This window comes from Adlercreutzia aquisgranensis, from assembly GCF_943193145.1.
Lineage (GTDB): Bacteria > Actinomycetota > Coriobacteriia > Coriobacteriales > Eggerthellaceae > Xiamenia > Xiamenia aquisgranensis.
This window is the reverse complement of the sequence record NZ_CALPDA010000010.1, coordinates 1-56,466: the sequence shown is the minus strand read 5'-3', so window position 1 is coordinate 56,466 and position 56,466 is coordinate 1. Positions and strand designations below refer to the sequence as shown.

54 protein-coding genes, 2 tRNA genes and 1 other RNA gene (1 of these 57 only partly in view) are annotated in these 56,466 nt (G+C 64.9%); 8 read left to right on the top strand and 49 right to left on the bottom strand.

What is annotated here, in order from left to right; translation table 11 throughout:
• The 22 genes from pyrR to NFR41_RS07260 form a co-directional block, all read right to left on the bottom strand.
• Positions 1-575, bottom strand: partial view of a bifunctional pyr operon transcriptional regulator/uracil phosphoribosyltransferase PyrR gene (gene pyrR / locus NFR41_RS07370; RefSeq protein ID WP_160212349.1) — the 5' portion only. The gene continues 13 nt to the left of window position 1, outside the view; 575 of the gene's 588 nt are visible here — the first part of the coding sequence; it begins with the start codon at positions 573-575; its stop codon lies off the left edge, out of view.
• 344 nt (positions 576-919) lie between these two features.
• Positions 920-1,621, bottom strand: a complete 702-nt coding sequence (locus NFR41_RS07365) for a hypothetical protein (RefSeq protein ID WP_251231326.1) — start codon at positions 1,619-1,621, stop codon at positions 920-922.
• A 47-nt stretch (positions 1,622-1,668) separates the two neighbouring features.
• A complete protein-coding gene (locus NFR41_RS10510) occupies positions 1,669-2,322 on the bottom strand; it encodes a PspC-like choline-binding domain-containing protein (RefSeq protein ID WP_285833863.1) in 654 nt (217 codons plus the stop codon).
• Between the two features lie 119 nt (positions 2,323-2,441).
• Positions 2,442-3,320 (bottom strand): hypothetical protein, encoded by an 879-nt coding sequence (locus NFR41_RS07350; protein WP_251231325.1) that lies wholly within the window; start codon positions 3,318-3,320, stop codon positions 2,442-2,444.
• Positions 3,321-3,559: 239 nt separating this feature from the next.
• Positions 3,560-4,612 (bottom strand): dTDP-glucose 4,6-dehydratase, encoded by a 1,053-nt coding sequence (rfbB, locus tag NFR41_RS07345; protein ID WP_251231324.1) that lies wholly within the window; start codon positions 4,610-4,612, stop codon positions 3,560-3,562.
• Positions 4,613-4,664: 52 nt separating this feature from the next.
• A complete protein-coding gene (locus NFR41_RS07340) occupies positions 4,665-5,939 on the bottom strand; it encodes a MiaB/RimO family radical SAM methylthiotransferase (RefSeq protein WP_251231323.1) in 1,275 nt (424 codons plus the stop codon).
• Complete coding sequence (locus NFR41_RS07335) at positions 5,936-6,733, bottom strand: RsmE family RNA methyltransferase (protein ID WP_251231322.1); 798 nt, start codon at positions 6,731-6,733, stop codon at positions 5,936-5,938. The genes NFR41_RS07340 and NFR41_RS07335 overlap by 4 nt, the downstream gene beginning before the upstream one ends.
• A gap of 2 nt (positions 6,734-6,735) precedes the next feature.
• On the bottom strand, positions 6,736-7,875 hold the full coding sequence (dnaJ, locus tag NFR41_RS07330; RefSeq protein WP_251231321.1) for a molecular chaperone DnaJ: 1,140 nt from the start codon (positions 7,873-7,875) through the stop codon (positions 6,736-6,738).
• A gap of 72 nt (positions 7,876-7,947) precedes the next feature.
• Positions 7,948-8,964: a heat-inducible transcriptional repressor HrcA gene (gene hrcA, locus NFR41_RS07325; RefSeq protein WP_160212343.1), complete on the bottom strand. Its 1,017-nt coding sequence runs from the start codon at positions 8,962-8,964 to the stop codon at positions 7,948-7,950.
• A 261-nt stretch (positions 8,965-9,225) separates the two neighbouring features.
• Complete coding sequence (gene dprA / locus NFR41_RS07320; protein WP_251231320.1) at positions 9,226-10,164, bottom strand: DNA-processing protein DprA; 939 nt, start codon at positions 10,162-10,164, stop codon at positions 9,226-9,228.
• Positions 10,161-11,735 carry a YifB family Mg chelatase-like AAA ATPase gene (locus tag NFR41_RS07315; protein WP_251231319.1) on the bottom strand — a complete coding sequence of 525 codons (1,575 nt, stop codon included), beginning with the start codon at positions 11,733-11,735 and terminating at the stop codon, positions 10,161-10,163. The genes dprA and NFR41_RS07315 overlap by 4 nt, the downstream gene beginning before the upstream one ends.
• A gap of 8 nt (positions 11,736-11,743) precedes the next feature.
• Entirely contained in the window at positions 11,744-12,331 is a 588-nt protein-coding gene (locus NFR41_RS07310) for a YraN family protein (protein ID WP_251231318.1), read from the bottom strand.
• A gap of 277 nt (positions 12,332-12,608) precedes the next feature.
• Positions 12,609-13,409: a ribonuclease HII gene (rnhB, locus tag NFR41_RS07305; protein ID WP_251231317.1), complete on the bottom strand. Its 801-nt coding sequence runs from the start codon at positions 13,407-13,409 to the stop codon at positions 12,609-12,611.
• Positions 13,410-13,479: 70 nt separating this feature from the next.
• Positions 13,480-13,827 carry a 50S ribosomal protein L19 gene (gene rplS / locus NFR41_RS07300; protein ID WP_160212340.1) on the bottom strand — a complete coding sequence of 116 codons (348 nt, stop codon included), beginning with the start codon at positions 13,825-13,827 and terminating at the stop codon, positions 13,480-13,482.
• A 151-nt stretch (positions 13,828-13,978) separates the two neighbouring features.
• A complete protein-coding gene (locus NFR41_RS07295) occupies positions 13,979-14,314 on the bottom strand; it encodes an AzlD domain-containing protein (protein ID WP_285833862.1) in 336 nt (111 codons plus the stop codon).
• Positions 14,315-14,318: 4 nt separating this feature from the next.
• Entirely contained in the window at positions 14,319-14,981 is a 663-nt protein-coding gene (locus NFR41_RS07290) for an AzlC family ABC transporter permease (RefSeq protein ID WP_432762699.1), read from the bottom strand.
• 94 nt (positions 14,982-15,075) lie between these two features.
• The gene (locus tag NFR41_RS07285; RefSeq protein WP_160212339.1) at positions 15,076-16,119 is read right to left on the bottom strand and encodes a deoxyguanosinetriphosphate triphosphohydrolase; all 1,044 of its coding nucleotides are present in this window, start codon (positions 16,117-16,119) and stop codon (positions 15,076-15,078) included.
• 60 nt (positions 16,120-16,179) lie between these two features.
• Positions 16,180-16,662, bottom strand: coding sequence for a pantetheine-phosphate adenylyltransferase (gene coaD, locus NFR41_RS07280; protein ID WP_160212338.1), 483 nt, complete (start codon positions 16,660-16,662; stop codon positions 16,180-16,182).
• Between the two features lie 8 nt (positions 16,663-16,670).
• Positions 16,671-17,249 carry a 16S rRNA (guanine(966)-N(2))-methyltransferase RsmD gene (gene rsmD, locus NFR41_RS07275; protein WP_251231315.1) on the bottom strand — a complete coding sequence of 193 codons (579 nt, stop codon included), beginning with the start codon at positions 17,247-17,249 and terminating at the stop codon, positions 16,671-16,673.
• Between the two features lie 26 nt (positions 17,250-17,275).
• Positions 17,276-19,474 carry an ATP-dependent DNA helicase RecG gene (locus NFR41_RS07270; protein ID WP_251231314.1) on the bottom strand — a complete coding sequence of 733 codons (2,199 nt, stop codon included), beginning with the start codon at positions 19,472-19,474 and terminating at the stop codon, positions 17,276-17,278.
• 7 nt (positions 19,475-19,481) lie between these two features.
• Positions 19,482-21,116, bottom strand: a complete 1,635-nt coding sequence (locus tag NFR41_RS07265) for a DAK2 domain-containing protein (RefSeq protein ID WP_251231313.1) — start codon at positions 21,114-21,116, stop codon at positions 19,482-19,484.
• A gap of 69 nt (positions 21,117-21,185) precedes the next feature.
• Positions 21,186-21,533: an Asp23/Gls24 family envelope stress response protein gene (locus NFR41_RS07260; RefSeq protein WP_160212335.1), complete on the bottom strand. Its 348-nt coding sequence runs from the start codon at positions 21,531-21,533 to the stop codon at positions 21,186-21,188.
• A gap of 226 nt (positions 21,534-21,759) precedes the next feature.
• Here NFR41_RS07260 and rpmB point away from each other — a divergent pair, with 226 nt between their 5' ends.
• Positions 21,760-21,951 (top strand): 50S ribosomal protein L28, encoded by a 192-nt coding sequence (gene rpmB / locus NFR41_RS07255; RefSeq protein WP_160212334.1) that lies wholly within the window; start codon positions 21,760-21,762, stop codon positions 21,949-21,951.
• 117 nt (positions 21,952-22,068) lie between these two features.
• Here the strand turns inward: rpmB and NFR41_RS07250 are convergent, their stop codons facing one another.
• From NFR41_RS07250 to rpe, 5 genes are all read right to left on the bottom strand, one after another.
• Positions 22,069-22,788, bottom strand: a complete 720-nt coding sequence (locus tag NFR41_RS07250) for a zinc ribbon domain-containing protein (protein ID WP_251231312.1) — start codon at positions 22,786-22,788, stop codon at positions 22,069-22,071.
• An 83-nt stretch (positions 22,789-22,871) separates the two neighbouring features.
• Positions 22,872-23,771, bottom strand: coding sequence for a Nif3-like dinuclear metal center hexameric protein (locus NFR41_RS07245; RefSeq protein ID WP_251231311.1), 900 nt, complete (start codon positions 23,769-23,771; stop codon positions 22,872-22,874).
• A 57-nt stretch (positions 23,772-23,828) separates the two neighbouring features.
• Positions 23,829-24,638, bottom strand: coding sequence for a histidinol-phosphatase HisJ family protein (locus NFR41_RS07240; RefSeq protein ID WP_160212331.1), 810 nt, complete (start codon positions 24,636-24,638; stop codon positions 23,829-23,831).
• Positions 24,626-25,840, bottom strand: coding sequence for a cysteine desulfurase family protein (locus tag NFR41_RS07235; protein WP_251231310.1), 1,215 nt, complete (start codon positions 25,838-25,840; stop codon positions 24,626-24,628). The genes NFR41_RS07240 and NFR41_RS07235 overlap by 13 nt, the downstream gene beginning before the upstream one ends.
• Positions 25,837-26,553, bottom strand: coding sequence for a ribulose-phosphate 3-epimerase (gene rpe / locus NFR41_RS07230; RefSeq protein WP_251231309.1), 717 nt, complete (start codon positions 26,551-26,553; stop codon positions 25,837-25,839). The genes NFR41_RS07235 and rpe overlap by 4 nt, the downstream gene beginning before the upstream one ends.
• A gap of 177 nt (positions 26,554-26,730) precedes the next feature.
• On the opposite strand from rpe, the gene NFR41_RS07225 reads away from it, so the two are divergent.
• The gene (locus NFR41_RS07225; protein ID WP_251231308.1) at positions 26,731-27,225 is read left to right on the top strand and encodes a methylated-DNA--[protein]-cysteine S-methyltransferase; all 495 of its coding nucleotides are present in this window, start codon (positions 26,731-26,733) and stop codon (positions 27,223-27,225) included.
• A 37-nt stretch (positions 27,226-27,262) separates the two neighbouring features.
• Positions 27,263-27,859 (top strand): cysteine hydrolase family protein, encoded by a 597-nt coding sequence (locus NFR41_RS07220; protein ID WP_251231307.1) that lies wholly within the window; start codon positions 27,263-27,265, stop codon positions 27,857-27,859.
• Positions 27,860-28,011: 152 nt separating this feature from the next.
• Here the strand turns inward: NFR41_RS07220 and NFR41_RS07215 are convergent, their stop codons facing one another.
• The 11 genes from NFR41_RS07215 to murI form a co-directional block, all read right to left on the bottom strand.
• Positions 28,012-28,905 carry a cation diffusion facilitator family transporter gene (locus NFR41_RS07215; RefSeq protein ID WP_251231367.1) on the bottom strand — a complete coding sequence of 298 codons (894 nt, stop codon included), beginning with the start codon at positions 28,903-28,905 and terminating at the stop codon, positions 28,012-28,014.
• 71 nt (positions 28,906-28,976) lie between these two features.
• A tRNA-Leu gene (locus tag NFR41_RS07210) sits at positions 28,977-29,063 on the bottom strand.
• Between the two features lie 116 nt (positions 29,064-29,179).
• A tRNA-Leu gene (locus tag NFR41_RS07205) sits at positions 29,180-29,265 on the bottom strand.
• Between the two features lie 214 nt (positions 29,266-29,479).
• Positions 29,480-30,745, bottom strand: coding sequence for a serine/threonine transporter SstT (gene sstT, locus NFR41_RS07200; RefSeq protein ID WP_251231306.1), 1,266 nt, complete (start codon positions 30,743-30,745; stop codon positions 29,480-29,482).
• A gap of 61 nt (positions 30,746-30,806) precedes the next feature.
• Positions 30,807-31,343, bottom strand: a complete 537-nt coding sequence (locus NFR41_RS07195; RefSeq protein WP_160212325.1) for an LOG family protein — start codon at positions 31,341-31,343, stop codon at positions 30,807-30,809.
• 3 nt (positions 31,344-31,346) lie between these two features.
• The gene (locus tag NFR41_RS07190) at positions 31,347-32,981 is read right to left on the bottom strand and encodes an NYN domain-containing protein (RefSeq protein WP_251231305.1); all 1,635 of its coding nucleotides are present in this window, start codon (positions 32,979-32,981) and stop codon (positions 31,347-31,349) included.
• Between the two features lie 47 nt (positions 32,982-33,028).
• The gene (locus tag NFR41_RS07185) at positions 33,029-33,694 is read right to left on the bottom strand and encodes a putative ABC transporter permease (RefSeq protein WP_251231304.1); all 666 of its coding nucleotides are present in this window, start codon (positions 33,692-33,694) and stop codon (positions 33,029-33,031) included.
• A gap of 151 nt (positions 33,695-33,845) precedes the next feature.
• Entirely contained in the window at positions 33,846-34,844 is a 999-nt protein-coding gene (locus tag NFR41_RS07180; RefSeq protein ID WP_251231303.1) for a P1 family peptidase, read from the bottom strand.
• The gene (locus tag NFR41_RS07175; RefSeq protein WP_251231302.1) at positions 34,841-36,187 is read right to left on the bottom strand and encodes a CCA tRNA nucleotidyltransferase; all 1,347 of its coding nucleotides are present in this window, start codon (positions 36,185-36,187) and stop codon (positions 34,841-34,843) included. Before NFR41_RS07175 ends, NFR41_RS07180 begins: the two co-directional genes overlap by 4 nt.
• Before the next feature lie 12 nt (positions 36,188-36,199).
• The gene (gene rdgB / locus NFR41_RS07170) at positions 36,200-36,808 is read right to left on the bottom strand and encodes an RdgB/HAM1 family non-canonical purine NTP pyrophosphatase (RefSeq protein WP_251231301.1); all 609 of its coding nucleotides are present in this window, start codon (positions 36,806-36,808) and stop codon (positions 36,200-36,202) included.
• Between the two features lie 55 nt (positions 36,809-36,863).
• Complete coding sequence (gene murI, locus NFR41_RS07165) at positions 36,864-37,739, bottom strand: glutamate racemase (protein WP_251231300.1); 876 nt, start codon at positions 37,737-37,739, stop codon at positions 36,864-36,866.
• Between the two features lie 69 nt (positions 37,740-37,808).
• Between murI and ybaK the strand changes: the two genes are divergently transcribed.
• Positions 37,809-38,294: a Cys-tRNA(Pro) deacylase gene (ybaK, locus tag NFR41_RS07160; RefSeq protein WP_251231299.1), complete on the top strand. Its 486-nt coding sequence runs from the start codon at positions 37,809-37,811 to the stop codon at positions 38,292-38,294.
• Positions 38,295-38,396: 102 nt separating this feature from the next.
• Here the strand turns inward: ybaK and NFR41_RS07155 are convergent, their stop codons facing one another.
• Both NFR41_RS07155 and ssrA read right to left on the bottom strand, forming a co-directional pair.
• Entirely contained in the window at positions 38,397-40,685 is a 2,289-nt protein-coding gene (locus tag NFR41_RS07155) for a L,D-transpeptidase family protein (protein WP_251231298.1), read from the bottom strand.
• A gap of 638 nt (positions 40,686-41,323) precedes the next feature.
• Positions 41,324-41,693: a transfer-messenger RNA gene (gene ssrA, locus NFR41_RS07150) on the bottom strand.
• A 423-nt stretch (positions 41,694-42,116) separates the two neighbouring features.
• Here ssrA and NFR41_RS07145 point away from each other — a divergent pair.
• The 4 genes from NFR41_RS07145 (at position 42,117) to NFR41_RS07130 (ending at position 45,082) form a co-directional block, all read left to right on the top strand.
• A complete protein-coding gene (locus tag NFR41_RS07145; protein WP_251231297.1) occupies positions 42,117-43,259 on the top strand; it encodes a M20/M25/M40 family metallo-hydrolase in 1,143 nt (380 codons plus the stop codon).
• 1 nt (position 43,260) lies between these two features.
• Positions 43,261-43,725 (top strand): SsrA-binding protein SmpB, encoded by a 465-nt coding sequence (gene smpB / locus NFR41_RS07140; RefSeq protein ID WP_160212259.1) that lies wholly within the window; start codon positions 43,261-43,263, stop codon positions 43,723-43,725.
• Positions 43,726-43,895: 170 nt separating this feature from the next.
• Positions 43,896-44,795 carry a hypothetical protein gene (locus tag NFR41_RS07135; protein ID WP_251231296.1) on the top strand — a complete coding sequence of 300 codons (900 nt, stop codon included), beginning with the start codon at positions 43,896-43,898 and terminating at the stop codon, positions 44,793-44,795.
• A gap of 5 nt (positions 44,796-44,800) precedes the next feature.
• Positions 44,801-45,082 (top strand): hypothetical protein, encoded by a 282-nt coding sequence (locus tag NFR41_RS07130; RefSeq protein WP_251231295.1) that lies wholly within the window; start codon positions 44,801-44,803, stop codon positions 45,080-45,082.
• Positions 45,083-45,174: 92 nt separating this feature from the next.
• Here the strand turns inward: NFR41_RS07130 and NFR41_RS07125 are convergent, their stop codons facing one another.
• The 9 genes from NFR41_RS07125 to NFR41_RS07085 form a co-directional block, all read right to left on the bottom strand.
• A complete protein-coding gene (locus NFR41_RS07125) occupies positions 45,175-45,540 on the bottom strand; it encodes a hypothetical protein (RefSeq protein ID WP_251231294.1) in 366 nt (121 codons plus the stop codon).
• Between the two features lie 120 nt (positions 45,541-45,660).
• A complete protein-coding gene (locus tag NFR41_RS07120) occupies positions 45,661-47,739 on the bottom strand; it encodes a toll/interleukin-1 receptor domain-containing protein (RefSeq protein WP_251231293.1) in 2,079 nt (692 codons plus the stop codon).
• A gap of 55 nt (positions 47,740-47,794) precedes the next feature.
• Positions 47,795-48,475 carry a hypothetical protein gene (locus tag NFR41_RS07115; RefSeq protein ID WP_251231292.1) on the bottom strand — a complete coding sequence of 227 codons (681 nt, stop codon included), beginning with the start codon at positions 48,473-48,475 and terminating at the stop codon, positions 47,795-47,797.
• Complete coding sequence (locus NFR41_RS07110; RefSeq protein WP_251231291.1) at positions 48,465-49,901, bottom strand: SPFH domain-containing protein; 1,437 nt, start codon at positions 49,899-49,901, stop codon at positions 48,465-48,467. Before NFR41_RS07110 ends, NFR41_RS07115 begins: the two co-directional genes overlap by 11 nt.
• Before the next feature lie 248 nt (positions 49,902-50,149).
• Entirely contained in the window at positions 50,150-51,400 is a 1,251-nt protein-coding gene (locus NFR41_RS07105; RefSeq protein ID WP_251231290.1) for a hypothetical protein, read from the bottom strand.
• 166 nt (positions 51,401-51,566) lie between these two features.
• Positions 51,567-52,175 (bottom strand): hypothetical protein, encoded by a 609-nt coding sequence (locus NFR41_RS07100; protein WP_251231289.1) that lies wholly within the window; start codon positions 52,173-52,175, stop codon positions 51,567-51,569.
• 244 nt (positions 52,176-52,419) lie between these two features.
• Entirely contained in the window at positions 52,420-53,439 is a 1,020-nt protein-coding gene (locus tag NFR41_RS07095; protein ID WP_251231288.1) for an FHA domain-containing protein, read from the bottom strand.
• The gene (locus NFR41_RS07090) at positions 53,436-55,232 is read right to left on the bottom strand and encodes a protein kinase domain-containing protein (RefSeq protein ID WP_251231287.1); all 1,797 of its coding nucleotides are present in this window, start codon (positions 55,230-55,232) and stop codon (positions 53,436-53,438) included. The genes NFR41_RS07095 and NFR41_RS07090 overlap by 4 nt, the downstream gene beginning before the upstream one ends.
• Positions 55,233-55,236: 4 nt before the next feature.
• Positions 55,237-56,304 (bottom strand): hypothetical protein, encoded by a 1,068-nt coding sequence (locus NFR41_RS07085; RefSeq protein ID WP_251231286.1) that lies wholly within the window; start codon positions 56,302-56,304, stop codon positions 55,237-55,239.
• Positions 56,305-56,466: the final 162 nt, after the last annotated feature.

Sequence of the window (56,466 nt, the reverse complement as noted above, 5' to 3'; positions counted from 1 at the left end):
AGGGGCGCGGAACCGGCGCGCGCACCGGGCGCCATTTCCAGGATTTCAACTTCGGACACGCCGTCCACTTCCTCCAGGAACAGGCGCACGTTCTCGTCGGCGGCCGAGGGCACGTTCTTGCCCACATAGTCGGCGCGGATGGGAAGCTCGCGATGCCCGCGGTCCACCAGCACCGCCAGCTGCACCGACTTCGGACGACCTATGTCCATGAGGGCGTCCAGCGCCGCGCGAATGGTACGGCCGGTGTACAGGACGTCATCCACCAGAACCACGGTCTTGCCGTCGATGTCGAAGAGTATGTCGGTGGAGTGCACCTCGGGGGCCAGGTGCGTGGCGAAGTCATCGCGGTAGAAACTGATGTCCAGGCGCCCGAGCGGCACCTTCGTCCCCTCGATCTGCTGGATCTTCTCGGCCAGTCGCTTGGCCAGAATGTCGCCCCGCGTGACGATGCCCACGAGCGCGATGTTGTCCGCACCCCGGTTCGCCTCCAAGATCTGATGTGCGATGCGCGTCAGCGACCGCTCGATCTCGTCGGCGTCCATGCAGACGTTCTTGACAGTTCCCGGTTCGGCCATGCACTCACCCCTTTTCGTCGGGATGGCACAGATGCGCCGATGAGGCTATGCCAACGCAATCCCCCGCAGGTTTTCCTCCTTGCGCCGGCCAAAGAAAAGGCCCCTGCGCAAGACAAGGGCCCTTTGGAGTTCGCTTGTGCCGCGATGCGGCGTTGGGTGCCTTGTCGGTCTCTCTGTACCGCTTTTAAAGACAGCTCGCACTATACGGCGCGCGAGCGCGGATTGCAACACCCTTTTCGCAACCCGCGAACAATTCACGGACGCCCGCTTCGGGCCGTTCGAACGACCCTGCAAATCAACCGCTTCGAACCAGCATTCGCTTTGACTGCGCCAAGCTCGGCCCACTATTCAGCCTGCGTGCCACCCCATTCGACTACCGTGAAACCGTTACGGGCTGGAGCGGTCAGCTCCTGCGGTTCGATTTGCACGGGGACTTCGAGCGGGCGCCATGCCATCTGGACGCGGATCACCGTATCCGGCTCGGGATCGATGCCCAAGCACGCCACCCGAGCATAGGCATCGCCCTGGAACGACACCAGGTTGTACGGGTTTTCCTGCATACGGGGCAGCCAGTAGGTTATGAAATCAGCCGCCTCCCGGTCGGTCAAGCCCAGCTTCGAAAGAGCGTCCTCCAAAAACGCTCGCATGTCATCGCCGGACACGCAGAAGCCCTGCGAGAAATCTGGCGAAAAACCAGCGTCGCCCTCCCAGAAGAGATATCCGAGCTCACGTCCCGAAGAAAGGTCGGTCAGCGTTCCGTCCGGCTGCGCGAAAACCCGCCATGTGCCACCCGTATCCGTCGGCTGCGCGCTTGCAAACGCCGGGTACACGCAGCTCAGGCTCCCTTCAACTTCAAGCGTCACGTCGATTACGCTAGCCTGCTCAGGATAAAGGTAGATCACCGGTTTTTCGTTGCTAGGCTCCTTTCGCACATCAGGATCACAAGCGGCAAGGCAAAAAGCGACAAAGAGCAGCGCCAGGATCATTCCAGCAATCGAAAGCGAACGAATCGCGCCGCCCTTCCGCAAAAGCAATTGCGCAACCATGATTCCCCCTTCGTCGGCGAACGCGCATCCGAAAACGCCTACTTGCATTATGGGTTAAGGCACGCTCCAGATGAGTCGAAACGGTAGGACTTCCCGTCGATCGTCCAAGTACCGCTGCAAAGCATCGACCCCTCGGGGCCGCCGGACGGCACGTTGGGCGCCGTGCGCAGATAGTACCACGTGGAGCCCTCTTGATACCATCCCTCGTACATCACCCCATCGGAATCGAACACGAACCACCGATTGTTGAGGAACTGCCATCCCGTACAGGCCGCGCCGTCCTCGCCCAGGTAATACCAACGCCCGCTGCTCGACGACTTGTACCAGCCGGTGTCCATGGCGCCTGACGCCCCCAGGTGATACCACTTGCCGTCGAGCTTCACCCAGTTGTTAGCCACCATGTAGCCGCTGGAGTCGAACCAGTACCAATTTCCGTTTTTGGAGAACCAGCCCCGCTCATAGCTGCCATCGAAATTGATCCAACTCCACTTCGAAAGACCGAGTCTTTTCTGCCATCCATCGCAGACAATCGTTGACTTCCATGTAAATGTCTTCCCCGCCGAATTCGGATAATCAAAATGGTAGGTTCCGCGGCCGCCAGAGCTGAAGGCGTAAACGATGTAGTCCGACGGAGGACCCGGGTTCACTATTCTTATCGACATGGTACCGTCGGCATAGAGGATATATCCGTCGGCGGTCACCGAATGTCCATCCCCATTGCTTGCATAAGAACGGATGATAAAAGGTATCCCTGTCTTTATCCATCGTCTGGTTTCGTCGTCGCTCATATCGGAACCCCAGGACGAACCTTGTACCCAGGTCAGCGACCCCTGATAAAAAAGTACCTCAACGCCTCGATTGTCTCCGTATACCCCGTATCGCCCCTCAGGCTTCCCGCTGCATTAACTGCGAGATCCTGAACCGCTCCCACATCCTGACCCGTCAAATAATGCCCGCCCTGGTATGCGGCCGCCGCCCAACAGATAGGATCACTGCCCTGGTGGTATTGTTTCACATAGAGAGCCCTGCTTTCGGAAACGGAAGTAGATGCAAGGGCCACCTCGAAAGCATCGTCTACCCCCGCTACGGCGCCGCCTTCCATCGAAAAGCCTGCGTCCTCCGAAATCTCCAGACTCGCGATTGAATTCGCATCGGACGGCGCACGCACCCCGACATCGATTCTCGCATCTTCCGCATCGCAGAATCGTGCCTCTTCAGCGCGAGCATCCACCACGACGGCTTTACCCGTCGCATCATCAACGCAAACGGTCTCTTCGCCATCTTCCACTATCGCGACCGCAGACCCTTCCTCGACGTATGGCGCTAGCCGCGATGCCAAAGCAGAGGAAAGGGTGTAGGACGATCCGGCCTCCGAATCCACCGCGTAAACGAACGCAACCAGATCGCCTTGTGCATACACTGGCCACGATCTGGTAGCTAACTCCTGTCCGTCTATTGAAACCTCGTCCATCTCGTCAGTCACGACGACGCTTGACTCTCCAACGCTTATCTCGTTCGAATCGACATCGGGATTGTCTCCCAGATATGCTAGAACCACCTTGGCAACAGCGTCCGCATCCGTTCTCGACGTCTCAGCTTGCGCAGCGTAGGCTACCACAGGAACGCACACCAGAACAGTCGCGACAAGAAGAGCCCCTGTCGCAGCAGCAAAACTCCGCCTTATACCCGTTCGCCCCATTTCGTCCCCCTTCCCCAGTTTCAGCCTTATCGAAGCAATACAAAGCTGAGTCCGCAGCTTATCTTCGATTGAAGCATTCTTTCGAAGAAAGCGACAGGAAGACAACGGCGATTCCCGAACCGTAGGAATTCTGTTACTTGATGGACCTGCAGAGAAGGCAACGGCAACGCGGCAGGATTATGCCCAACGCTTGAGGTTCGAAATTCAATCGGCCTACCGAAACGGCGCGAGGATCTTTCTTACCCCCGATACATCTTCTCGTAGTAGTCGCGGTAGGCGCCGGAGGTGACGCTCTCGACCCATTCCGGATGATCCAGGTACCACTGGATGGTCTTCTGGATGCCTTCCTCGAAGGCGTGCTCCGGGGCCCAGCCCAACTCGCTTGTGATCTTGGAGTTGTCGATAGCGTAGCGACGGTCGTGGCCGGGGCGGTCGGTCACGTGCTTGATCAGGCTCTCGGGCTTGCCCAGGGCCTCCAGGATGATACGCACGATCTGGATGTTGGCCTTCTCGTTGTTGCCGCCGATGTTGTACACCTGCCCCTCGAAGCCGCGCTCGGCCACGGCCAGGATGCCGGTGCAGTGGTCTTCCACGTACAGCCAGTCGCGGATCTGCATGCCGTCGCCGTAGACGGGCAGGTCCTTGTCGGCCAGCGTGTTGTTGATCATGAGCGGAATGAGCTTTTCGGGGAACTGGTAGGGCCCGTAGTTGTTCGAACAGCGGGTGATGTTCACCGGAAGCCCGAAGGTCTCGCGGTAGGCACGCACGTACAGATCGCTCGAGGCCTTGCTGGCGGAGTACGGGCTGTTGGGCGCCAGGGGGTTCTGCTCGGTGAAGCGCGGGGCGTCCGGCGTGAGGGTACCGTAGACCTCGTCGGTGGACACGTGCACGAACTTGGCGCCGGGCCGGAAGCTTCGGCAGTGCTTGTTGTCGGGCTCGTCGCGCCACGCATGAAGAGCCGCATCCAGCAGCACCTGGGTGCCGTGGACGTTGGTGTTCAGGAACACGTCGGGGTCCTCGATGGAGCGATCCACATGGGACTCGGCGGCGAAGTGCACCACGCCGTCGATGTCGTAATCGGCGAAGAGGGATTCCACCAGGGCTCGGTCGCAGATGTCGCCCTTCACGAATCGGTAGCGGGGGTTGTCTGCGACGTCAGACAGGTTCTCCAGGTTGCCGGCATAGGTGAGCGCGTCGAGGTTGACGATGTTCCAATCGGTGCGCTCCAAGGCCACGTGGACGAAGTTGGACCCGATGAAGCCGGCGCCGCCGGTGACCAGCACGTTTTTCATGATATTGCCGAACCTGCTCTCTGACGTCTCGATCGTCTTGCGTTGCCGTCGATTATAAGGTTACCCGCACCAGTTGGCCAACCTGGGACCCTTCGGGCGCAGAAACTCCGTGATAGCTCTCGGTCATGGCCTCGCCGGGCACCTCAACAAGGGCCCATTCCCGCGCGCCCGCGCGCTCGGCACGGTCGGCAGCCGACAGCTCGGCGGCCAGGGCGCGCAGGCGGCGGGCGCGATCGGCCTTCACGGCCTCGTCCACCTGGTCGGCCCGCTCCGCCGCCGGGGTCCCTTCCCGCCGCGAGTAGGGGAACACGTGGATGCGCGAGAAGCGGCAGGCGCGGGCGAGGTCCATCGTCTGCTGGAAGTCGGTCTCGGTCTCGCCCGGAAAACCAACGATGATGTCGGTGGTAAGCGATAACTGCGGAACGGCCTCGCGAGTGGAGCGCACCACCTGCAGGTACTCCTCGGCGGTGTAGGAACGGTTCATCTCCGCCAGCACCTTCGACGAGCCGGCCTGCAGCGGAAGGTGCAGATGGCGGCAGATGCGGCCGTCCTGGCGGGCCACGAGCGCCACCAGTGCATCCGACAGGTCGCCCGGCTCTATGCTTGAGAGCCGAAACCTGCACGCCGGGGCGCCGTCCTCGGGCACAGGCAGCGCGTCGGCCAGGGCCAGGAGCCTCTCCAGCAAATCGTGCAGGCCAAGCGCGCCGGATTCCGACTGCTGCCGGTAGGTGCCCAGGTTGATGCCCGTGAGCACGATCTCGCGCACCCCCGCTTCCATCAGGCGGCGGCAATCGGCTTCTACCGTATCCGCCGGCACGCTGCAGGCCGGCCCGCGGGCCACATGGATGACGCAGTAGGAGCAGGCGTTGTCGCAGCCGTCCTGCACCTTCACCCCCACCCGCGCCCGCTGCGCGAAGTCGCCCGCCACCTGGGGAGCAGGCTTCTCGGCGAAGGCGCCGTCGGAGACGACGTCGCCCACGTCGCGGCTGGCTTCGGCCAGCTCGCGCGCGATGCGGGAGACCTCGGCTTCAACCTGTCCCTTCGCCACCACGGACACGCGCTGCCCCATAGCCCGGTACACGTCCTCGTGAAGCACCGCGGAGCAGCCGGTCACCAGCACCGCGCCCTTTGAGGCGCGCACCGCCCGGCGCACGGTTTTGCGGGTCTTCTTCTCCGCCTCGGCCGTCACTGCGCAGGTGTTCACCACCACCAGGTCCGCCGCCTCCAACGACCCGGGGACGGCGCCTGCGGCCGAAAGCGCCCGTTCGAAGGAGTCGGACTCCACCCGGTTCACCTTGCAGCCCAAATTGACTACCGCATACCTCACGAAAGGCCCCCGGAGAGATTGCGCAGATCGTGCAGCACCAGGGCCGGGGCGACGACGCCGGCGGTTTCGGTGCGCAGGATGGAAGGCCCCAGCGTGCAGGAGTACGCCCTGGGATTGCAGTCCAACAGACACTGCACCTCGCGGCTTGTGAGCCCTCCTTCCGGACCCACCACCACGGCCACCCGCGCGTCCTCCGCCGGCATGCGCAGCTTGGTCAGCGCCGAGGAAAGCGCCCGCGTGATGCTCTGGGAGCCGTCCGCCTCCTCGTAGCACACGATGACGGCGGTGGCGTTGCGCAAAAGCTCGCATGCCCCGTCAAGGCCTACGGGCTCGGACACCTCCGGCACGTGGCGCCTGCCCGACTGCATGGCGGCCGAACGGGCGATGGAGCGCCAGCGCTCGGCCCGGGCCGCAGCCTTCTTCGCGTCCAGCTTCACCACGGACCGCTCGCAGGCAAGGGGCACGAACACGTCCACGCCCACCTCGGTGCCGTGGCGCACCACCGTGTCCATCTTGTCGCCTTTGGCAAGCCCCTGCACCAGCATCACGCTCGGGCCGTCCTCGCCAACGTCCCCGCGCAGCGAGATGGAGACCAGAAGCCCGTCGGCGTCGAAAGAGGCGACCTCGCATTCGAAGTAGTCGCTTGCGGCGTCGACCACGGCCACATGCTGTCCCCGCTCCAGGCGCAGGACGCGGGCATGGTGCAGGTCGTCGTCGCTCAGGCGCAGCGGGAACACCGGGGATTCCTCCGCGTCGAGCACTTGGTTTTCCAGGAAGAACTGCGGAAGGGCCATGGCTACTCGAAAATGTCCTTGAGCTTCTGCCAGGCGCCGCGCGGCTGGTCGACCTCTTCGCCCATCTCCTCGGCGAAGTGCTCCAGAAGCTCGCGCTGTCTCTTCGAAAGCTTCTTGGGGATGACGACGTTGACGTGCACGTACATGTCCCCGCGGGCGTCGCTCCTGAAGCGCGGCATGCCGAACCCCTTGACGCGGACCACCTGCTCGTTCTGGCACCCTTCGGGAATGCGCACGACCACCTTCTCGTCCTCCATGATGCCGTCGAGCTCGATCTCCGCGCCCAAGGCAGCCTGGGTCATGGACACGTTCGCCCGCGCGTGCAGGTTGTCGCCGTCGCGCTCGAAGTACTCGTTGGGCTGGATGCGGCACGTGACTATGAGGTCGCCCGCCCTGCTGCCGCGCAGCCCGGCCTCGCCGAAGCCCGAAAGCCGCAGCTGCTGGCCGTCGCGGATGCCCGCAGGCACCTCCACCGTCACCCGCTGACGGTCGGGGACGCGCCCTTGGCCCTCGCACTCGGGGCAAGGGTTGTCGATGGTGCGCCCGGTGCCGCCGCACTTCTGGCAGGGAACCGCCGTCTGCATGTCACCCAGGAAGGTTCGCTGCACCGTGACCACGCGACCCGTTCCGTTGCAGTCCGGGCAGGTCACCTCGCTGCCGCCCTCGGCCACGCCGCTGCCGCCGCAATCGGGGCACGGGGCCAGCCGGTCGTAGACGATCTCCTTGTTCACGCCGGCGGCCACTTCCTCCAGGGTCAGCCGCAGGCCCACCGCCATGTCGCGCCCTTCGCGGCGCTGCTGGGCGCGGGCTGCGCTCGCCGAGCCCCCGAAGAACGAGCTGAACAAATCGCCCATGCCGAAACCGCCGCCGAACAGGTCGTCGAAGTCCACGTAGCCCCCGCCGTAGCCGCCGGGGCCGGAGGAAGCACCCGGCACGGTACCGAAGCGATCGTAGGCGCTGCGCTTCTTGGGGTCGGAGAGAACGTCGTAGGCCTCGTTGAGCTCTTTGAACTTGTCCTCGGCGTCCTCGGCCTTGTTCACGTCGGGATGCAGCTCCCGCGCACGACGCCGGAACGCCTTCTTGATCTCGTCCTCGGTCGCGGTGCGCTCGACCCCCAGCACCTCGTACAGATCTCTCGCCATGACCAGCCTGTTCCCTTCTTCCCAACAGTTTCGGGCCCATCCCGAAGAGCGTGCCCCGTCCGAACCTGCGCCCTACGCCTCGTCGAGCGCGTCGGCGGCCATGCGCACCGCGCTTATGGTTCGGGAGTAATCCATCCGCGTAGGCCCGATGACGGCAACCACTCCCGCCGAGGGCCCCTTTCCGTAACGGCTCGCCACCACGGAGACGCCGGAAAGCCCCGCATTGCCGTTCTCGCGGCCGATGCGAACGCTCGGCACCCCCGCAGCGCAGGATACGGCGTCGTCCAGGATGTGCAGCAGCACCGTCTCGTCCTCGAGCACTTGCATCACCGGCAGAAGCGCATCGGTGTGGCTGAACTCCGGCTGCACCATCAGGGCCGAAAGGCCGCTGTGGTGCGCTCGGCTTATGCGGCTCTCCTGCAAGCACAGCATGACCTCGTCCATGACCGCGCGCACGAGCGGGTCGCGGAAAGCCTCGGCCATGCTGCGGGACAGCCCGTGCTCTATCTCCTCGGACGAGCGGCCGCCGAACACATCGCCGAGCAAGCGCTGCACCTCGGCGAGGCTTTCCGGATCCACGTCCTCGGCGAACTCGATATGGCGGTTCGCCACGCGACCCTCTTCCGTCACCACCACGATGATGGCCTGACGGGGCGAAAGCGACACCAGCGACAGCTGCTTGATGCGCATGCGCTGCACCGAGGGCGCCAGCACCACCGACAAGCAGTCGGTCAGGCGCATGAGGGCCGACGAGGTCTGGTCGATCAGCTCGTCAAGCTCTCCGGCGCTTCGGCGCAGCTCCTCGGCGACAAGGCGGCAGCGCTCGTCCTGGGAGCCGTCGGCCTGCTCGGCCAGCAAGCCGTCCACGAACGCCCGGTACCCCGCATCGGTCGGCACGCGCCCGGCGGAGGTATGGGGCTGCACGATGTAGCCGCCGTCTTCGAGCACCGACAGCTCGTTGCGGACCGTCGCGGGACTCACGCCCAGCTGGTAGCGCTCGGTCAGCGTGCGAGAGCCCACGGGAAGAGCGCGGGCGACGTACTCCTCGATAAGAGCCGCAAGAACTCTCTGCCGCCGGTCCGAAAGCATTGGCGCGCCCTCCTCTCAATCGCGTTGCAGGTATCGGTTCGCACTACGCTCGAACGGCCATTTTAGCAGCCGATAGCCGAGAGTGCTAATCAGCGGCGCCCTTTCAACGCAAGCATCACAATAGGGCGGCCCGCTCGCCATGACGCGCCCGAACGGCCGAGCCGCAGGCACCACGCCAAAACATGCCAAGAGGACGCCCCCGTCGCGCCCCTGCCACGCGCCGCAAACGGACGTCCCCTTGTCGCCGTTGCCGCCTTGCCGCTAGGCGGCCTGCCCGTCCGGGCCGTAGGTTCCGTCGGGGAAGCGCCTGATGACGCCTGCGAGCTCGGCTTGGGCAAGCTGCGAGAACACCCACGCCCGCGCATCGCCTTCGGGGCATAGCCGCGCTCCGCGGTCCAGCAGCGCATCCAAGCCCATAGGCTGGCCCTGGACAAGCGCGACAAGTCGGCGGCCCTCCTCGGACAGGAAGCCGGACGGAGTACCGCCGCCTGGCGCCCGCTGCGGCGGCGTCTTGAGGCATCCGAAGGTCGCCATCAGCTCGTCCTCGAAGGAATCGTCGTCCACGATGGGCACCGCACCCTGCCGTATGAGCCGGTTGGCCCCGCTGCTGGTCCGTGCGGTGATGGCTCCGGGTACCGCCCAGACGTCGCGGTTGGCCGAAAGCGCCTCGTCGGCCGTGGAAAACGTCCCGGAAGGCAACCCAGCCTCCACTATGAGCGTCGCCTTCGCAAGCCCCGCGATAAGCCGATTGCGCTCCCGAAACATGTAGGGCAACGGCGGCATGGCCCACGGATACTCGGACACGAGCGCCCCTCCCCCGTCCACGATGCGCTGGAACAGGTCCTTGTGCTCGGGCGGGTAGAGCCTATCGCAGCCGCCTCCCAGAAACGCTACCGTCACGCCGCCCTCCGCCAGGGCGGCCTCATGGGCGGCCGCATCGCAGCCCCGCGCTCCCCCCGAAAGGATCGACACCCCCTTGCGGGCAGCGATGGCGGCGAACCTGCGGGCGCATCCGGTGCCGTAGGGCGTCGCCTTGCGAGCTCCCACTACGGCAAGCCCCTCCCGCAGCGCCGAAGGATCGCCCAGCACATAGAGCACGCGGGGCGGCTTCGGCACCTGCTTCAGCGACTCGGGAAACCACGGGCAGTCGCGCTCCACCACCGTTCGCGGTCCCATCACGAAATCCTGCTCGACGCTCATAGCACTTCCCCTCTCACCCGAAACCCCAAAGCCTCGCTCAAGTGCGCCCGATCCACCGCCTCGCGCTCCTCCATATCCGCAATGGTCCTCGCCAGCGCCGCCGTGCGGATAAGCGCCCTGCCGCTCATGGAAAGCCGGGAGGCGGCCTCGGTCAGGAAGCGCTCCTCCTCCTGACCGAGGCGGCACGAAGCCACCACCTCCTGCGGTGTGCGGACCGCCCCGGCCGACGCGCGCCACGCTGCAAACTCCCGGGCGCGCAGCACCCCTTCGCGAAGCGTCGCCGAGTCGGTCCCGCTGCCCGTCGCCAGCACGCTTGCGGCGGGAATGCGCCTGACGTCCACATGTAGGTCGATGCGGTCGAGGACCGGGCCGCCTATGCGCCCTTGGTACTTGCGGATCTGGGGCACCGTGCAGCGACACGGCCGTTCCTCGTCGCCGAAGAAGCCGCACGGGCACGGGTTCGCTGCAGCAACCAGCATGAACCGGGCGGGGAACTCGATGCTGCCGTCGGCCCGCGTCACCACCATGCGCCCCGACTCCAGCGGCTGGCGAATGCCCTGCAGCACAGAGGGCTGGAACTCTGGAAGCTCGTCTAGGAACAGCACCCCGTTATGGGCAAGCGATATCTCCCCCGGCCGCGGGGGCGACCCTCCCCCCACCAGGCCCGGCAGCGATGCGGAATGGTGGGGCTTGCGGAAGGGGCGTATCCCGGCCAGGATCGGATCGACGTCCTCACCGGCCACCGAGTGCACGACGGCGCTCTCGAGCGCCTCCGCCTGGGTCAGGGGCGGCAAGATCGTGGGGAGCCGCGAGGCGAGCATGGTCTTCCCCGATCCGGGAGGACCCATCATAAGGATGCCGTGGTTGCCCGCCGCCGCTATCTGCAGCGCCCGCTTCGCCGCATCGTGCCCTTCGATATCGCGGAAATCAACCGACGACGACGCCGCTGGCGGCCGCGCCGCTTCAAGTCGACGGAAACGTCCCGCCCTGAAATCGCCCAAGGTGTCCACCGCCGCCCATTCGACCCCCTCGATAGCCCTTACCTCGCCTGAGGGGGCGCTCGCCAGCCCAAGCTCCCGCTTGCGCGCGCACAGCGCATAGGCGAGCAAGCCGGCCACCGGTCGCACGAACCCCTCCAGCGACAGCTCCCCCACGAAGAGCTTCCCCCGCAGGACCTCGGGGCGCACCTGACCGCTGGCCACCAGGATGCCCGCCGCGATGGGCAGGTCGAAACCCGCGCCGGTCTTGCGCAGCGAACTGGGCGCCAGGTTCACGACGATGCGCGAGCCGGGCATCGAGAACCCGCATGCCTTCAAGGCGGACTTCACCCGCTCGCGGGATTCCTGGACTGAGGCGTCGGCCATGCCCACGATGGAGAACCCGGGAATGCCCGTGGTGATGGAAACCTCCACGTCCACGGGCACGGCCTCCACCCCGCGCAACGTTGCCGCATGCACCTGGCACCGGCCGAGACGGGTGGCGCTCGCGCCGGCCTGGCAGGCAAGCGAGGCCGCCTCGGCTCCTGCCTCGATGAAGTGCACGCACCCGCTCTCCCGGTCGATCTGCGCCATGGCGTCCATCAGAACACGTCCCGGCCGAAGGCGTCAATATTGTGACGCACCAGGGCGCGGTCAGGCGGTATGATCAGAATGCTCACGATGTCGAACCGCACTCGCACGTCGAGCACGTCGGTTACGGCCAGATAGCTTGCGGCTATGCGCTCGTAACGCTCCCGCTTCTCGCGGGTCACCGCCTCCGCAGGCATGCCCTTGTCGCAGTCGCGGCGACTCTTCACCTCCACGAACACAAGCGTCTCGTTGTCGCGGGCTATGATGTCCGCCTCGCCGGCCTTGCACTTCCAGTTGCGATGGATGATGTCGTAGCCGCGACGCGTCAGAAAGCACGCGGCCACGAACTCCCCTTCCCGCCCCACGTCGAGCGCTTCCGACTTGCGCTTGCGCTTGCGCTTCGCAGCGGCCCTCGGAGCCGGCTCGTGCGGCGCCCACCCCCCGTCCTCTCCCCACATAGGCTCGCCTTCCGAACCGAAGGCGCCCTCGATTCGCGGCCCGCCGTCCGCGAATCCGCACCCATCGACGACGAGCCCCGAAACGCAGTCGCAGCGTTCGGTCAAATCCGCCGATTCCCTCTCTTGCAACGCCTCCCTCATAGCGCCACCCCTTTCCGTTGGTCGAGATGACGTCAGTCTAGATGCCCCGTTGAGGCGAAACGATGACACGGAAGGCCCGCTGGCGGCACGCGAAACGCTCCAGAGCACCGCAGCGCAAGGGAACCGGGTCATGCGAGGCCGTCGCACCATCCGACGATGGGTCTTGCGCGCGCGTTCACCGGTTCTATCCGAAATCTTGCGGAATCAAGCAAGCGCTCCCACGAAAGCCATGCGGCATCGGAGGCCACCTTCCGAAACGGCACCCGGCCGAAGACGGCTATCCGAACAAGGTGAGCTGCAGAATCCTCGAGCAGAAGGACGCCCGATGCACCGGGGACAGGCCGAAATCGCGTATAGCCTGCTCATGAGCCGCGCTGCCGTAGCCCTTGTTCGACGCGAAGCCGTACTCGGGGTACAGCTCGTCGTAGCGCTCCATGAGCCTGTCGCGCTCCACTTTCGCCACGATGGAGGCCGCGGCGATGCTGGCGCACTTGCCGTCGCCTTTCACGACGTTGCGCTCCCGGGAATCGATTCCCAGGGGGTTGCCGTCCACCAGCACCAGTCCTATACCGGCCGCCTGCTCCTCCACCGCCGCCAAAGCCGCGCGGAAGGCCTTGCGCAGGCTTGCAGTCATACCCACAGCATCTATCTCCGCTGGCTCCACGTAGGCCACCGCCCAGGCGGCAGCCTCTTCCTTTATCTGCTGCGCCAGCTCCTCGCGCACCGCCGGAGCCACCTGCTTGGAGTCATTGAGGCGAGCTATGCGCGGATGCCGCGGCAGCACCACCGCGCCCACGGCCAAGGGGCCGGCCAAAGGACCCCTTCCCACTTCATCTAGCCCCACCAGCACAGACGCTCCGCACGCAGAGGCAAGGCCCTCCTCGAAAGCGTACATCCCCTCCAGGCGCTCCGCCTCCTGCTGGCGCTTGGCCGCCTGGCGAAGGGCCGTCGCGAGCGCACGGCGAACCCCGGCCCGCTCATCGTCGCGCAGCTGGCGGGCCAGCTTCGGCAGCTCGTCGTCGGCAGCCTGCGCCACAAGCGCCTGCACCTCCTTGACGGACAGACCCGACGCATTCATGGGAAACCTCCTCCAACGAAAAGGGCCCCTCGAGAGAGGGGCCCTGTGAGAACAGAAGCTGCCGCAAGCCTTAGCGGAAGGACTTCTCCTTGATCTTGGCGGCCTTGCCCACCTTGTTGCGCAGGTAGTACAGCTTGGCGCGGCGCACATCGCCCTTGCGCACGACCTCGATCTTCTCAATCTTGGGGGAATGCACGGGGAAGGTACGCTCCACGCCCACCGAGAAGCTGATCTTGCGCACGGTGAACGTCTCGCGCACCGAGGCGCCCTGGCGACGAATCACGTCGCCCTGGAAAACCTGGATACGCTCGCGGTTGCCCTCGGTGATGCGGTAGTGAACCTTCACGTTGTCGCCAACCTCGAACTGGGGGAGGTCCTGCTTGATCTGCTGCTGCTCGATGGCGCGAATGATATCCATGTTCCTGCGTCTTCCTCTATCTAAAAAAGCAAATTTCTCTGCGTCCTGTATGGACTAGGCGTCGTTAGGCGCAATTCGCAAGTGTACGCGAAGGACGATGCCCATGCAAGGAAAAAGTGGCGGGCAACCGACGAAGCATCCGCCTCCTCCACTAAATAAGCATGAGCAACCCGTACACCGCCACGCCCGTCAGTGCGCTCCACAAAAGCGACTTGCTCTTGAAGCCTACAAGCGCCACCGCGACGGCGGCGACGAGCGGCGCCGCCCCGGGCCACAGGCCGGCATCGAACATCCCCGGCGTCAGCAGGTCGTTGGCCACGAGCGCGGCGAAGGCGGCGGGCGGGATGAAGCCAAGCGCCCGCTCCACCCCCTCGGGCAGGTTGCGCCCCTTGAGGGCGAACAGCGGCACCACGCGGCACAGCAGCATGGTGGCCGCGCAGCACGCGAACACGATGAGGAAGCTCGTCCAGCTGACCGGCTCTACCACAGCGCTACCTCCTCGCCCACGACGCGACCATGGCCGCAACCACTCCGGCCACCGCCCCGACAAGAATGGCGGGCCCCGTCAGGCCCGCGCACTTGCAGAGAAACACGCCGAGCACGGCCACCCCCGCCGCCACGATGTTCTCGACCGTGGCGCGCTGGGTTACCAGAAGGCAGATGAAGATCGACGTCATGGCGAACGACGCGATGGCAAGCGGTATGCCGATGGCGCTTCCCACAAGGGCGCCCACCGCGTTGGAGACCGCCCATGACGACATCGAGAACACGTTCACCAGCGTGGCCTTGGCCACCGACCAGCCGCCTTCGGAGAAGCGCTGGACGTTCACGCCGTAGCTCTCATCGGTCACCGTGGCAGCGAACAGAAACGACAGGCCCTTTCCCACCCCGCGGCACGCCGGCGCGAAGGCCGCCGAGTACAGCATCTGCCGGGTGTTCACCAGCGAGATGCTGGCCACGATCGAGGCGATGGGGGAACCGGCGAGCCACATGTTCGCGAACATGAACTGCCCGGCGCCCGAATAGAACAGGACCGAGAGCAGAAACGCCTGCAGCCAGCTCAGCCCGATGGAATCCGACAGGATGCCGCAGGGGATGCCAATGGCCACGTACCCGAGTATGATGGGAGCCGCCGCCTGGAGCGCAGAGCGCACCGAAGCGGAGGCTGTTCCTTGGCTGTTTCGGAGGCTTCTCATAGAGCAAGCATTATAGCTAAGCGAAGCGCTCAGGCAACCGTGGGAACCCCATCTACACGCGGAGCGCCTTCGGGACGAACAGGCGCTGGTAGGTGGCCGAGGCGAAGCGGTCGGTCATCCCCGCTATGTAGTCGGTGGCCGCCAGCAGCACGTCGCCCTGGGCGATGGAGAGGTTTTCCGCGGGAATCTCGTCGGGACGCTCGACAAAGTGCTCGAACAGCTCGGAAATCAGATGCGTCGCCTTGTTGACCTCGGATTTCACCGCATCCGACGTGTAGACGTTGCGGAACAGGAACGTCCGCAGCTCCATCATGGCACCCCACACCTCGCCGCTCATGCGGATGTCGCCCTGGCGGGCCGACTCGCGCACCATGTCGCAGACCAAGGTCTCGATGCGGGAGGAATGGTCGCCGCCGAGCACGGCATGGGTGCTGGCCGGCAAGTCGGACTCCCCCAGAACCCCGGCACGGATGGCATCGTCGATGTCGTGGTTCACGTAGGCGATGCGGTCGGCGATGGCCACCACGCGCCCCTCGAGGGTTTCCGCGCGCCCATCTCCCGTGTGGTTCACTATGCCGTCGCGCACTTCGAAGGTGAGGTTGAGCCCGGCTCCCCCGTTCTCGATGCGCTCCACCACCCGCAAGCTCTGCTGGTTGTGCCGGTAGAGGCTGCGGCCTTCGGGGCTGCTCGGATCCAGGCCTCGGCGGCGTGCAAGGCAGGCGGCGAGCGCGTCCTCCCCCGTATGCCCGAAGGGGGTGTGTCCCAAGTCGTGCCCAAGGGCTATGGCCTCGGTCAGATCCTCGTTCAGGCCCAAGGCGCGCGTGATGGTGCGCGCAATCTGGGACACCTCCAGCGTATGGGTCAGGCGCGTCCGGTAGTGGTCGCCCTCGGAAGCCAGGAACACCTGAGTCTTGTGGGAAAGCCGCCGAAACGACTTCGAGTGCAGGATCTTGTCGCGGTCGCGCTGGTAATCGGTGCGTAGGAAATCGACGTGGCTCGAACGGTCGCGGCCCTCGCTGCAATCGGAGAACGATGCGTCCTCCTGCAGCATCCCGTGCTCGCGAGCTTCCTGGTCTTCCCTGCTCAACACTTGCATCGGCCCCATCCTTCCTCGACAAATGCCCCGCCTTGGCGCCCGGCCGAAGCCGCGGTCGGCCTACCGGGCGTCGAACACCGCCTTCAGCGCCTCGTCCACGCAGGGGGGCACGAACCGGCTCACGTCGCCATGCATGCTCGCGATCTCGCGGACGATGGAGCTCGACAGGTACATATGCTGCGGCGGGGACATGATGAAGAGCGTCTCGAGCTCCCGATCCAGCTGGTAGTTCAGGGCGGTCATCTGGAACTCGTACTCGAAGTCGGTGATGGCCCGCAGCCCCTTCACCACCACGGCGGCGTCGATCTGGCGCGCGAAGTCAACCAGCAGCCCGTCGAAGGGCACCACGCGCACGTTGGGCAGATGGGACGTCGCCTGCCGGGCAAGCTCCACGCGCTTTTCCAGGTCGAAGAGGGGCTTCTTCTTCTCGGAGGACGCGACGGCCACCACCACCTCGTCCATCAGGGCCGCAGCCCTGGTTATGATGTCGAGATGCCCCGACGTGATGGGGTCGAAGGTCCCCGGCGTCAACGCTCGCTTCATAGCGCTCCTTACTCGCGGACGAGCAGATCGACGGCGGTCTCGCCGAACTTCTTGCTCTTGCGCGCCCGAAAGCCCGCAGCTTCGGCTGCGGCAAGCGCGCTGCGGCCGTCGGAAATGCCATGCTCATACACTACCAGCGCATCGGGAAGCAGGCAGCCTTCCCGGTCCAACCGCTGCACCATCCCCATAATATCCGCCGGATCGCATGCGTAGGGCGGATCGAGGAACACGAGGTCGAACGGGCCGAAGCGCGCCAAGCGCGGTACCGACGCCAGCGTATCGCCGCTCACGGTCCGGGCCCGCTCGGCCCCTAGCCCGCACGCCTTGACGTTGGTCTGGACCGTTCGCAGGGCGCCAGCGTCGCTGTCGCAGAACACGGCCCTGTCCGCCCCACGCGAAATCGCCTCCAGCCCCAAAGCCCCCGAACCGGCGAAGGCGTCCAGCACCGCCGCGCCCTCGAAGCCGTCCCGGGCGCTGTAGACCATGGACATGATCGATTCGCGCACGCGGTCGGTGGTGGGGCGCGTTCCCATCCCCTGAGGCGCGGTGATGGACCGCCCCCGAAGCTCCCCTGCGATTATGCGCACGTTTCCTCCGTTTCCGGCGGCGAAGCTCAGCCGCCGACGATATCGTGGTCCGCGTCGAAGGCAAGCCGCACCTCCCGGGCGAGCGCCCGGTGCCAGGGCATGCTCAGGTCGGGATCGGCTTGCAGCAGCGCCTCGGCATCGGCGTGGGCCGCCTCGATGATCTTGCCGTCCCGCACCACGTTCACCAGCTTCAGCTGGGAGGCTCCATGCTGGCGGTTGCCGAGTATATCCCCTTCGCGGCGCAGGGACAAATCGTAGCTGGCAAGCTCGAACCCGTCGTCGGTCTTCTCCATGGCCGCCAAGCGCGACAGGGCCGCGTCGCTTTGGGAGGCCGACAGCAGAAACACCTGCGCCGGCAGCTCGCCGCGCCCGACGCGGCCCCTCAGCTGGTGCAGCTGGGAGAGCCCGAACCGGTCGGCGTCCTCCACGATCATCACCGTGGCGGAAGGCACGTCCACGCCCACCTCGATCACCGTGGTGGCCACCAGCACCTGGGACTCGCCCGTACGAAAGCGCTCCATGGCGGCGTGCTTCTCGGCAGGGCGCATGCGCCCGTGGAGCAGCTCCACCTTCCAGTCGCCGAACACGCTGCGCTGCAAAAACTGCGCCTCCTTCGTGGCGGCGGCAACGTCGTCGCCGGCGAGGTCGGCATCGGACTCTATGCTCACGATGGCGTAGGTGTAGCCCGGCTCGTCCTCCTGGGAGCGCTGCTGCTTGCCCTTGGCGCTCTTCGCGTCGCGCTCCTCGGTGCCCTTGCCCACGAGAGGGCACACCACGAACACCTGCTCGCCGCGGGCCAATGCCTCCTTGGCCGCGTCGAAGGCCACCCCCTGACGCTCCTTCGGCAGCACCGTGGTGGTGCGCCGGGCGCTGTCGTGGGGCCGGTGCTTGATGTAGGAAAGGGTCAGGTCGCCGTAAAGCGCCAGGGCCAAGGTGCGGGGGATGGGGGTGGCGGTCAGGTACAGCGCGTCCACCGCCTCGCCCTTGGACAGCAGGGCAGCCCGCTGATCGACCCCGAAGCGCTGCTGCTCGTCCACCACGGCCACGGTCAGATTGGAGAACGCCACGTCGTCCTCCAGGATGGCGTGGGTGCCGAACAGCACCGAGAGCCGCCCGTCGCCGGCGCGCTCCAGGATGTCGCACCGCTGCTCGTCGGGAGTCGAGCCGGTGAGCACCGCCCAGCTCACGCCCGCCGCATCCAACAGGGGGCCGAGACTTGCCCCGTGCTGGCGCGCCAGCACCTCCGTAGGGGCCAGAAACGCCGCCTGCCCGCCACTGTCCGCCGCCACGGCCAGCGCGAAGCCCGCAACCACCGTCTTGCCGGTGCCCACGTCGCCCAGCAGCATGTGGTTGGCCGTCCTGTCCGCGCCAAGCTGGGACATGATGTCGTCTTTGGCCTGCATCTGCTCGTCGGTGAGCTGGAAGGGGATCGCCTCGGCATAGGCCTTCGCAACGGGTCCGCCTATGCGATGGGCCACCGGCTTGCGGCCCTGGCTGCGCCTGGCCGACTGCATCATGAGCATGAGCTCCAGCAGGAGCACCTCCTCGTAGACCAGCCGGCGGCGGGCCTGGGCCACATCGTCGCCGCCCTGGGGGAAGTGGATGGACCGAAGGGCGCTGTAGCGACTCATCAGGCGGTACTTCGCCCGCAGCTCCAAGGGCAGCGGGTCGAGCGCTCCCTCGCACAGCTCCAGCGCGTTTCCCACCAGCGTGCGGATCAGCTTGGCGCCAAGCCTCTCCGTCGCCGGGTGCACGGAGATGATCATGGCCTCGGCCACCTTGCCGTCCTCGACCGCCTCAAGGTACGGGTTCGTCATCCGCTTGAAGCCGTAGCTGAACTCCACCTTGCCCGCCGCAGCCACGCGCATGCCCGGCTTCAGCTGGTCCATCAGCCATGGCTGACGAAAGCAGGTGATCTGCAGCAGTCCCGTGGCGTCCTTGAGCGCGATCTCCACCAGCTTCAGGTTCGGCCGCGGCCGCTTCAGCTTGATGCTGTGAATGACACCTTCGATGGTGCATGGCTGCCCGATGGCAGCATAGGCCACCTGGCAGCGCTGGGAAAGGTCTATGTAGCGCCGGGGGAAATGGGTCAGCAGGTCGCGCACCGTGCGGATGCCCAGACCGGCCAGGTCCTTCGCGCGCGAGGCGCTCACCGCCCTCACGTCGGCAACCGGTGCATCAAGGCACAGCGTCGCCGAAATCCGGTCGGGGCGCCCCGAATCCATCCGCAGACTATTCAACCGAGAGCACGATGGGATAGAGCGGCTGGTCGCCGCGCTTGGCCTCTACCTCCAGGTCCTCGAAGCGCTCCTCGATCGCCTCCGCCAGGGCGGCGAGCTCGTCGTCGGAGAAGTCGATGCCGGCCAGAATGGTGAGGATGTCGGCGTCTTCGGCCTCCAGCGCGTCGAGCACGCCCATGACCACGTCCTCGACCGAGCTGCCCACGGCCTCGATGGAGCCGTCGGCGATGCCGATGACGTCGCCGGCCTTGATGGGGCCGCCGTGGGCGTCCTTGGAATCCTTGATGGCGAAGGTGACCTCGCCGGTGCGGACCTCCTCGTAGGCCTCGGTCATGGCCTCGACGTTCTCGTCGAGGCCTGCGGCCGCATCGAAGTTGAACAGGGCCGCGAAGGCCTCGGGCACGCTGGTGGTGGGCACCACGGCGCAGGGGATATCCGCCATCTCGGCTGCGCTGTTGGCGGCCATGATGATGTTCTTGTTGTTGGGAAGGATGATCACGGCGCGGGCATTGACCTTCCCCACAGCGTCAAGCAGGTCCTTCGTGGAGGGGTTCATGGTCTGGCCGCCGGAGACGACCTCGTCAACGCCCAGGCTGCGCAGGATGTTGGCGTTGCCCTCGCCCGCCGCCACGGCGACGAAGCCGATCTCCTTGGGCTCCTGGTCCTTGGCGATGGCCTCGGTGCGCTCCTGGCTCTGCAGCTGCATGTTGTGGATGAACACCTCGGAGATCTGGCCGCGCTCCAGGAAGTACTTCAGCACCTGGTCGGGGGTGTTGGAGTGCACGTGCACCTTGAACTTCGGCGCCTCGCCCACGCACAGCTCGCAGTCGCCCATGGTGGACAGGAACTGCAGGGCCTCCTCCTTGTCCAGCGTATCCGAGTCGACCAGAAACTCGTTGCAGTAGCGGTAGGCCGAGCCCTCCCAGTCGTTGATCTGCTCGATCTCCACCTTGGGGGCCACGCCGGCGCGCACCATGAGCATCTCGTCGGCCAGCTGCCCGTCGCGGCCCAGCAGCGCCGCGGAGAAGGCGTCGAACAGGATGGCCAGGCCGAAGCCGCCGGCGTCCACCACGCCGTTCTCCTTCAGTACCGGCAGGAGCTCGGGGGTGCGCTGCACGGAGGCGTAGGCCGCGCCCACGATCTCCTGGAGCGCCTCTTCGAGGGAAAGCTTCTTCTTCGCAGCCGCCTTGGCTGCCTGGGCGCTGTCGCGCAGCACCGTGAGGATGGTGCCCTCCACGGGCTTGCGGACCGCCTGGAACGCCACCTCCTGCGACTTCGCGAAGGCGGCGGCCAGGGCCTCGGTGGAAAGCCCGTCGTAGCCGACGCTGCCCTCGCACAGGCCGCGCAGGATCTGGGAGGTGATCACGCCGGAGTTGCCCCGGGCACCCATGAGCGCACCGTTGGTGATGGCCTTGCGGGTATCGGCCGGCGTGGCTCCGATGGGAAGCTTCGCCAGGTTGCCCACCACCGACTCCAGCGTCAACGACATGTTCGTCCCGGTGTCTCCGTCGGGAACGGGGAACACGTTCAGGCGGTTGATCTCGTCTTTGCGCTCCCCCAGCGTGCGGCTTGCCGCGGCTATGGCGTTCAGCAGGTCGTTGGATGAGTATTCGGCGGACTGGCTCATTGATGCTCCTTGCATGCTCTGCAAATCGTTATCTCTCGGTAGGGGTAGGGCCACCAGGCGGCGAAGACGTTACTTGCGCACGCGCACGCCCTGCACGTGCACCTCGACGCCGTCCAGAGGCACGTTGGCGTACTCCTTCAGCACGAAGGACACCTGGTCCTTCAGGTTCTGGGAGACGGTATTGATGTTGGTGCCGTACTCTATGATCACATAGAGCTCCACGTGCACCCCTCCGTCGGCAGCCGTCACGACCACGCCTCGACGCAGGCGCGACGCGGGCAGCAGCTTCGCGATGCCGTCGGCCGCCGTAGGCGCCGCCATGCCGACCACGCCGTAGCATTCGAGCGCGGCATTGCCCACCATGTCCGCAAGGACGTCGTTGGCAACATGCAGGTTTCCGGGGATCGTGTTGCTCATGGCTTTCCTTTCCGAAACGCGACGGCGCACGTGGCGCACCTCGCGGTTTGCAACCATTACAGGAGTATAGCGCAACGGCAACCTGTTGACCTGTCAACATATCTGCGGCCTCCGTCATACTACACAGAAAATTCTTGTACCAATCTTGATTGCTGTGCTATAGTTAGAAAGCTTTTTGTCATAAACGGTTTCATACCGAATAGCAGACGTACATGGAGTGATGACAATGTCGAAGGTTTGTGAAGTTTGCGGCAAGCACCCGGTGGCCGGTCGTTCCATCAGCCACTCCCACAAGGTGACCAACCGCTGGTTCCGTCCCAACATCCAGCGCGTGACCATCAAGGACAAGTCCGGTCACGTCCGCAAGGCCAACGTGTGCACCAAGTGCATGAAGGCCGGCAAGGTGGAGCGCGCCTAACAGCAAGCTTCCGATACGGTGCATGGGAAAGCCCCGCTTTGCGGGGCTTTTTGTGCGTTCGATCCATTTGGTCGCGTATCGCGTGCCCGCCGCAGAGCGGACGAGATGCGCCCGCGGCTAGTCCAGCACCAGCAGACGGCCGCACTGCGGGCAGTTGCCCACGTTGCCCGATGCCCTCATGTGCGTTACGCGCGCCGCGTCGACCGGAGCCCGGCAGGCGCTGCATGCCCCGCCGGCCAAGCGAGCGATGGCAACCCCGCCGGTCCTGTCGCTCAGCTGCTGGAACGCCCTCATAACGTCTGCGGGGACCTGCTGCTCAATTTCGGCACGCTCGGCATCCAGCTGCGCGATTCGGCGCTTGAGGGCGGTCCCCTTCTCCACGAAGGCCTCCGTCGCCTCGGCCTCCTTGCTGTTGAGGGCCGCCAAGGCCATGGACACCTGCTTCTGCACCGTCTCTATGCGGGCCAGCTCGTCCAGCACGTCCGACAGATTCTGCTCCAGCACGGCGCGGCGCTTCGCGTAGCCGTTCATCTCCTTGGAGCGGGCCTCCACGTTGCGGTAGCTCCCCCGCGCCTCGTCGATGTCCGCCTGGGCTTTGCGCTGCTTCTCCGCAAGCGCGGCATCCTCCTCGGCGAAGGCCGCGGCTTTCGATTCGGCCGCCTCGTAGAGCTTGCCCACCTCGATGTTCTTCTCCTCGATGGCTCGCTTCTTTGTGCGGGCGGCAAGGATGACGGCTCGTTCGGGCAGCTCCTCGAGCTCTTTGGCGGCGCCCTTCGCTTCCAGGACAAGCGACTGGATGCGGAACAGGTCGGCGATGGTGTCTTCGTCTAAGCGCATATGCCCCCCTTTGGGGTCGGAGCGGTCACGGAACCAGCCCCGAAGCGCAAAACGCCCAGTGAAAGCCTATTCCGCTAAGGGCATTATACCCTTACGGCCTCCGGATACGACCAGTTATGGCTCTGATTCACAACGAACATCGCATCTTCCGGAACACCCAAAGCCGAAACGGCGGCCATCAGGACCGGCACCAGGGGCAGCTCGCTGGCATCGTGGCCCAGCTCGATGATGTCGAGACCGGCCTGGGACAGGTCGAGGGCCTCGTGGTACTTCGCCTCGCCGCAGACAACGCAGTCCGCCTGGGCGCGCAACGCCGCACGTCCGGTGTCCGCCAGCGACCCGGTGCAGGTTACCACCCGCTCAAGCCCGCGGCCCATGTCGCCCCACACCCGCGGCGCGCGGCCGAACACCGAGGTGCAGCGGGCGGAGAGCTGGCCCAAGGTCAGCATCGGGCCGTCCCCGAAATCGCACAGCTGCCCGTAGCCCTTCTCCACCGTGTCGGGAAGCGGCTGCAGTACGCGCTGGAACGCAAGGCCCAGAAGGCCGGGGAGCACGCGCTGGGCGCGAGGGGACACGTCGAGGGCGGTATGGAACGACAGCACGGCCACGCCTCGCTCTACAGCGCACCATACGCCGGCCCCGGGACTTGTCGCGACGGAGGTTGCGGGAGCGAAGGAATCGGGCGCGCTCAGGTAAAGCGGATGATGGGTGATGAGCACGTTGGCGCCGCCGTCGGCAGCGGCGACTATGGCCTCCACCGTGGGATCGAGCGCGAAGGCCACCTTGCGGACCAGCTGGGCCGGATCGCCCGCCGTCATGCCCGTGCGATCCCAGGGCTCGGCGTCGGCGGCGGGGAAATCGGCCAGAAGCTGGCGATTGAGCGCGCCGACGGTCAACGGGGACGCGGGGCGCTGCAAGGCCCCCGGGACCAACCTGACCATGCCCTCCGACTCTTCGATGCCTGCACCGGTGCCCATGCTCATCGCTATCATCCCTTCCGTAAACGCGCGTGCGGCGGCAAACGCCTTCTGGCGCCCACTCTACCCCAGCGCCAGCTCTCGGCGGTCGCCGTCCCTTGTCGGTACCGTGACCGTTCTGTAACCCGCATCGAACATGAGCCTGTAAGCGTCGCGGATGCCCCGGGCCACATGGGCCGGCTCGTGGGCGTCGGTGCCCACGGTGCAGGGCACTCCCGCGCGGCGAAACGCCTCCAAAAGCTTCGGCGCCGGGAACATCTCACGGCAAGCGTAAGTGGCGCCCGAGGTGTTCACCTCGATCATTCGCCCGGCGCTCGCACAGGCCTCGGCCATGCGCTCGTAGAGGCGCCCCAGGTCGAAGGACGGGTAGATGGCGAACTTCTTTGCAAGGTCGGGGTGGGCCATCACATGGAAGAAGGGACTTTCGGTCACGGCCCGGCACCAGATGTCGGCATAGCGGTTCCATATGTAGTCCGCCCCGGCCTCGTCCCAGAAGCCGCGCTGGGCCGGGTCGTCGAAGGGCCATCCGTCTATGAAGTGGACCGACCCCAGCACCAGCGAAAAGGGCTCCATGTCCCGGGCCGAGAGGCTGCGGTCCTCCTGCTCGCCCAGCCAATCGAGCTCGCAGCCGCAGATGACCTCGACCGACGGGTGGCCCTTCGCCGCCTGCTCGATGTCGGCGCAGTACTCCCCCACGCGTTCGGACGCCATGGACACGTAGTTGGCGGGGTCGACGGCACGGGTGAGCGGGTAGTGCTCGGTCACCGCGATGGTGGACACCCCCGCATCGGCAGCCGCCTGCACCAGCTCTGCTACGCTGCCGTGGCCGTGGTTGGTGAAGCCGGTGTGCGTATGGGTGGTTACGAGTTCCATGCCAGGACCTTTCCAAACGCCTCGACGAAGCCGTCCACGTCCGCCTCGGTGGTGTAGCGGCCCATGGAGATGCGCAGTGCCCCCTGGGCCGTATCGGAGTCAACGCCCAGGGACAGCAGCACGTGGCTGGGGTCGAGGGACTGCGACGAACAGGCCGACCCGCCCGACACCCCGAAGCCCAGCGCATCGAAGCGCAGGATGAGCGTCTGGCTTTCCAGCCCGTCCACCAGCACGTTCACGATATTGGGCAGGAAGTCTTCGCTTAAGGGCGGCACCTCCACGGTAGGCTGCACCTGCGGATAGCACGCCAGGCGGGCGTACAGGCGGTCGCGCAGGGCCCGCAGCCGGGCGCCCTCGGCCTCCTGCAGCTGCACGGCGACCCGAGCCGCAGCGGCGAAGGCGACCATCCCCATGACGTTCTGGGTGCCGCTGCGAAGCCCCGACTCCTGCCCGCCGCCCAGCATCGTGGGCGCAAACGGGGTGCGGGCGCGCAGATACAGGGCGCCCACCCCCTTGAAAGCCCCCAGCTTGTGGCCCGAGAAGCTTGCCGCGTCCACCCCCCATTCGCCCACCGAGACGGGCATCTTCCCGAAGGCCTGCACCGCGTCGGTGTGGAACAGGGCGCCGGCGGCATGGGCCGCATCGGCAAGCTGGCGCACCGGCTGGACGCTTCCCACCTCGGAATTGGCCGCCTGCACCGACACGAGCACCGTATCGTCGTCCAGCGCCTGCTCAAGCGAGCGCACCTCGACAAATCCCTGACGGTCCGGACGAAGCCTGGTGACGCGGAGGCCCTGGGACTCCAGGGACCGAGCCGCGACCAGCACCGCGTCGTGCTCGATGGCGGACACGACAACATGGGGCGTGAAGCTGCCCCGCCCGGCCTGGCGGCGGCGCTGGACCTGAGCTACCGAAAGCCCCAGCAGCGCAGCGTTATCGGCCTCGGTGGCGCCGCTGGTGAACACCACCTCCGACGGACGGTCGGCGCCCAGGCACTCCGCCAGCGTGCGCCGAGCCTGCTCCATGATGCGGTAGGCCTCGCGACCGGGGGAATGAAGCGAGTTGGCGTTGGCATTGGCGAAAAGCCCCTCCGCGCCCGCAGCCAGAAAGCCGCCGCACGCTTCCAGCACTTCGGGGACGAGGGGGGCCGTGGCCGCGTAGTCGAGGTAGACGTAGTCCTTCCCAGGCGCGCAACCGCTCATCGCGCTCCCCCCTCCGGGCAACCGCGAAGCGCGGCCTCGCGTGCCCGGTCGGCCGCGGCGGCGATTCGGGCCATGGCAGCCGCAGGGTCGTCCTGGGCGCACACGGCGTTTCCGCATACCAGCACGTCGGCACCGGCAGCTGCCACCAAAGGCGCGGTTTGCAGCCCGATGCCGCCGTCCACCTGGATAAGCGGCGCTGCCCCCGCCTGGCGGGCCATGGCGGCCACGGCGGCCACGCGCTGCTCGCTGCCGGCGATGTAGCTCTGGCCCGAGAAGCCGGGCTCCACCGACATGACCAGCACCATGTCCAGCATCCCGATAACGGGCGCGAGCACCTCCACCGCCGTCCTCGGCTTCAGGGCAACGCAGGCCCGCACGCCCGCCTCATGGATAGATTCCACGCACGAGGCCAGCTCGTCGCCGTAGAGCACCTCGGCATGGACGGTGAGCATATCGGCCCCGGCGTCGATGAACCAGGGCAGCTCGCGCGCGGGGTTGTCTATCATGAGATGCACGTCCAAGGGCACCCGGGTACGCCTCTTCAGGGCTTTCACCACCGGCACGCCCATGCTGAGGTTCGGCACGAAATGGCCGTCCATCACATCGACGTGGATGAGCCCGGCACCTCCCTCCTCCAGCACGGCTACGTCCCGGCCGAGGTCCATGAAGTCGGCGGAGAGGATGGAGGGGGCGATGACGATCGGTTCGAACACTGACTGCTCCTCGCTCGTTGCCTTGCGCGGCCCGCACCGCCGCACCGACTGCGGCAAGCGCCGATGACCGCGCTTTCCTTTCTGCTGGCATTGTAGTTCTTCGGAAGGCCGGCGCGGACGGTATAATGGCGAACGAACGCAACGGCCACGGTTGCATCGATTCCGCGAAGGAGCCCCATGCCGAAGAAGCTCGCCCATTTCGTCTACCGCACGCCCCTGGGCAGGCTCACCATCGCCGCAGATGGAGAAGCGATCACCCGCGTGCTCTTCGGCGAGCAGGAAGCGCCGGGGCAGCTGTCCCCCACCGCCCTCACCAACGAGGCGGCCACCCAGATCCAGCAGTACCTGGCCGGCAGGCGGCGCTCCTTCGATCTGCCGCTCAACCCCGCAGGCACGCCGTTCCAGCAAAGCGTCTGGCGTGCCCTGCAAGGCATCCCCTACGGCACCACGTGGACCTACGCGCAGCTGGCCGAGGCCGTGGGCAACCCGAAGGCGTTCCGCGCCGTAGGGGGCGCCAACAATAGAAACCCGCTGCCCATCCTGATTCCCTGCCACCGCGTGGTGGGGGCCGACGGCAGCCTAGTGGGCTACGCGAGCGGCGTCCACATCAAGCGCTTCCTCCTCGACCTCGAAGCGAAGGCGCTGGCGGCGGATGCAGCAGCCGAAGCGTAGAGAACCCGCGCGATCCACCCCGACAGAAAGGCGATCCATGACATACCTTCCCGTAGCCCAGCAGACCCCCTGGCAGCAATCCGACGATATCGACCTGGCGAAGACCGCCGTCCTGGTCATCGACGTGCTTGGCGGAAACGGCGACGTGATTCCCGGGCTTGGCGACATGGCCCAGAACGCCGCATGCATCGCTGCTGCGGCCCGCAAGGCAGGCGTGCCGGTCGTCTTCAGCTGCGATGCGCACCTGCCCGGCGTCGACCGCGAGATCGAGCTGTGGGGAGAGCACGGCATCAAGGGCACCGACGCAGCGCAGCCCCTGGCGCGCCTTGGGCTGTGCGACAAGGACTTCGTGGTGCCCAAGCGCCGCTACGACGGCTTCTTCCAGACCGATCTGGACCTGCTGCTGCGCGAGCTGGGAGTGGACACCATCATCGCCGTGGGCGCGGACACGAACATCTGCGTGCTGCAGACCCTTGCCGGAGCGTACTTCCGCACCTACAAGTCCATCGTGGCGGCCGACGCCTGCGCGACGTTTCTCATCGGCACCCAGGAGGCAGGTCTGGAGTACTTCAGCCGATGCTACGACTCGCGCGTGGTGAGCACCGACAAGGTGCTGGAGTACCTGGCCCGCTAACCGCCGCGCCCGCAGGCCTCACTCGCTAAGGACCTGTATGCGCGCCAACCTCGAAGCGCGCATACAGGGCATGTTCGTACGTATTCTCGCGTGAACACGCCCGGCATGCGCGCTTTCGTCCTGCTCTCCCCGGATGAAAACCCGGGGCCGGCTCAGTCCTTGTGGCCGTCATCCGGTTCGATATGCACGAGCACTTCCTCTATCTGGGGAAACGCCTCCTTGAGCGCTGCTTCCACCCGATCGCCCAGATTATGGGCGTCCTGCACGGTCATTGCCGGGTCCACCAGCAGGTGCAGGTCGGCATACACCTCCCCTTCGGTTCCCCGGGTGCGGATCTTGTGGGTATGGCGCACGCCCGGGCAGGAGAGCACCACGGCCTCCAGCTCGTCCCGGGGAATGCGCGCATGGTCCGAGAGAGTGGAAAGCGCCTGGCGAAGCACCGAGAACGCCGTAGCCAGAATAGCCACGGTCACCACCAGGGCCATGACCGAGTCCGCTACGGGAAATCCCAGCCAGACAAACGCAAGGCCCGCGATAACGCCCACGGATACCAGGGCGTCGGAGAACGTGTGGGCAGCATCAGCCCGCAGCACCTCGCTGCGCAAGCGCTTGCCCACCGCCCGCTCGTAAGCCGTCACGGCAAGGTTCACCCCAAGGGTTCCCACCATGACGGCGAAGGAGACCGGCGTCACCTCCACCTCGCCCCCTCCTGAAACCAGCCGAGAGACGGCCGAGCTGCCCACGGAAAGCGCGGCGGCCAGCAGCAGGCATCCGATGGCGACGCTCGCATAGGCCTCGAACTTGGAGTGGCCGTAGGGATGGCCCGCGTCGGCCGGGCGGGAGGCGACGGCGATGCCGAAAAGCGCGACGACGTTGCCCACGGAATCGAAGGCCGAATGGATGCCGTCGGCCTGCATGGAGGCCGAGCCGCTCAAGGTGCCCCACGCGAACTTGGCAGCCGCCACGGCAAGGTTCAGAAAGAGCACCAGCCACAGAACGCGCCTCACCTCGCCCAGGCGGTTCGACGGATTGGGTTTCACGAGCATGGCTGACACGGAATCGCTCCTTGGACGGTCCGATAAAAGAAAACGCCGGCAAGAAGCCGACGTTGCGATGCTGGTGTCGGAGGCGGGATTTGAACCCGCACACCCGTAACGGGCACAAGCACCTCAAGCTTGCGTGTCTGCCGTTCCACCACTCCGACATAGGCTGTTAAAAAACAGCGACGATTAGTGTACCCGAACCTTGCTGGTCTGTGAAGCGGGAATTTCGTGGATTTGCCGACAACCACCGAAAAGAGCCGCTTGCTACAACAAGAAGTGGTGCGGGCGAAAGGACTTGAACCTTCACGGGGGTTACCCACCAGAACCTAAATCTGGCGCGTCTGCCAATTCCGCCACGCCCGCACGTTCGGCGCTGCGCAAAAACGCCCGCCTATACTACCACAGCCGCAGCCGTCCACCAACAGGGCGCCCCGTTTTCGCAGCAAAAGAAAGGGAGCACGCCGGCAAGGGGAAGAAGGCGGTCTGCAGGTTCAACCAGCGGCTCCCCGTTTCCACGCCAAAAGAAAGGGCCGCCCCGCAAACGGAGCGGCCCGCAAAACCGGTTTGGGCGCAAATGCTACTCCAGCTCGTCGTCGCTGAACTTGTCCGGACCGCTGAAGTCCACCTTCTTGCCCTGCTTGCGCCAAGCACGCGCCTCGGCAGTGGCCGTGAACATCACGTCGGAGGACGAATTCAGGGCGGTCTCGCAGGAGTCCTGGATCACGCCGATGATGAAGCCGATGCCCACCACCTGCATGGCCACGTCGGCGCCGATGCCGAACAAGCTGCAGGCCAGGGGAATGAGCAGCAGCGAGCCGCCCGCCACGCCGGAGGCGCCGCAAGCGGAAATGGCGGCGAGCACCGAAAGCAGCACGGCGGTAATCGGATCGATCTGGATGCCGAGCGTATGGGCCGTCATCATGGCCATGACCGTGATGGTGACCGCAGCGCCGCCCATGTTGATGGTCGCGCCCAGGGGGATGGAGACCGAGTAGTTGTCCTTGTTCAGCCCCAGCTTGCGGCACAGCTCCATGTTCACCGGGATGTTGGCGGCGGAGCTGCGGGTGAAGAAGGCGGTGATGCCCGAGTCCTTCAGGCAGCGCAGCACCAGCGGATAGGGGTTCTGGCGAGTCCCCCAGAACACGATGGCGGGATAGGCCACCAGCGCCACGAACAGCATGCAGCCCACCAGCACCAGCAGCAACTGCCCGTACTCGGTGAAGATTTCCAGACCGTTCTCGGAAACGGAGGTGTACACCAGCCCCAAGATGCCGAACGGCGCCAAGGCGATGATCCAGCGCACCACCGTGGAGATGGCGTCGGAGATGCTGGTGAACACGTCCTTCACCGGCTGGCCGGCCACGCGCACGGCCACGCCCAGCAGCACGGCCCAGGCCAGAATGCCCAGGTAGTTCGCTTCGGCCAGCGCCTTGACCGGGTTAGCCACGGCGTTGGTGATGAGCGTCCCCAGCACCTCGCCCACGCCGGAGGGAGCGGCGGTGTCCTCAACGGTGGTGACCAGCGTCAGGTCAACCGGGAACAGCAGGGAGGCGATCACGGCCACCACGGCGGCGATGAAGGTGCCCACCAGGTACAGCAGCACGACGGTCTTCATGGCGCCGGCGGACTTCGCGTTCGCAAGCGAGCTGATGACCAGGAAGAACACCAGGATAGGCGCCACAGCCTTCAAGGCGTTCACGAACACGGTGCCCAGAAGCTCCACGATGCTGAGACCCGGCGGGGCGAACACGCCCAGCAGCGCGCCTATCACCAAGCCGATGATGATTCGCTTGATCAAGCTCAGCGAGCTCCACGCCTTGGCAACACTCTTCAAACCGTCCATAGGCGATCCTTTCCCCTTTGCGCCAACGGATTACCTTGTTCCTTGGCGAACCACTGTAGCACTACGAGGAGGTTATCATCCCCACAAGCTCCTCAACGGAAGAGACGAAGCGGTAACGTCCCGCATCTTCGGGCGAAAGGAACCCCTCCTGCTCCATGAGGGCGAGCTGGGCTTTGAGCGGCTCGTAGAAGCCGTCCACGTTCAGCAGGTAGCATGCGTCCTGGCCAAGCCCCAGGCGAACCCTCGAGGCGATCTCGGAAATCTCCTCCAAGGTGCCTACGCCGCCCGGCAGCGCCACGAACACGTCCCCCAGCTCTATCATCTTCGTCTTGCGCTCGGCCATGGTCTGCACCACGAACAGGTTCGTCAGGTCGTGCTGCTCGACGCCGGCGTCGATGAAGAACTGGGGCTCCACGCCGTCCACCTCGGCCCCGGCATCCAGGGCGGCGCGGGAGACAACGCCCATAAGCCCCACGGAGCTGCCGCCGTAGACCAGCCGGTTGCCCGAGAGCCCTATCCACTCCCCCAGCACCCGGGCAGCCTCCCGAAAACGCGGGTTCGCCCCGAAGGACGAGCCACAGTACACGACCACGTTCATAAGCTAGCCCCTGTCGGAAAGCGGCTTGGCCACGAAGCTCTTGTCCTCGCGCTCCACCGCTATGCCCTCGATGGACGCCACGAACTGGCGGAACTGGGTGAACCCCAGATCCCTCACCTTGAAGTCCTTGAACTCGCGGCGCACCTGCTGCCCCAGGCGCTCCAGGATGATGCCCGAATCCCCGGCAGAGCGGACGGCTTCCAGCACGAACTCCGCAGGCGTGACGGTGGGAGCGGGCTTGGGCTTGCGGCCTCGGCGTTTGGGCTGCTCGCTTGGGGACTGCCCGGCTTGCGGCTCCTGAGCCGGCTGCGCCTTCTCGGCCGGCGCGCCCTCGAGCTCGACGGCGGCTTTCGGCTTGCGGCCGCGGCGCTTGGGCTGCTCGGGCTTGCCGACGGCATCCTGCTCGGCAGCCGCCGCAGGCTCCGAGGCCGCGTCCTTCGCCTGGCCGCGCGCCTTGCGAACGGAGCGTCCAGGGCGACGGTCCCGATCATCCTTCTCGACCTCGGGCTGCGCCGTGCCGGAAGCGGACGGCTCGGCGGCGGGGGCGGGCTCGGCCGGAGCTGCGGGCTGCTCCACCGCAATGGGGGCCGCTTTGCCATGGCGACGACGAGGCTGGCGGTGCGCAGTTGCGGGCGCCTCGAAAGCGTCCGGCGCGACCTCGCTCTCCGCAGCCTGGGAAGGCCCCTGGCCGCCCTCGGGCAGCGCCCCCTTCGCAAGCGCGGTCTGGGGAAGCTCGGGCTTGCGGTCGGCGACCGCGTCGAGCAGGGTGCGCGCGCGCTTGCTCTGCGCCGGCTTGGGCAAGCCGCCCTTGACCTCCCCCTTCGGCTGCGAAGCGGGCGCGACCTTGCCGACCTGCGCCTCGTCGGCCTTCGGCTCCACATGGCCCCGCGCCCGCTGCTCCCCCAACTCGGTAAGAACCACGGTCACCGAGCTGCCGTCCTTGGTGATGCGCACGGTCTTGAACACGTCTATCAGCTTCGAGAGCAGGTTAGTGCCGTAGCTGCGCACATCGAAGTCGGGGTAGCGCTTCAGCATGCGGCTTCCAACCTCGCCAAGGCCCGTCGACTTGCCGTTGTTCAGGTTCTCGGTGATGATGTCCACCACCGCCTGCTCCACGTCGTCGATGGTGGGACCTTCGCCGCCGGCCTGCTCCTCCACGGCGCCGTCAGCCTTCATGCGGCCCTTGCGGTTGCTCGGCAGCAGCAGCTCCAGCGTGGTGAAGATGTCGCAGGCCTTGCGGAAGGGCACCGGGGTCTTCTTCTCGCCCATACCAATGACCGTAAGGCCGCTCTCGCGAAGGCGGCTGGCCAGGCGCGTGAAATCGCTGTCGGAGGACACAATGCAGAACCCGTCAACCGAGTCGGTGTACAGGATGTCCATGGCGTCGATGATCATGGCCGAGTCGGTGGCGTTCTTGCCCTGGGTGTAGCTAAACTGTTGGATGGGAGTAATGGAGTTCTCCAGCAGCGTGTCCTTCCATTTCCCATGCAGCGTGTTCGTCCAGTCGCCGAAGATCCGCTTGATGGTAATAGTCCCGTACTTGGACAGCTCGTCCAAAATGGGCTTGATGTACTTCGCCGACACGTTGTCGGCATCGATGAGCAGGGCGAATCGTTTCTCGGACGATTGCTTTTCCATAGGCTGTTCAGCTCCTTGGGAGAATGCGTTTCAAACAATAGATGCCATTATAGCGCCAGCTGGAGGTAGGACGCCGTGCAAAGCAGCGCGAAGACCGCCACGATGACGGCGAACAGCACGTTCGCGGCGCGGGAGCCCCAGTGAGCGCCCACTGCGTCGAACATCCCGCACACAAGCGGATAGATGATCCAGATGTAGAACACCGCCACAAGCCCTATGACCAGGTCGTTGACAAGCCATGCCTGACCGAAGATATTCAACGGCATCTGAGAGTTGTCCCAATACGGGTACACGCCCGTCGCATCCGGCTGGTTCACCAGCCAACCGATGACGAGCTCCATAACCATGGCCAGCAGAGTCGAATAGGCAAACGTCTCCAGCAGGGCGCCCCACACGGTCTTGCGCCGGCGCACCACGGATTCCTTGAAGGGCTCGAGCACCAGCGTCATGACCACCGCGCCGAAGCCGTACACCCAATAGGGATGGTACCACGGGTCGGTCCACACGGCGTAACCGTCCGACACGATGCCGAAGCACCGGTCCATGAACAGGCAATAGGGAATCTCAAGCCAATGCCCCACGATACAGCCTGCGCAGAAGCACACGATGACGGCGCGCCAAAACCCCCAGGACTTCGGCTTGAAGAAGCCGATCTCGTCCAGTTCGTGAAGCCTATGCAGCTTAAGCCTGTTCATCGCGCCCCCGCAGTGCATGCCGCCTTCCTCGCATCCGGCTTCGCGACCCGAAACCGACAAAGCGATTCTACCGTCTTCGTAAATCGCAGGCGGCCAGTGGAAAAAGTTGCACCTTGTTGATGAGCGGACGTTTCCGTTTGGTTGACCGAGGCGCTCCTATATCCGCACGCTAACCAAGGTCGCTTGCGGACTTCAACCCCGCGGCGCCATGCGCATAGAGCACCCCGTTGCGGACGGCCTGCTCCATGGCCGTGGCCGCCATGATGGACACCACGTCCGCATCGGCCTCCACAGGCCCCGAGGCCAATGCGAAGATGGCGTCTCCGTCGCCCTGGGTATGCACCGGGAAGATGGCCCGGGCGAACCCGTCGTGAGCCACCTGGGCCACCTTCTTGCACTGGGTCTTGGTGAGCGCGGCGTTGGTGAGCACGCAGCCGATGGTGGTGTTCGCGTAGGCACCGGCGCTTGCGGCTGCGGTCTGCTGCGCCTGCCAGGCGGCGAAGGCCTGCAGCGGGTCGACCACCGAGCCGTCGTCGCCGAGCGTGCCGGCAATCCAGCCGCCGCGGCCGTCGGTCACGTTGCCTGCGGCGTTCACGGCGACGCACGCCACAACGGCCAGCGCCCCCAGCTTCGCCCCGGCCCAGCCGAAGCCGCCCTTCATGGCCCGGCGCGGGTCGCCCATCTTGCCCACCGTGGCGCCGGTACCTGCCCCCACGCATCCCTGGGCGGGGGCGTCCTTGCGCGCCGCCCCGGCAAACGCCAGCGCATCGCGGGCAGCTTGGGCGCCGGCCGACTTATCCGGCCACCAGGGCTTTCCCATGGGCAGGTCGAACAGGCACGCCGCAGGGACGATGGGCACGCAGGCCCCGGCTATGGGAAAGCCGATGCCGCGCCCGGAAAGCTCCTCGGCCACGCCGCAAGCCGACTCCAGCCCGAAGGCCGAGCCGCCCGAAAGCACCACGGCGTGGACCTTCTGGATCATCTTCTCGGGCTCGAGCAGGTCCGTCTCGCGGGTGGCGGGCCCTCCTCCGCGCACGTCCACCGACCCGGCCGCCCCCTCGGGCGCCACGATCACGGTGCATCCCGAAAGCGCATCGTCGTTGGTGTAGTGCCCGATGCCGAACGCCGGCACGTCGTCGAAGGTTGCCTCTTGGAACAGCGGGTTCATCGCCCCATCTCCTTTCCCTGCGCCCGAACAAGGGCGAGCAGATCGTCGCGCCGGTTCGGCACGCTTCCCTCCATCACCTGGTCGAGCAGCTCGCGCAGCACGGCCCCCACCTGCGGGCCCTGCGCGAGTCCGCAGGCCATAACGTCGTTTCCGTCGATCGCAAGCTGGCCCACGCCCACCGGCTCGCCCGTCGCCCGCACGGCGTCCAGAAGCTCCAGGGCGCGCGTTGCCGCCTCGGCCCGCTGCGCGCCGCCCGCAGCCTGGGCCAGCCCGTCGGCCCGCCGCAGCCCTAGAAGCGCCCGCGCCAAATCGAAGCGCCCCCCTAGGGACCGCACCAGTCTGGCGGCGCCCTTCTCCGTGGTGGGCGTCGCGTCGTCGTGGATCGCGACAAGCCGGCATACGTCGTCGACGAAAGCCCTGGAGAAGCAGAACCGCCCCAGCACCTCCCCGGCCATGGCCTGCCCCAAGCGCCCGTGGCCGTAGAAATGGCCCACGCCCTTCTCGTCGACGAAGAACGCAGCCGGCTTGGCCACGTCGTGCAGAAGCGCCAGCCAGCGGTCGAGCGCGTTGGGCGCCACGCCGTCGACCACGCGCGCCGTATGGGCCAAGACGTCGTAGCAGTGGTGGGGGTTGCGCTGGTCAAGGCCTTCCATGGCCACCAGCTCGGGCAGCACCACGGCCAGCACGTCCCAGGTCTCCAGCAGCGCCTTGCCCGCAGAAGGCGCAGTCAGCAGCCGGTTGAGCTCATCGGTCACGCGCTCAGTCGCCACGTTCAACACCATGGACTTGCACGACCGCATGGCTACCAGCGTCCCGTCCTCCACGGTGAAACCGAGCTGGGCGCAGAAGCGGCAGGCGCGCAGCACCCGCAGCCCGTCCTCGGAGAAGCGCGCAGCCGGATCGCCGACGGCGCGGATCACGCCCAAGAGGACGTCGCGCTGGCCGCCGAAAGGGTCGCGCAGGCCACGTTGGGGATGATAGGCCATGGCGTTGACGGTGAAATCCCTCCGGGCAAGGTCCTCCTCGATGCTTCCCACGAAACGCACCTCGTCCGGACGGCGCCCATCGCTATAGGCCCCGTCGCTGCGGAAGGTGGTCACCTCCACCGGCTCCCTCTGGGCGACGGCCGTGACGGTGCCGTGGGCCGTACCCGTCTCGTGCACGGCAACCCCCCTGCGCCGCAGCGCCTGCGCCGCCTGGGGCCAGAGGGCCGAGGAGGCCACGTCGGCGTCGGAGGCCGGACGCCCCAGCAGCCCGTCGCGCACCGCGCCGCCCACAAGCCACGCCTCGAACCCGGCGTCCTCCAGCGCCTCGATGACAAGCCGGGCGCCCGGCGAGACCACGGAAGGCTCCACTTACGCCCCCAGCAGCTCTCTGAGCTGGCGCAGCGCGTTGCCCCTATGGGACACCGCATGCTTGTCCTGCGCCGGAACCTGCCCGAACGACAGCTTCCCTTCGTAGGCGTCGGGGAAGAACAGCGGGTCGTAGCCGAAGCCGCCTTCGCCCCGCAGCTCGTGCCCGATCCTCCCCTCCACCGTGCCCCGGGCCGTGATTTCGGAGCCGTCCTCGTCGACGAACGCCAAGGTGCACACGAACCGGGCGCTTCGGCGCTCGTCGGGCACGTCCCGAAGCTCGGCGAGCAGCTTGGAGTTGTTCGCCGCATCGTCGCCGTCGGCGCCGGCGTAGCGAGCCGAGTACACCCCCGGCTGCCCGCCGAGAGCATCCACCTCCAGCCCCGAGTCGTCGGCAAGCACCGCAGCCCGCAAGCCGGCCTCGCGCGCCACGGCGAACGCCGAGCGGGCCTTGATGAGCGCGTTGCCCAGGAACGTGTCCGCGTCCTCGGCCGGATCGGAGGCGATGCCCGCTTGTCGAAGGGTCTGGAAGCACCAACCGGGAAAATCAAGCGCCTCGGCGATCTCCTCGACCTTATGGGCGTTGTTGCTGGCGATGATGACGGTCTTCACGAAAATGCCCCTTTCGCTTCGATGCGGCTGACAAGGACGGGCGGCGAACCTGCCGCTAGGAGAAGCTCACGGTGGATGCGCCCTCTATAGGACGCCCGAAGGCCCGACTCCCGAAAGCGGCGAACTCCTCCGCATCGTTTCCCGTGGTGAAAAAGCGGTAGGTGGGCACGGACGAGCTGGGGGCCAGCTGCCCGCGGCGGCGCAGGATCTCGGCCACGTCGGAGGCGGTCTCGCGGGCCGAGGACACCAAGGTGACGCTGCGCCCCATCACGCTTCCGATAAGCGCCTTCAGCAGCGGGTAGTGGGTACAGCCAAGAACCAGCGTGTCCACCTCGCAGCGGCGCAGCGGCTCCAAATACTCGCGGGCTATCTCCTCGAAGGCGGGCCGCACGTACACTTTCGACGCCATGGATGTGTAGTCTTCTATAGGCCCCTCGGCCATACGCACACCCAGCTCGGCAATCTCCACGAACCGGGGGGTGGCCGTAGAGAACACGGTGATCCCGGCGTCCAAGTTGCGGATGGCCTCGGTGTAGATGTTCGATTCGATGGTGGCCTTTGTGGCGATAACGCCCACGCGCCGGTTCCGCGTTGCCTGCACGGCCGCCCGAGCGCCCGGCTGCACCACGCCGATCACCGGCACGGGCAGCGTCTGCTGGGCGTGCACCAGACCGGCAGCGGTGGCGGTGTTGCAGGCGATGACCACCAGCTTCACCCCCTGGTTCACAAGCCATCCGCCGATCTGCTGCACGAAGCTGTCGACCTCGGAAAGCGACCGGGGGCCGTAGGGGCACCGAGCCGAGTCGCCCAAGTAGACAAGCGACTCGTTCGGCAGGGCCCGGGCGATGTCCCTGGCAACCGTAAGCCCGCCGAAGCCCGAATCGAACAGGCCGATGGGCGCCGTTGAGGAGTTGTCTGCGATGCGTTCCATGGTAACCAGTATACCCCAGCGCCGCCTGCGCCCTTGCAAAGTCCCGGGGACTGCCATACCATCTTCGCCATGAGCAAGGAACACGACAGCAAGACCAACGCCATGAGGCTGCTCGACGCAGCGAGCCTACCCTATCGCACGCGCTTCTTCGAAACCGACGGGGCGCTTTCGGGCGTGGAGGTGGCCTCGCTTCTGGGACTTGACCAGGACAGCGTGTTCAAAACCCTCGTCACCCAGGGAAAATCCGGCGAGCACTACGTGTTCATGATCCCCGTGGCCTGCGAGCTGGACCTGAAGAAGGCCGCCCGGGCCTGCGGGGAGAAAGCGGTGGCCATGGTCCGTTCCCGCGAGCTGCTAGGGCTCACAGGCTACGTGCACGGGGGATGCTCGCCGCTGGGAATGAAGAAGCCCTTCTCCACCTTCATCGACGAGACGGCCTCGCTCTACGATCAGGTCACCTTCTCGGGAGGGCGCATCGGCTGCCAGATAACCATGGCGCCCCAGGACCTTGCGGGGCTGGTCGGCATACAGGAGGCCGACCTCACGGTGGTGTGAGGCCGACCTCACGGTGGTGTGAGGCCGGCCTCGCATTCGAAGAAGACCGCGTATCCGCACCGCGTCCATCCGTCGGGGCTTCGGCGAAGCGGTTGACGCATCCTAGTAGTGGCTCACCACAACATCGCTGTACTTGATGAGCCCGTAAAGCTCGCGGGCCTTGTCCTTGGGCAGGTTGACGCACCCGTGGCTTCCGTAGCCCTCCTTGTACATCTCGCCGCCGAAGCCGTCGGTCTGCCAGTCGGCGTCGTGCAGACCGATGCTGATGCCGTCGAAGGGCATCCAGTAGGTGACTTCGGTCTCGTACTCCTTCTCGCCGTTGGAGTCGTAACCGATGAGCTTCGAGGGGCTTTCGGGCTTGTTCAGCCAGAACACGCCGGTAGAAGTGTCGTGCTCGCCGTCGGGGGTGCCGGAGATGCAGTCGGACTCCCACACCAGCTTGCCGTCGTCGTAGAAGCGGACGTGCTGCTCGCCCAGGTCGATGTCCAGGTAGCGCTTGCCCCAGTCCTGCCCGCCGGGGGTCGTGTAGCCGTAGCCCGTGGAGTCGGTGGGGATGGCCAAGGTCTGCTCCACGGCCTCGCCGCCCTTGAGGATATCCTTTACCTGGTTGGCAAGCGTCTCGGTCTCGATCTCCCAGCCGTAGGTGCCCCCCTCCACGGTGAACTGCTTGCCGTCGGGGCGGGTGTAGGTACGGCGCTTGCCGATGGTGTTCAGCTCGTCCGCCATATCCTGGGCCCAGGCATCCACCTCTTCGTCGCGCAGGGTGGGTTTCAAGTCGTCGCCCAAGGTGATCCACTGGGTCAACTCATCGGATCCCAGCTTGGCTACCTCGGCGTCCGACAGCGTGAAGGTCAGCTTGCTGCCTACGATGGCGTTGGCCTCCTGGGCCGCCGTGTTCAAGCGCTCGTCGTCGGAAAAGACGGTGGGCTGCAGCAGGTCGTCCTCGGTAAGGGTCACGCTGGGCTTCAAAAGCGCGATGGCCTCGTCAGCGGCGGCGATGACGGCGTCGGGGTTCAGGGCCTGACCCACCGACTCCTTTGTCACAAGGAAGGCTCCCTTGGCGCTATCGTAAGCCAGATTGGCGTCAACGGGACCTTTGACCGTGTCGTTGAAGGAGATCACCAGGCTGCGGACCGCTTCGGCAAGCCCCGCCTCGTTGGTGGTGGCAACCAAAATGTCGGTCTCGTCGTGGCGCTTCTCCCATTCCTGGATCCAACGCCAGCTGTCCTGGTGCGACAGGGCCGTGTCGACGATGTCCCACGTGTCCACGGAAAGCCCCATGTCCGTGGCGTTCAGCGTGCGGTCGAAGCCCATGCCCGAGATGTTGAGCGTGTAGTTCGACACCGAGTTCGACAACGCCTTCTGCGCGTCGGCGGCGCTCATGAGAGACACGTCCACCTTGCCGATATTGGTGTTGGGAAGGAATCGATCGCTGAAGTACAAGGCAACCCCCGAATAGGCAAGCCCTACCACGCAGAGGATGGACAGCAGCGTGAGCAGCAAGATCTTCGGAACGCTCCGCTTTTTCCTGGTCTTCGAGCGGCCGGTTCCGTGAGCCCCCCACTCCACCGGGCGCACCGGGGACTCGCCGGTCACCTGCATAGGGGCGACAGCGTTGGGCCTGACGGGCGACTGCTGGTAGCGGGGCTGCTGGGCACGCTGGGAACGACGGCCCTCCGCGCCGCGCTCCGGGGGCATCTTGAACGCCTTCGTGACGCCGGGCGCCGGAGCAGCCGAGGCTTGGCTTCGGGGCATGGCCTGGGTCGCATCCGGCGATATGGCGGGCACGGCCCCCATCGCGACCGTGTCGTCGGCAGCGGCCTCGTGCGCCGCGCGAGGGAGAGGCGCGGAAACAGGCGCAGTCTCGGCAGCGCTGGCGGCCTCGGCCTCCTTCCGACGCGACTCGGCGGCCGCGGCCACCTCGACAGCCTTCTGGCGCGCCGAGGCTGTAACCGGCGCGGCATCGTCGGCGCTGGCGCCTTTCGCGGCCTTCGTGGTTTTCCGACGCGACGTAGCGGCAGGCGCAGCCTCGGCGGTGCCGGAGGCTTTCGCGGCCCTCGCCGCCTTCTGACGCGGGGTGGCGGGAGACTGCTCGGGCGCGTCGCTGTCAACGAGGACGCGCTCGGTCGTCCGCTCGGCAGCCTCCGGTGATTTCCGCGCACGCGACGATTTCGCCGCCTTGGTAGACTTGGCGGATTTGGACGCCTTCGAGGAGCCCGAAGCCTTGCCCTTGGAGCCCTTCGGAAGATCCGTCGCCTGGGCAGCCTGGTCAGATGCGGCGACGTCGGCCGCCGGAACAGCGGCAGTATCGGCCGCGGTATCTTTCAGCTGGTCTTCGGCGGCCGCTTGTGCAGCGCGCTCGTCGAGACCGCGAGGGGTGTCTTCGTTCATGCTGTGTTTGCTCGCTCTCGTATCCAACTTGCAAAGCGCATTGTATCATTTCAGCAACAGCTTGGGCACAGCATACGGAGCGAATCGGACCTTGTGCCATCTACGGCGCGATTGCACCAAGATTCCACGAAGCTGTGGGCTTTGCGAGCACGCCCGCGACCAGCTGCAGCGAGCGCCCGCAAGGAGCGCGGGCGGCACGGCAGGCAACGCGCGTGCCACTGTGCGACGGCTCCGTGCGCTGCAGTGCTGGCAGGGCGCAAGAGGCGACACTACGCACATGGCGCAGGGGACGATTCCACATGCCACCATGTTGCGGGCGCCCTCATCTGCGTGTAGGCCGCAGCGTCGTGGGGGACGATTCCACGTACCACCATGTTGCGGGGGCAAGGAAACCTATTGAAAAACGGACTTTTTGGCTGATCTTCTGACCTGGTAGAACAGATAAAACACCAGTTCACAGCGGGTAGTCTTCTCACTTTCCCGTGACCAAATAATCCATTCTTCAATAGATTTGCTTTGCCGGAGAAGGGGAAACGCTTCAGCGGCGGAGGGGAGCGGCTCTTTGCGCAATTCCGCCGCTATGCATAAAAAATCGGCCGCTCACCTGGTGAAACAGGAAAGCGGCCGAACGTTCGTATTGGTGGAGGCGCGGAGAATCGAACTCCGGTCCATACTATGCCCTCCCCGAGGCTCTACAAGCTTATCCGCTGATCGCGTTTAGAGGAAGCGGAGGTTCATCGGCAAACGCCGCTCCCTCGAGCCGGTTCCATCTTAGCTTCGGCCATACCGGCTACGTGCCGAAGCGCATTCCCCTGAGATGACGTCGCGTCCGGGACGGGGAAATACCCGGAGTTGACGGCATGGCGCGATTAAGCAGCCATGGGCAGCGCAGAAGCGCTGTAGGAGTTGTTCTTGCCAATTAAATTGACGGTACCCCTGTTTAACGTGGCGAGGAGACCACGACCTGCTCCCCGGTTCGGACATACCATGTCGAAACCAGTCGCCCCCGAAGGTCGGTCGAGGCAAAAGGGCATGCTCCACCTTGTCAAAGTACAGATTGGTCATTCTAGCGCTCTGCGAAACGATGTCAAGGCGGTAGAACGCCTTGACCACGCTCGGCCAAGCCTTGCGGCGCCTGGGCGCCTCAGCACAGTCGCATTGTCGGGAAGACGGCAAGCCCGGTGCCAGCCACTGCACCACGGCATGCCCGTCCCGGTCCGGCGCAACAACCGCGAAGGAACCGCGCGCCGCCTTCGCAGCCGCGCGCCCCGAGGTGCAACCTCCGGCACGGCGCCCCTCCCCCGCACGTTTCGGAAGAAGCACGGTTTCGACACGCTCCCTCCCGTAATCGACGCCAGGTCTAGTACAATGACCTGACGCGCCCTGCGACGGGCACGGACGCATACGAAAACCAGCCATGGGAGGCATTCCATGAAAAAGCAGCAAGTCAAGTACCTGAAGAGCCTCATCGAAGCGCCGTCGGCCACCGGCTGCGAGCAGTCCGTGGCCTGCGTGGTCCGCGAGCACATGGGGCTGTTCGCCGACGAGGTGACCACCGACACAATGGGCTCGGTCCACGGGCGCCTGCACGGCAACGACACCGCCAACGGCGCGGCACCGACGCTCATGCTGGCCGCCCACATGGACGAGATCGGCCTCATGGTGCGCTACATCTCCGACGACGGCTTTTTGTACGTGTCGGCGGTAGGCGGCGTGGACGCAGCCATCCTGCCCAGCCTGCGGGTGGACGTGCACGCGAGCAACGCCGAGGAACCCCTGCGCGGCATCGTGGCACGCAAGCCCATCCACCTCATCTCCGCCGACGAGCGGAAGAACGTCACGCCCCTGGACCAGCTCGTCGTAGACCTGGGCCTTCCCGGCAAGAAGGTGAAGCAGCTGGTAGCCATCGGCGACACCATCACCTTCGCCGCCGGTTTCGAGCGGCTGGGCAAGAACCTGGCGGTATCGCGCGCCTTCGACGACAAGTGCGGCGTGTGGGTCATCACGCGGGTGCTGGAGCTGCTCGCTGACGACCGCTGCGCGGCAGACGTGGTGGCAGCCGCCACGGTGCAGGAGGAGATCGGCACCCGCGGGGCCATCACCTCAACCTACGCCGTGGCCCCCGACGTGGCCGTGGCCTTCGACGTCACCCATGCCACCGACTACCCCGGCATCGACAAGACCAAGCACGGCGACCTGAAGTGCGGCGGCGGCCCGGTTATCGCCCGCGGTCCCAACATCAACCCCGAGGTGTTCGCGCGCCTGGTGGCGGCGGCCGAGGCGGAGGGCATCCCCTACCAGCTGGAAGCCGAGCCGTCCGTCACCGGCACCGACGCCCGCTCCATCCAGGTGTCGCGCGCCGGCATCCCCTGCGGGCTGGTGAGCGTGGCCCTGCGCTACATGCATACCCCCACCGAGGTCATAAACCTGGACGACCTGGAAGCGGCAGCGCACCTGCTGGCCCGCTTCGCCCGCGACCTAAACGGCGACGCCTGCTTCGTCCCCGGCATGAGGGAGGACTGCCCGGCGACGGAAGACGGCGAAGACGCAGACGAGCGGAAGGCCGGCGTCTAAGATGAAGCGCGACCGCGAGACCATCGCCAAGAACCGCAAGGCTACCCACGAGTACGAGATCCTGGACACCTACGAGGCCGGCATCGAGCTCAAGGGCACCGAGGTGCGCTCCCTGCGCGAGAACCACTGCCAGATGACCGACTGCTTCGCGCTCATCCGCGGCGGCGAGGCGTGGCTGCACAACGTGCACATCGCGCCTTACTCCCACGGCAACATCGCCAACGTGGATCCCGACCGCAAGCGCAAGCTGCTGCTGCACAAGCGTCAGATCCGCCTTATGCACGAGGCGGTGAAGGAGAAGGGCATGGCGCTCGTGCCCCTGGAGATGTATTTCGACGAGAACGGCCGCGTGAAGGTGCGCCTGGCCGTGGCCCGGGGCAAGAAGCTCTACGACAAGCGCGCCGCCCAAGCCGCCAAGGACTCCAAGCGCGAAATCGAGCGGGCGCTGAAGGAACGCAGCCGCTAGGGGCGCCGCCGGGAGCAGTCGGGGCGAAGCGGCGCTGTCCAGGACGTTCCGAAACGATGCGCGCCCAAGAACCGTTCGGGAACGTTTGTGCGTCAATGCGCCGCGCAGCCGCATCCCCGCACACGCTGCGCTAGAATGCAAACCAGATTACCCGAGGTTAGGAGGACGCCATGGCCTTTGACGACGAGCTTGAGGAACTGGAATCCGGCTGCGAGACCGAAGCCGAGCAGATCGACGAGGAAACCGAGATCGAGGACGTGGAGTCGCAGATCGACGACGACTATATGGATCCGAACGCTATGACCTCCGACCTTGAGGAGGCCTACGAGGGCTTCATGGAGAACCGCGGGTCGAAGTCCCAGGGCGATCAGGGCGACGGCGAGGCCATCATGGAGGAGGCCATCCGCGACGAGACCGGCATGTACCTGGGCGAGAACGGCTACCATGTGGTGGACCCCTACGGCGACGACGACAGCGCCGACGATCTGCCCAGCAGCGGCGATATGGACGACTTCGACGCCGACGAGCTAACCGACGAGGCCGAGGAAGTGGACGAGCTGGAGCCAGCCGATGGCGACTACGGATTCGAGCTGGTGGAACTAGACTACGACGAGAACGACGTGGTGCGCTACCTCAAGGACGAGGCCGGCAACGACATCGGCTTCGTGCTGTTGGAGGACGGCAAGGAGGTGGAGTACTTCTACGCCGAAGAGGACGAGGGCGCCGACGAGGCCTACGAGCTGGTGGACATCGAGGTCAACGACGAGGACATCGTCCGCTACATCGTAGACGACGAGGACAACGAGATCGGCTTCGTGCTGGAAGAAGACGGGCGCGAAGTGGAGTACTACTACGCCGAGGAAGACGAAGCGGACGAGAAGCCCAAGAAGAAGAAAAAGGACGACGAGTTCGACCTGGGCATCACCCGCGAAGGCGTTGCCGCCGCCACCCGCGACGCCAACGACATCTACCGCGAGGGCATGGCTGCGGCAGCCGAGTTCAAGGAGGCCTTCGACGACATCAAGAGCGGCCTTGACTTCTCGTTCCTGAAATCCCCGAAGAAGAAATAGCGCCTATGACCACCTACGTCGCCCACTACCAATCCCCCGCCGCCGCCGACGTGCGCGGCAGCGGCACCTTCACCTTCGAGAGCGAGGGAAAGGCTGGGTCGAAGACCAACCTGCGCGACGCGCGCCTGAAGATGCTGGAGCTGTTCGGCCGCGACGCCGTGTCGTGGACCATCGAGCGCGTGGAGAAGAAGAAGGCCAACAACACCATCTCCGACGGCCAGATGACCTTAGACTTCCGCCCCCCGAAAGCCGAGCGCAAGCGCGCCGTGCGCAAGGACTGGTGGTAGGGCCGGCCGAATAGAGAAACGGAACCCTTGCAAGACACAAAAGAGGCCGTCGACGTCAACTCGACACCGACGGCCTCTTTTTGATCGCACCCTTACGCGACGCCGCCCTGCAGCTCTTCATCATCGAAGTTTTCGCACGACCCGCCACGCTGTTCGGCAAGAGATTCCTCGATAGACTCTTGGTAGGCGCGCCTCGCCTCGTCGAGACTCGCGCTTAGGCACTTCTCCATCTCCTGCTGCCTCCAGTTCTCCAGCTTCTCCTGCAACGCGAAGGTGGCGCTGCGCCCTTGAATCTTGGCGGAAACCACCTCGTCGACGATATCCGGGAGCTGCTCCGCCGCTGCCGCCTTGAACTCTTTCATGGAGTTCGTGATTCCGGCTGCAACGCCGCTTTCAGACGTCATCTTCTCCTTGATTGCACCGAACTTCCCGGACAGCTTGTTCTTTGCGTCAAACATGTCTTGTCTTCCTTTCCTCGTTGCTTATCGGCGAAACCGCCAGCCACCCTTTCCACTTGTCGGCGGAGGCTCCCTTCGCACCTGCGCCGACAGATCAGAGCTCGCAAACAAACCCTTCTCTCATTCAGGCTTGGCAGGCAGCGGATACCGCGCGCACACCGCTTCCTTCGCGGCCTGAATATCCGCTTTTTTTTGAGCGTTTGCGGATTCGATGCGCGAGAGAAACGGCTCGCGTATGCTCTCGAGCGTCGCAAGCCCCTCCATTTGCGCCTTCAATGACGCAATCTGCTGGTCTATCAGCTTCTTTTTGGCGAAATCGAACATCCCGATCGAGTTCTTCTCCCGCTGGACCTGAGAAAGCTGCATGCGGATTCGAACCTCTTCCTTGGCCCTGTCCGCCTCCGCCGCGCCCATCTCGCTTTCAAGCTGCGCTATAACGGGATCGTAGCGCGAGCCGATATCCTCGAGAACGGGAAGCAGATCGGCCTCCCTCTGGGCCTTCACCTTGTCGCAAGCTTCGTCGTAAGCTTTCTTCTTCTGGGTCCTCTTGTCCCGCTCATCCTTCACGCCAGGCAGTCCGAACATAAGGCTCTCGCCTTCCTGAACTCGCTCGACCTGCCCTCCCTCAATCAGAACGTCCAGAACGCGCCGGGATTCCGGAGGCAGCTTGGGGCCAGAAAACCCACCGGACAAGAACCCCCATCCCACCAAACGACGCGTGCGCAGCGTCGTCGCAAATCTAAGAAGCACCGAGAACAGCTCGTCCGCTCCGGAAAAGCCCACGTCCTTGGAACGGGGCCTGCAGCGTTGCCCGAAAATCGCGAGCAGCTCCTTCTCCTCGCCAGAAAGGCCAACGAGCGCCGCCTCGAGATCCTTCATTTCCTCCGCCCACCATGACGACACCGCCTGCTCGTCCTTCTGGGCGCCCACCAGCTCTTCGAACGCCTTCCGACATTTGTCCTCGGAAGCTCGTATGGCCTCTTTTATCTCCTCGATATTCGTCGCATTCGCCGCCAGGGCCTGCTCCAAGGAAGCCTTGAGCCCACCGCTGGAGAAGCGAAGGGCTTTCTGGAAATCGCGATCGGAGTCGTAGTCGACGATCCTTGCTTTCAAGCTCTCGAGAGACTCCGCTTCCCATCTGGCAAGAAAGATGCCCAGGTAGGCCGCCGCGTCCTCGGGGTCTGCATCGAGGGCGCGCTCGAAGTAGTCCTCCGCAGCCTTGTAGTCGCGATCCTCCAAGGCCAACTGCCCTCGTTTGACGAACGGCGAGGTATCCTCCCGCCCCTTGCCGACGGATGCAGTTGCGCGCGGATCCTTCCCCACGATCTTCAGGACCCCGGAGACCAAGTCCTGCCGATACCCGAGCTTTCCCATATCTTGCGCTTGCAGGCGAGACAGTTCAGGGGGCATGTCCTGCGGATCAACACCCCGATAGCATGGGATCAGGGTCTTCCGGGCGCCTCTTTCGATGAGTCGGGCGAAGCGCATCCATTCGTTCTTGACCCACACCTCGTCGAAGTACTCTTTCCTGGTACCGAAAACGAGCATAACGCGAGCAGATGACAGCGCCGAGAAGATAATTGGCTCGTACTCGCTTCCCAGCTTGTCCTCGAGCGAGACACGGGAGAAGAACACTTTCAGGCCGGCCTCGGTCAGGTCTTCGTAAACCTCCTGGGCAAGCACACTGTCTTCCGTCCTGCCCCCGGCAACGTCGGTTTCCTTGTAACAGAGGAATACGTCGTAAGTAGAGCCCACGGATACTTCGCCTGCGACCCTCGCTCGAACATCTTCGATGGCCGCAGCCTCGCTTTCGTAGACCCTCCGAGCTATGGCGTCGGCCCGCTGCACCGCCTGCTTGTAGTCCTCGTCTGAGGTAACGCCCTCAAATGATGCCCGATGACAGGTAGGAATCCTTTTCTTCGTAAGGGGATCCTCTACGTACTCGATGCCGTAGCGGCACAGAACCAAACCCCAGTACGCTTCGGGCTCTTCGGGAAATTCCGCGATGATTTCGCCGTAAACCCTCGAAGCATCATCGAACCGGCACTCCTTGCGCAAGGCGTTAGCCCGCTCGAACAACCGGGTCTTCTTTTCTTGGTCTAGCCGCGGAACAGTTTGGCTCGTGCCGCAGTAATCGCACCGGCCAACCGTTTCGTCCGCAGACACCTCAAGAGATCCGCCGCACATCTTGCACTTCAATATCGGCACGCGTCCTCCTCTTCTCGATCAAAGGTATCCCACTTACGTCGCAAAGCTATTTGGACAAACGGCACAAGATGTTGCGCTCTTCGACGTCAGAAGACATCCCTTGCGCCAGCTTGCTCGCCTGCGCCTCATCGCCCCTTGTCACAGCGTCCCTCAGGTCCGCCATGCTTGCCGCCAGCTTCTGCTCTATGGCGGTCGTCGAGTCATGAGAGACGGGGTCGCTGAACCGAAGAGCCTCGGCAAGGCGCTTTATGTCCGATTCCGCCGCCATCCCCGGGCGCTGGGCAAGCAACGCCTCGGCGCCGGCCCGCAGCCTCATGATCGCCGCCGTATCCGCAGCGACTCGCGCGTCCTGCCTCACAACCTCTTCGCGGGCTGTCTCGGTGGCAACGCAGCCCGCCAGCGCAAGGCACAGCACCACCACGTCGAGCACCAGATACACCCAGAGCGGCACCCAGTCGGCGCACACCATCTCGACGCAGCTCGCAACAAATTGGACGCCTAAATATACGATGCCGATTCGGGCTATGGGAAAACCATAGACCCTGCTCTTTGCCGAATCACCCTGCGAAAAGGCGCTTCGCATGAAATAGAGCTGAGCGACAATCGCCAGCAGGCCGAACCCGTAAGCTACCCAGAAGCCCTCGTTGCGGACGAACGGAATCGCGAAGGCTATCAAGCTGAACACAGCCGCAAGGGCTACCACCAAAATAGCAAGCCTAGGCTTCACTTCCGCCACCTCTCTTCTGTCCGCAGTTTCCGCAGTAGTTGCCGGTGTTGCCCCGCTGTCCGCAGGCGCAGTCCCACATGTTCGGCGATGCGGCGGCCGGAGCCCCTTGCCCGGACCATCCTGCGCCGAGCGGACTCATTCCCTGCATCACATTGCCGATTTGGGGGGCCATGGCGCTTGCCATGGCAAGGCCTATTCCCATCCCCATCACGTCGCCGGTTATGCCTCCTCCGCCACCTGATACGCCAGCGGAGCCCATGTTGCCGATACCGGCAGCGTAGGCCTTCTGCACCTCGGCCTGGAGCGTGTCGAGCTCGCTGTATCCCTTTGCGCGCATAACCTCGGCCTCCGCAAGCCCCGTGAGGGTAGCAGCCTTGGCTTCGGCCTCGGCGGCTATGACGGCACGCTCGGCTTCCCTTCTCAAAGTTTCCGTTTCGGTCAGCTGACGCTGAAGCACCGCTTCCCTTCGCGCCGCCTCGATAGCGGCCTGGCTCTGCTCCTCGGCGGTACGATACTGCTGCTCGCTTTGGGCCTGAACGACCTTTACCGCCGCTTCCGCCTGGTAAAGCCTGGTTTGGAGCGTAACGGTATGAAGCTCTCTGATCCGCTGGAAATGAGGGTCCTCTTCGGGCAGGACGATGTTGGTAACGTAGAACTGCGGGATGCTCAGACCGTACTCGTCAAAGCTCGGAGCAATCCTCTCCTGAAGACGGCGGGAGATTACCTCCAGGTAAGCATCTATCTCCAGAATATCGATAGCCTCTTCAACCAGTATTTTCGAAAGGCCGGTCCGTACCTCGTTTGCGATTAGGGGCCGGAACGATTCGGAAAGAGACTGGGCGAAACCGGGGCCGTCGTCCCATGCGATACCCCGCATGGTGCCGACAAGCTTCACGATCAGCTTCCGCGAGTCAGTTACCTGCAGGTTCAAGGAGCCCGAGGCGCCAATCTGCAACGGGACGCCGGTTAGCGGATCGATGAATCGCAGGCGGTCGGGTGTCCCCCACTTGACCGCCATATGAATCGCCTTGTTGATGAAGTACACTTCGGAATGGAACGTGCCCTCGGCGCCCGTCGGAAGCACGTAGGCCTTGTCCAGAAGCGGCAGCTGCTGGGTTTCCAAGGTGTACCGGCCCGGGCCGAACAGATCGAGCGCCCGACCGTCCTTGAAGAAGATTGCTTCCTGGCTCTCGTGGACGATAAGCTGCGAGCCGTAGCGGAAATCCTCGATGGGGGACTTCCATACAAACGCATTGCCGTCGCCTTCGTACTTGATGACGCTCGCAAGATCATCATGCCTTAAGGCCTCCGAGGCCAGACGCTCCTGAACGTCGTTGTCGAACCCGCAAAGCGGGCACGTATAGCGGTCTGACCCTTCGGCAGCGGAAAGCCGAACACCGCATTGGCCGCAGGAGAACGCGGCCATGCGTTTCTTCGTGGTGCTTTCAGCCGGCTTGGTGTGACAGACAGGGCATGCAGCGTCCTTGAGCTTCGCCTGGTCAAGTACGTACGAGCTTCCACAACGAGGACATTCCCTAAAAGCCAGACTGTCCGTTTTCACGTTGATGACGTGGCCGCACGAGCAGGGAACCTTCTTGCTCGCAAAAAGCCCCGAGCTCGCCTTAACCGGCCGCCCACACTTCGGGCACTCTATGACGCAGGAAGACATCGGTCTCACCTCGCAACGCCAAGGAGCCAAAGCACGACGCCCACAACGATCGCCGCAACGGCAACTACGTTGAGAACGAGCTTTATCTTCTTCTGATTTGCTATCTGGCGTTCGGCCGCGCTCTGGCCCGAGGCGCTGCTCGCCGCATGCTCGGAAAGCCACGTCTCGACGGTCCGCTGCTTTTCCTCGTCGGACAGGGCGTCGTTCTCGGCAAGCTCGAGCACCCGCTTCCGCAAGAAGGCGTTATCGCCCGAGAACTGCGCCTGCTCCTTCTTTAGCTTGCTGCTGAGCATACGCGCCAAAACGAACCGAGCGACAAAGTAGATCCCAGCAATGAATATCACCCACGACTGCAGAAAAACCCCGGTCATATGAATCCCAAAATAACCCAAGAGCAAAAGGGGCACAGCCGCAACCAAGAAGACCCCTTGCTTGAAGCAGCCATTCTTGGAGACTTGCTCTTCCAGCAGATCCGAATGCCCCTTGATGGACTCATCGACGGGCAGAGGGCCGAAAAGATAATCTCGCGAGTCCGTTCCGCCGCTGAGGTAGCACTCGTACGTTTCGCCGTCGTAGTGATACACCACATGGTACACGCCAAGGTACTTGTCGACGCGAACGCTCTTTTCCACGCCGAACGTGTCAAGGGAGTAATCCTCGAAACGGTCTCCGGGCACGTCGCGTTGGCCGTAGCGCGCAACATCGGAAGCCGCATCGTCTCTCGCCTGCTTTTCCGCCTGGGCGTCGGACACGGTCGACGGCATGAGCGTGCTGCCGTCGAAGAATCCGTCTTTCACTTCAACGAACTGGCCTTTCTCGAAGTGGTTTACCCAGTCCATATCGGGGACATCCGAGATGGCGACCTGTTCGACAAGCCTCAGCGGCCCGATGTCGCCATAGGTGTCCCACATCCGGTCGATGACCGTCTTTGTCTTCGTGTCCCATACCGTTCGCGACAGAGGCCTTCTGCCCTCGCCCGCAGACTTGTACTCAATCCCATACTTGTCTACATAGACCGTTTCCTCGCGTGCGACCTGATACTCCTCCTCGTGCTCCTTAACGCTGGTGGCAGACCAGCTGCCCACGCATGCCATGTCATACTCGGCAATCGGATAGTACTCGCGAGTAATCTCGCAGGTCGCCTTAAAGGCTACGTCCACCGGAACATGCTCATCGCTCGTCAGCAATCGAATCCACTGCTGCCTAGCTTCCTCCTCGGTCTTCAGAAACGGTGTCGCCAGCTTCTTGTTGCCCATTTTTGCCTCTCCCAGCCTTTCTCGTTTGCTTACCTCGGATTACGCCCGTCCTGTAGGCCAAATCCGCTTTTCCTACCCAATCGCGGCTCCCCGATGTCTGCAGCAATCCGCAGCCACGCCGCCGGCAGCCGAGCCCCCAAGCAAGGGCGCGCCTGAATCGCCAAGCTTACAAGCTCTGCCAGTTTTCGAAGTCGAACCGAATGCGACAACCGCCTGGTGCGCATTCCCCAATTGCCTTCTGAATGCGTTCGTAGAGCTTGGGGTCGTCAAGGCTTGTCCACCTAACGGAGACAAACCCCTTCTCCTTGGGGATGGCCCCCAAAACGATGGAGTCAAGGGGGCAATCCAGCATCGTCTCGTCGATGACCAGGTCGTTGTACTGCCCGTAGGTCGACAGGATGAAGAGGTACTTCATGGTCATGTTGACGAGCTTCTGGATTGCCCCGTAGCTCGGCCTGGCCGGTGAAGGCGTTTCCCGCCAAAGAGCGTCGTCGCCGTAAAGGTCGTCGATAAGCTTCCGGGGATCAACGGAGCTTTCCCGCGACCACTCGTCAAGCAAGCCGTAGAGCTTTACCGCATAGACGTTCAATCCCCTCCCATCCCTTGCGGAGGTGAAGGCTGCTACATACTGGCGACCCGTCGCCACGTCTCGGTAAGCCCTGTATACGGCATCCCAGAGAAGGTTGCTCTTTACGCCCTCGGGCAACCTGTCCTTTCCCGTCACCTTCGGTATAGCCACACGAAGAAGGAACGGTTCGATCTGCTGCTTCTCCATAGCGCCTCTCGTCCACTCGAACCCACCGGAAAGGCGCCGCCCCCTCGCTCTCGGAACGCTCAAAGACACGGGGTCGGCATCCGCGGTCAAAGGTAACGAAAGGGAAACAGGGCTTGTTGCGCAACAAGAAATTATTTCCGAAACTTTTCGACCGATGGCGTATAAAGAAGAAAAACCGCCTGATGAAGACGGTTTTTTGACATCGAACTACACGCTTGCGCACCTCATGTGCAAGCGAAAAGGGCTAGCCCGGAATCCCCTCCACCAGCAGGAACGTGGTCGATTTCGCCAGCTCCAGCTGGTCGCCCGGGAACACTTGGAATGCCGGGGGCTCGGCCTCGGGCGCGGCCTTGTCGGCGGCGGAAGCATCCTTTTCGGCCTTGCGAATCTGCCGGCGCTCCTCGCGCGGCGGCTCCACCACGGTGCGCTCGCCCGTAAGCCCGCTCACCAACACAGTGCCGTTGCGGGACTCGAGCCCTTGGACGAACCAACCGACATCCTCGCGCCACAGGCGCAGGTGTTCACCGGACACGTCGGGTCCCACCTGGGCTGCCGCGCCTTCGTCCAGGGCGAGCGAGCCCACCACCGCCCCTTCCGCGGTAGGGGGCACCCATTGGGCATCGCCCAGCACCATGCCGTCGGCCACGCGCAAAAGCCCCAGCCACCGCTCGGGCAGCAGCTCGTTTGTGCCCCGCGCCAGTAAATCGCCGCCCGTCGCCGGCTCCGGCGTGCGCACCGACCCGCTGTACATATCGTCGATGAACCGCTGGGTCTCGGTAACGCAGCGGCGAACGCTTCCGGAACAGGCCGCCGACACCAGCAAAACGAATGCGGCCTCGGCCCGCTCGCCCATGGAAAGGGAGGCGGCATCCCGAATGCGCTCCATCATGTTGCGGTAAGGGGCTACGTCCTGACCCGTCGCCCTTAAGGCGTCGTCCATGGCACGTCCCTCGTCCCCGCAGGCAAGCCCCAAGATGCATCGGTCGTCAAGCCCCGCATACTGCCGCGATTTCATGCGGCTGACCAGGCGCATGGCCGATACGGCGCAATTGCTGAAATACTGCTCGGACAGCATGGAGACCGGAGCGTGCACGATGTAGCGAGACATCCAGGTTCGGTCCCCTATACGGCTGCGAGGGCTTCGTCCGTCGGCCAAGGGCTTCCCCGACAAAATGATGGAGGCCAGCTCCTTGTTACTCACGTCAGCCTGCCGCCGAACCAGGTCGAACAACACGGATAGCGGCGTGGTGCTCTCTTCGCTCATCGTTTCTCCTCGGTATCAGGTTGCGCGCAATCACCGGCGCAGGCATCGGAAACGTTCTCGACCACCGCTTCAAGCGCAGCGGCATCGCAGGGCTTCTCGCCGGCGAAAGACTCCGGCTCGGCAACCTTGTCGGGCAGCAGGGGCGCATCGCTTTCCCTCGGCAACGCGGGAGCCCTGCGCGAGAACAGGCAGTCGAACAGAACCAGCGAGAAAGTCGAAGCCGCGCACAAGCCGGCAGCTGACGTCAGGGCAAGGCCGGCGGCATGCACCGGCCAAGCGGTACAGGCCGCACCCGCAGCAGCAACGAGGAATCCAGCGACGCACCCCGCCGTTGCGCGCACGGCACCGCGTCCATCGAAGCGCCGCCAGCGACCGGCAAGCCCCAAAACAAGGGGCAGCAGCGCTAAGCCCGCCGCCAGCACTCCGGGAACGGGGCCAGCCCAGACGGGATCCCAGGCCGGAAAGGCCGCGTCCATGCCATTGGCAAGGAGCCCGACCACGACCGAGGCCGCAACGCACAGGGCCGCGCACAGGATGCGAAAGCCCTCGCGAGCAAGGGAGCGAAGCAGGCCCGTTCGCGAAAAGCGCCGCCGTCCCATGCACGGCTCCAACGGCTCGCCCTTAAGCCCCCGCTCGATGTTGTCTGCGTACTGCTGGGCGAAAACCGCGAGCGCCTCCTTTACCTGGGCTGCCGTAGGGCGTTTGTCGGCATCGACCTGAAGGCAGGCCTGCAGCACGTCGTCCAGCTGGGCGTCCACCGCCATAAGCGCCGCCCGCACCTGGTTGGGCGTCGGCCGCTGGTCCAGCCGGGCCGCCGCCCGCCCTACGGCCACCGCCACTTCCGGTTCCCGCTCGAGCACGGCGTCAACATCGGAAGCACCCCCGTGAGCTCCCGTAAGGGGCCGGGGGCGGCGGGCAGTCTTCTCTCGCCTCAACGTCTCTTGGGACCCGCTTCTATCAGAGAAAAGGTCCGACTCGTAAGGAGGACGGCCCTCCACCAGCCGGTAGACCACGCTGGCAGCCGCATAAACGTCCATAGCGGAAACGCATTCCTCGGCAGAACCCTCCGATCGGCCCAAAAGCTCTGGAGGCGCGTAGTCGGGAGTCGCCCCAGGCCGAAGCGAACGACCGTCCTGGCGCTGGTCGCTTCCCGCCAAACCGGCGGATCCGAAGTCGATGACCCTCAGCTCGTAAACGCCGTCGTCGGTCTGCTCCTGGAGGCTGGTACGCGCCGTGCACACCATGACGTTGCGGGGCGATATGTCCCTGTGCACCACAACGCCGTCGACATAGGCCATGCGGTCGATCAGCTCGAAGAGGTCGCGCCCCAGCCTGGCGGCCCACAGCGGCGAGATGCGCCCGTCGTCGTCGACGGCCAGGCGGCGGGCAGCGTGCTCGAGCGTGACGCCCTCCACCCATTCCATGATTACGACGGGCGCTCCGTCCACCTCTCCGCGCCCGAACAGCCGCGGGAACCCGCGCAGACCGCTCAGCTCCTTGTGGATCCGGTACTCTTCGTCGAAAGCTGCCCGTCGAGCTTCGGCGGCGGACGTGTCGCCTCCCGCCGGCTCCACCAACGCCTTGAGGGCGAAACGCTCGCCCGCGGGACCCGTGACTCGGGCCACCTGGCAGATCCCCCCGTTGCGTCGCGTGCTCTCGTCGACCGTCAGCATCATGAAGCGCCGGTCGTAGGCGTCCCTGTCCGCCGCCACCACATACACCGCGGGCTCGAAGTCCCGCACGCGAACCAGCCGCATCCCGGCACGCGTCTCAAGCGCCATCTCTTCCCGCACGCTATCAGCCCCACATACGTACCGAGTACTCTTGGTAGTCGGTCATGCACAGGCTGGGGTTATAGGCATACATATACTGGTAGGGGTCGGCGTCGGGAGGCTGCGAGCACAACTCGTTGTACTTCTGGTCGAGCTCGCCGTAGAAGCAGATGAGTTGGAGGAACGATGAGTAAAAGTAATCATACCTAATCTGATACGGAGCAGGAATCTCCCCGTTCGGGTAACCATGGGACCGCAGCCGAGCGTCAGCTTCTTCCCATGCCGAAGTCATCACGTCCGACATGGGGGCGGGGTCCTCGTAAGGCCAAGTCTGGGTCCTGTGATCGAAGGTGGGACAGAACCGGTAGATCTCTAGGGCATGATCCCCAAGCGCCTGCAGCTTTGCACACTCCTCGTCCAAAATCGCCGGAAACGCGTTATCGATGGCGGCAATCTCCTCGTCGGTCAAGGCCTCGCCATAAAGCCCTATCCGCTTTATGCGGTCCCGTTCGGCTTCGGGATCGACTTCGGGCTCGGGGTCGGAAGCCTCTTCCGGCTCAGGCTCCGAAGATGCACCGCTCGAAGACGGGACTGCAGACGAGGGAGACGACGGGGAAGCAGGAACTGCGGGAGCTCTGCCAGGTGAAGACGACGCATCGGACTCGGCATCGGACTCGGCATCGGCCGCCTCGTCGTCACCGTCGCCACGAGAGTCCCCCTCGCTCTTCCCTTCGGACGAAGCGCTCTCGGCGTCGTCCTTGCCAGCAGCCCCGCTTGCCTGGTCGGGGTTCGCCGAAACCGTCGTCCCGGAAGAATCCCTCTCGTCGCCGAAGGCCTGAACGGCATCGTCGGAATCCGAATCTAGCGCAGCGGGATTCGAGAGCGCCGCCGAATCCTCGTCCTCCGCGGCGGACAGCATCGAGGCGATCAGCGGGCTTTCTGCGCCGAGACCGGGAATAGCCTGCGCAAATGACAGGCCGCACAGCATCACGAGAACCACGGAGAAGGCGAACATCCCCCTCAGCAGGCGAGGAGCCCGGGCGCGAATGAATGCGCGGCCCGTCACCGGCCATGTTCGCAAAGACCCCGCCATGCTATTGCAGTCCTTTCTCTTCCGAAAACCAAAAGGTGCCCAGTATAGCACTCGCCCCCGAAGCGCAGGGCGCTGAATCGCACCCCCCATTACAGTCTGAATCGTAGTTGGTCCGACCGTTTAAGTCCCCTGCCCGGACAGTCGGATTACGATTGACATATG

Excerpts from the sequence above, each read along its gene's own strand:
- NFR41_RS07180 (WP_251231303.1), bottom strand. The coding sequence starts at position 34,844 with ATGAACCCGCTGTTCCAAGAGGCAACCTTCGACGACGTGCCGGCGTTC.
- NFR41_RS07350 (WP_251231325.1), bottom strand. The coding sequence starts at position 3,320 with ATGGGGCGAACGGGTATAAGGCGGAGTTTTGCTGCTGCGACAGGGGCT.
- NFR41_RS07135 (WP_251231296.1), top strand. The coding sequence starts at position 43,896 with ATGGCCTTTGACGACGAGCTTGAGGAACTGGAATCCGGCTGCGAGACC.
- coaD (WP_160212338.1), bottom strand. The coding sequence starts at position 16,662 with ATGAAGCGAGCGTTGACGCCGGGGACCTTCGACCCCATCACGTCGGGG.
- NFR41_RS07085 (WP_251231286.1), bottom strand. The coding sequence starts at position 56,304 with ATGGCGGGGTCTTTGCGAACATGGCCGGTGACGGGCCGCGCATTCATT.
- NFR41_RS07145 (WP_251231297.1), top strand. The coding sequence starts at position 42,117 with ATGAAAAAGCAGCAAGTCAAGTACCTGAAGAGCCTCATCGAAGCGCCG.
- NFR41_RS07100 (WP_251231289.1), bottom strand. The coding sequence starts at position 52,175 with ATGGAGAAGCAGCAGATCGAACCGTTCCTTCTTCGTGTGGCTATACCG.
- NFR41_RS07110 (WP_251231291.1), bottom strand. The coding sequence starts at position 49,901 with ATGGCCGCGTTCTCCTGCGGCCAATGCGGTGTTCGGCTTTCCGCTGCC.
- NFR41_RS07315 (WP_251231319.1), bottom strand. The coding sequence starts at position 11,735 with ATGGCGCAGATCGACCGGGAGAGCGGGTGCGTGCACTTCATCGAGGCA.
- smpB (WP_160212259.1), top strand. The coding sequence starts at position 43,261 with ATGAAGCGCGACCGCGAGACCATCGCCAAGAACCGCAAGGCTACCCAC.
- NFR41_RS07240 (WP_160212331.1), bottom strand. The coding sequence starts at position 24,638 with ATGGAACTCGTAACCACCCATACGCACACCGGCTTCACCAACCACGGC.
- NFR41_RS07260 (WP_160212335.1), bottom strand. The coding sequence starts at position 21,533 with ATGAGCAACACGATCCCCGGAAACCTGCATGTTGCCAACGACGTCCTT.
- rpmB (WP_160212334.1), top strand. The coding sequence starts at position 21,760 with ATGTCGAAGGTTTGTGAAGTTTGCGGCAAGCACCCGGTGGCCGGTCGT.
- dprA (WP_251231320.1), bottom strand. The coding sequence starts at position 10,164 with ATGAGCGTCGAGCAGGATTTCGTGATGGGACCGCGAACGGTGGTGGAG.
- NFR41_RS07130 (WP_251231295.1), top strand. The coding sequence starts at position 44,801 with ATGACCACCTACGTCGCCCACTACCAATCCCCCGCCGCCGCCGACGTG.
- NFR41_RS07270 (WP_251231314.1), bottom strand. The coding sequence starts at position 19,474 with ATGGATTCGGGGCGCCCCGACCGGATTTCGGCGACGCTGTGCCTTGAT.
- rplS (WP_160212340.1), bottom strand. The coding sequence starts at position 13,827 with ATGGATATCATTCGCGCCATCGAGCAGCAGCAGATCAAGCAGGACCTC.
- sstT (WP_251231306.1), bottom strand. The coding sequence starts at position 30,745 with ATGGACGGTTTGAAGAGTGTTGCCAAGGCGTGGAGCTCGCTGAGCTTG.
- NFR41_RS07285 (WP_160212339.1), bottom strand. The coding sequence starts at position 16,119 with ATGCAAGTGTTGAGCAGGGAAGACCAGGAAGCTCGCGAGCACGGGATG.
- NFR41_RS07365 (WP_251231326.1), bottom strand. The coding sequence starts at position 1,621 with ATGGTTGCGCAATTGCTTTTGCGGAAGGGCGGCGCGATTCGTTCGCTT.
- NFR41_RS07250 (WP_251231312.1), bottom strand. The coding sequence starts at position 22,788 with ATGCGCTTAGACGAAGACACCATCGCCGACCTGTTCCGCATCCAGTCG.
- NFR41_RS07220 (WP_251231307.1), top strand. The coding sequence starts at position 27,263 with ATGACATACCTTCCCGTAGCCCAGCAGACCCCCTGGCAGCAATCCGAC.
- NFR41_RS07235 (WP_251231310.1), bottom strand. The coding sequence starts at position 25,840 with ATGAGCGGTTGCGCGCCTGGGAAGGACTACGTCTACCTCGACTACGCG.
- rfbB (WP_251231324.1), bottom strand. The coding sequence starts at position 4,612 with ATGAAAAACGTGCTGGTCACCGGCGGCGCCGGCTTCATCGGGTCCAAC.
- ybaK (WP_251231299.1), top strand. The coding sequence starts at position 37,809 with ATGAGCAAGGAACACGACAGCAAGACCAACGCCATGAGGCTGCTCGAC.
- NFR41_RS07125 (WP_251231294.1), bottom strand. The coding sequence starts at position 45,540 with ATGTTTGACGCAAAGAACAAGCTGTCCGGGAAGTTCGGTGCAATCAAG.
- NFR41_RS07185 (WP_251231304.1), bottom strand. The coding sequence starts at position 33,694 with ATGCACTGCGGGGGCGCGATGAACAGGCTTAAGCTGCATAGGCTTCAC.
- NFR41_RS07215 (WP_251231367.1), bottom strand. The coding sequence starts at position 28,905 with ATGCTCGTGAAACCCAATCCGTCGAACCGCCTGGGCGAGGTGAGGCGC.
- NFR41_RS07265 (WP_251231313.1), bottom strand. The coding sequence starts at position 21,116 with ATGAGCCAGTCCGCCGAATACTCATCCAACGACCTGCTGAACGCCATA.
- NFR41_RS07310 (WP_251231318.1), bottom strand. The coding sequence starts at position 12,331 with ATGAGGGAGGCGTTGCAAGAGAGGGAATCGGCGGATTTGACCGAACGC.
- hrcA (WP_160212343.1), bottom strand. The coding sequence starts at position 8,964 with ATGCTTTCGGACCGGCGGCAGAGAGTTCTTGCGGCTCTTATCGAGGAG.
- NFR41_RS07155 (WP_251231298.1), bottom strand. The coding sequence starts at position 40,685 with ATGAACGAAGACACCCCTCGCGGTCTCGACGAGCGCGCTGCACAAGCG.
- NFR41_RS07335 (WP_251231322.1), bottom strand. The coding sequence starts at position 6,733 with ATGGCCCTTCCGCAGTTCTTCCTGGAAAACCAAGTGCTCGACGCGGAG.
- murI (WP_251231300.1), bottom strand. The coding sequence starts at position 37,739 with ATGGAACGCATCGCAGACAACTCCTCAACGGCGCCCATCGGCCTGTTC.
- NFR41_RS07105 (WP_251231290.1), bottom strand. The coding sequence starts at position 51,400 with ATGGGCAACAAGAAGCTGGCGACACCGTTTCTGAAGACCGAGGAGGAA.
- dnaJ (WP_251231321.1), bottom strand. The coding sequence starts at position 7,875 with ATGGCGAGAGATCTGTACGAGGTGCTGGGGGTCGAGCGCACCGCGACC.
- NFR41_RS07190 (WP_251231305.1), bottom strand. The coding sequence starts at position 32,981 with ATGGAAAAGCAATCGTCCGAGAAACGATTCGCCCTGCTCATCGATGCC.
- NFR41_RS07245 (WP_251231311.1), bottom strand. The coding sequence starts at position 23,771 with ATGAGCATGGGCACCGGTGCAGGCATCGAAGAGTCGGAGGGCATGGTC.
- rnhB (WP_251231317.1), bottom strand. The coding sequence starts at position 13,409 with ATGAATGCGTCGGGTCTGTCCGTCAAGGAGGTGCAGGCGCTTGTGGCG.
- NFR41_RS07095 (WP_251231288.1), bottom strand. The coding sequence starts at position 53,439 with ATGAGCGAAGAGAGCACCACGCCGCTATCCGTGTTGTTCGACCTGGTT.
- NFR41_RS07225 (WP_251231308.1), top strand. The coding sequence starts at position 26,731 with ATGCCGAAGAAGCTCGCCCATTTCGTCTACCGCACGCCCCTGGGCAGG.
- NFR41_RS07195 (WP_160212325.1), bottom strand. The coding sequence starts at position 31,343 with ATGAACGTGGTCGTGTACTGTGGCTCGTCCTTCGGGGCGAACCCGCGT.